Annotated in this window: 51 protein-coding genes and 1 pseudogene (2 of these 52 cut by a window edge); 21 read left to right on the forward strand and 31 right to left on the reverse strand. The window is 71.7% G+C overall.

The features are described from left to right. The 3 genes in view from AC1DUE_RS09020 to AC1DUE_RS09030 are tightly spaced (at most 17 nt apart) and all read left to right on the forward strand, a layout consistent with a single transcriptional unit that may run on beyond the window. Positions 1–63, forward strand: the final stretch of a protein-coding gene (locus AC1DUE_RS09020) for a manganese catalase family protein (protein ID WP_477039068.1). Its footprint begins 912 nt before the window's first position; 63 of the gene's 975 nt are visible here — the last part of the coding sequence; its start codon lies beyond the left edge, outside the window; it ends in the stop codon at positions 61–63. Beyond that, entirely contained in the window at positions 63–641 is a 579-nt protein-coding gene (locus AC1DUE_RS09025) for a type 1 glutamine amidotransferase domain-containing protein (protein ID WP_477039069.1), read from the forward strand. Before AC1DUE_RS09020 ends, AC1DUE_RS09025 begins: the two co-directional genes overlap by 1 nt. A 17-nt stretch (positions 642–658) precedes the next feature. Beyond that, on the forward strand, positions 659–832 hold the full coding sequence (locus AC1DUE_RS09030) for a hypothetical protein (RefSeq protein ID WP_477039070.1): 174 nt from the start codon (positions 659–661) through the stop codon (positions 830–832). Positions 833–929: 97 nt separating this feature from the next. Here the strand turns inward: AC1DUE_RS09030 and AC1DUE_RS09035 are convergent, their stop codons facing one another. From AC1DUE_RS09035 to AC1DUE_RS09055, 5 genes and pseudogenes are all read right to left on the reverse strand, one after another. Next, entirely contained in the window at positions 930–2774 is a 1845-nt protein-coding gene (locus AC1DUE_RS09035; RefSeq protein ID WP_477039071.1) for a hypothetical protein, read from the reverse strand. A 61-nt stretch (positions 2775–2835) separates the two neighbouring features. Continuing rightward, a complete protein-coding gene (locus AC1DUE_RS09040; RefSeq protein ID WP_477039285.1) occupies positions 2836–3306 on the reverse strand; it encodes a hypothetical protein in 471 nt (156 codons plus the stop codon). Positions 3307–3422: 116 nt separating this feature from the next. Continuing rightward, a pseudogene (locus AC1DUE_RS09045) lies at positions 3423–3566 on the reverse strand (nickel-binding protein); the annotation flags it as partial. A 168-nt stretch (positions 3567–3734) separates the two neighbouring features. Then, the gene (gene msrA / locus AC1DUE_RS09050) at positions 3735–4253 is read right to left on the reverse strand and encodes a peptide-methionine (S)-S-oxide reductase MsrA (protein ID WP_477039072.1); all 519 of its coding nucleotides are present in this window, start codon (positions 4251–4253) and stop codon (positions 3735–3737) included. 83 nt (positions 4254–4336) lie between these two features. Then, complete coding sequence (locus tag AC1DUE_RS09055) at positions 4337–5149, reverse strand: S-methyl-5'-thioadenosine phosphorylase (protein ID WP_477039073.1); 813 nt, start codon at positions 5147–5149, stop codon at positions 4337–4339. 113 nt (positions 5150–5262) lie between these two features. On the opposite strand from AC1DUE_RS09055, the gene AC1DUE_RS09060 reads away from it, so the two are divergent. Beyond that, the gene (locus AC1DUE_RS09060) at positions 5263–6276 is read left to right on the forward strand and encodes an NAD-dependent epimerase/dehydratase family protein (protein WP_477039074.1); all 1014 of its coding nucleotides are present in this window, start codon (positions 5263–5265) and stop codon (positions 6274–6276) included. Here AC1DUE_RS09060 and AC1DUE_RS09065 read toward each other — a convergent pair. Continuing rightward, positions 6273–7379: a sensor histidine kinase gene (locus tag AC1DUE_RS09065; protein ID WP_477039075.1), complete on the reverse strand. Its 1107-nt coding sequence runs from the start codon at positions 7377–7379 to the stop codon at positions 6273–6275. The two genes, AC1DUE_RS09060 and AC1DUE_RS09065, sit on opposite strands and share 4 nt — an antisense overlap. Then, positions 7376–8092, reverse strand: coding sequence for a response regulator transcription factor (locus AC1DUE_RS09070; RefSeq protein ID WP_477039076.1), 717 nt, complete (start codon positions 8090–8092; stop codon positions 7376–7378). Before AC1DUE_RS09070 ends, AC1DUE_RS09065 begins: the two co-directional genes overlap by 4 nt. 124 nt (positions 8093–8216) lie before the next feature. Between AC1DUE_RS09070 and AC1DUE_RS09075 the strand changes: the two genes are divergently transcribed. From AC1DUE_RS09075 to AC1DUE_RS09085, 3 genes are read left to right on the forward strand one after another with little or no spacing between them, the layout of a single operon-like run. Continuing rightward, a complete protein-coding gene (locus AC1DUE_RS09075; RefSeq protein WP_477039077.1) occupies positions 8217–8867 on the forward strand; it encodes a glycosyltransferase family 2 protein in 651 nt (216 codons plus the stop codon). Further along, on the forward strand, positions 8864–9496 hold the full coding sequence (locus AC1DUE_RS09080; protein ID WP_477039078.1) for a TIGR04282 family arsenosugar biosynthesis glycosyltransferase: 633 nt from the start codon (positions 8864–8866) through the stop codon (positions 9494–9496). The genes AC1DUE_RS09075 and AC1DUE_RS09080 overlap by 4 nt, the downstream gene beginning before the upstream one ends. Beyond that, positions 9496–10125 carry a class I SAM-dependent methyltransferase gene (locus AC1DUE_RS09085; RefSeq protein ID WP_477039079.1) on the forward strand — a complete coding sequence of 210 codons (630 nt, stop codon included), beginning with the start codon at positions 9496–9498 and terminating at the stop codon, positions 10123–10125. The genes AC1DUE_RS09080 and AC1DUE_RS09085 overlap by 1 nt, the downstream gene beginning before the upstream one ends. On the opposite strand, the gene AC1DUE_RS09090 is transcribed toward AC1DUE_RS09085, so the two are convergent. The 4 genes from AC1DUE_RS09090 to AC1DUE_RS09105 form a co-directional block, all read right to left on the reverse strand. Continuing rightward, a complete protein-coding gene (locus AC1DUE_RS09090) occupies positions 10122–10577 on the reverse strand; it encodes a hypothetical protein (RefSeq protein WP_477039080.1) in 456 nt (151 codons plus the stop codon). The two genes, AC1DUE_RS09085 and AC1DUE_RS09090, sit on opposite strands and share 4 nt — an antisense overlap. Then, positions 10574–11734, reverse strand: a complete 1161-nt coding sequence (locus AC1DUE_RS09095) for a molybdopterin-dependent oxidoreductase (protein WP_477039081.1) — start codon at positions 11732–11734, stop codon at positions 10574–10576. Before AC1DUE_RS09095 ends, AC1DUE_RS09090 begins: the two co-directional genes overlap by 4 nt. 70 nt (positions 11735–11804) lie before the next feature. Further along, a complete protein-coding gene (locus tag AC1DUE_RS09100; RefSeq protein ID WP_477039082.1) occupies positions 11805–13094 on the reverse strand; it encodes a hypothetical protein in 1290 nt (429 codons plus the stop codon). Positions 13095–13224: 130 nt separating this feature from the next. Next, positions 13225–13842, reverse strand: coding sequence for a CG0192-related protein (locus tag AC1DUE_RS09105; RefSeq protein WP_477039083.1), 618 nt, complete (start codon positions 13840–13842; stop codon positions 13225–13227). Between the two features lie 77 nt (positions 13843–13919). Between AC1DUE_RS09105 and AC1DUE_RS09110 the strand changes: the two genes are divergently transcribed. After that, positions 13920–14372 carry a DUF1579 family protein gene (locus AC1DUE_RS09110; protein ID WP_477039084.1) on the forward strand — a complete coding sequence of 151 codons (453 nt, stop codon included), beginning with the start codon at positions 13920–13922 and terminating at the stop codon, positions 14370–14372. Between the two features lie 7 nt (positions 14373–14379). Here AC1DUE_RS09110 and AC1DUE_RS09115 read toward each other — a convergent pair whose 3' ends face one another. The 4 genes from AC1DUE_RS09115 to AC1DUE_RS09130 all read right to left on the reverse strand — a co-directional run bounded on the left by AC1DUE_RS09115 (position 14380) and on the right by AC1DUE_RS09130 (position 18887). Next, entirely contained in the window at positions 14380–14892 is a 513-nt protein-coding gene (locus tag AC1DUE_RS09115; RefSeq protein WP_477039085.1) for a potassium channel family protein, read from the reverse strand. A 74-nt stretch (positions 14893–14966) separates the two neighbouring features. Next, positions 14967–17333, reverse strand: a complete 2367-nt coding sequence (locus AC1DUE_RS09120) for a sulfatase-like hydrolase/transferase (RefSeq protein ID WP_477039086.1) — start codon at positions 17331–17333, stop codon at positions 14967–14969. A 79-nt stretch (positions 17334–17412) separates the two neighbouring features. After that, on the reverse strand, positions 17413–18390 hold the full coding sequence (locus AC1DUE_RS09125; RefSeq protein ID WP_477039087.1) for a formylglycine-generating enzyme family protein: 978 nt from the start codon (positions 18388–18390) through the stop codon (positions 17413–17415). A 41-nt stretch (positions 18391–18431) separates the two neighbouring features. Then, positions 18432–18887, reverse strand: coding sequence for a methylglyoxal synthase (locus tag AC1DUE_RS09130; RefSeq protein WP_477039088.1), 456 nt, complete (start codon positions 18885–18887; stop codon positions 18432–18434). Positions 18888–19061: 174 nt separating this feature from the next. Between AC1DUE_RS09130 and adhP the strand changes: the two genes are divergently transcribed. Then, complete coding sequence (gene adhP / locus AC1DUE_RS09135; protein WP_477039275.1) at positions 19062–20078, forward strand: alcohol dehydrogenase AdhP; 1017 nt, start codon at positions 19062–19064, stop codon at positions 20076–20078. Between the two features lie 9 nt (positions 20079–20087). On the opposite strand, the gene AC1DUE_RS09140 is transcribed toward adhP, so the two are convergent. The 8 genes from AC1DUE_RS09140 to AC1DUE_RS09175 form a co-directional block, all read right to left on the reverse strand. Beyond that, a complete protein-coding gene (locus AC1DUE_RS09140) occupies positions 20088–20951 on the reverse strand; it encodes an SDR family oxidoreductase (RefSeq protein ID WP_477039089.1) in 864 nt (287 codons plus the stop codon). Positions 20952–21110: 159 nt separating this feature from the next. Beyond that, the gene (locus tag AC1DUE_RS09145; protein ID WP_477039090.1) at positions 21111–21266 is read right to left on the reverse strand and encodes a hypothetical protein; all 156 of its coding nucleotides are present in this window, start codon (positions 21264–21266) and stop codon (positions 21111–21113) included. 129 nt (positions 21267–21395) lie between these two features. Continuing rightward, positions 21396–22187, reverse strand: a complete 792-nt coding sequence (locus AC1DUE_RS09150; protein WP_477039091.1) for a PIG-L deacetylase family protein — start codon at positions 22185–22187, stop codon at positions 21396–21398. Between the two features lie 65 nt (positions 22188–22252). Further along, positions 22253–23086, reverse strand: coding sequence for a formate/nitrite transporter family protein (locus AC1DUE_RS09155; RefSeq protein WP_477039092.1), 834 nt, complete (start codon positions 23084–23086; stop codon positions 22253–22255). 62 nt (positions 23087–23148) lie between these two features. Continuing rightward, the gene (locus AC1DUE_RS09160; protein ID WP_477039093.1) at positions 23149–24330 is read right to left on the reverse strand and encodes a bifunctional 2-methylcitrate synthase/citrate synthase; all 1182 of its coding nucleotides are present in this window, start codon (positions 24328–24330) and stop codon (positions 23149–23151) included. After that, a complete protein-coding gene (prpB, locus tag AC1DUE_RS09165) occupies positions 24327–25241 on the reverse strand; it encodes a methylisocitrate lyase (protein ID WP_477039094.1) in 915 nt (304 codons plus the stop codon). The genes AC1DUE_RS09160 and prpB overlap by 4 nt, the downstream gene beginning before the upstream one ends. Then, positions 25241–26752: an MmgE/PrpD family protein gene (locus AC1DUE_RS09170; RefSeq protein WP_477039095.1), complete on the reverse strand. Its 1512-nt coding sequence runs from the start codon at positions 26750–26752 to the stop codon at positions 25241–25243. The genes prpB and AC1DUE_RS09170 overlap by 1 nt, the downstream gene beginning before the upstream one ends. A gap of 1 nt (position 26753) precedes the next feature. Next, positions 26754–27092, reverse strand: a complete 339-nt coding sequence (locus AC1DUE_RS09175; protein ID WP_477039096.1) for a hypothetical protein — start codon at positions 27090–27092, stop codon at positions 26754–26756. A gap of 379 nt (positions 27093–27471) precedes the next feature. On the opposite strand from AC1DUE_RS09175, the gene AC1DUE_RS09180 reads away from it, so the two are divergent. The 9 genes from AC1DUE_RS09180 (at position 27472) to AC1DUE_RS09220 (ending at position 44224) form a co-directional block, all read left to right on the forward strand. After that, the gene (locus tag AC1DUE_RS09180) at positions 27472–29199 is read left to right on the forward strand and encodes a M15 family metallopeptidase (RefSeq protein WP_477039097.1); all 1728 of its coding nucleotides are present in this window, start codon (positions 27472–27474) and stop codon (positions 29197–29199) included. A gap of 269 nt (positions 29200–29468) precedes the next feature. After that, a complete protein-coding gene (locus tag AC1DUE_RS09185) occupies positions 29469–30131 on the forward strand; it encodes a response regulator transcription factor (RefSeq protein WP_477039276.1) in 663 nt (220 codons plus the stop codon). Further along, a complete protein-coding gene (locus AC1DUE_RS09190) occupies positions 30103–31239 on the forward strand; it encodes a sensor histidine kinase (RefSeq protein ID WP_477039098.1) in 1137 nt (378 codons plus the stop codon). The genes AC1DUE_RS09185 and AC1DUE_RS09190 overlap by 29 nt, the downstream gene beginning before the upstream one ends. Before the next feature lie 152 nt (positions 31240–31391). Beyond that, positions 31392–36701, forward strand: coding sequence for a hypothetical protein (locus tag AC1DUE_RS09195; protein ID WP_477039099.1), 5310 nt, complete (start codon positions 31392–31394; stop codon positions 36699–36701). A 39-nt stretch (positions 36702–36740) separates the two neighbouring features. Next, positions 36741–38030, forward strand: a complete 1290-nt coding sequence (locus AC1DUE_RS09200) for a multicopper oxidase domain-containing protein (protein ID WP_477039100.1) — start codon at positions 36741–36743, stop codon at positions 38028–38030. Between the two features lie 37 nt (positions 38031–38067). Next, positions 38068–40056 (forward strand): multicopper oxidase domain-containing protein, encoded by a 1989-nt coding sequence (locus AC1DUE_RS09205; protein WP_477039101.1) that lies wholly within the window; start codon positions 38068–38070, stop codon positions 40054–40056. A gap of 29 nt (positions 40057–40085) precedes the next feature. Then, positions 40086–41078, forward strand: coding sequence for a multicopper oxidase domain-containing protein (locus tag AC1DUE_RS09210; RefSeq protein WP_477039102.1), 993 nt, complete (start codon positions 40086–40088; stop codon positions 41076–41078). A gap of 7 nt (positions 41079–41085) precedes the next feature. After that, positions 41086–41628 carry a hypothetical protein gene (locus AC1DUE_RS09215; RefSeq protein ID WP_477039103.1) on the forward strand — a complete coding sequence of 181 codons (543 nt, stop codon included), beginning with the start codon at positions 41086–41088 and terminating at the stop codon, positions 41626–41628. Continuing rightward, positions 41612–44224 (forward strand): S8 family serine peptidase, encoded by a 2613-nt coding sequence (locus AC1DUE_RS09220; protein ID WP_477039104.1) that lies wholly within the window; start codon positions 41612–41614, stop codon positions 44222–44224. The genes AC1DUE_RS09215 and AC1DUE_RS09220 overlap by 17 nt, the downstream gene beginning before the upstream one ends. A 5-nt stretch (positions 44225–44229) precedes the next feature. On the opposite strand, the gene AC1DUE_RS09225 is transcribed toward AC1DUE_RS09220, so the two are convergent. The 4 genes from AC1DUE_RS09225 to AC1DUE_RS09240 form a co-directional block, all read right to left on the reverse strand. After that, positions 44230–46143, reverse strand: coding sequence for a copper resistance CopC/CopD family protein (locus AC1DUE_RS09225; RefSeq protein WP_477039105.1), 1914 nt, complete (start codon positions 46141–46143; stop codon positions 44230–44232). A gap of 320 nt (positions 46144–46463) precedes the next feature. Then, entirely contained in the window at positions 46464–47651 is a 1188-nt protein-coding gene (locus tag AC1DUE_RS09230) for an acetyl-CoA acetyltransferase (protein WP_477039106.1), read from the reverse strand. Beyond that, positions 47648–48295, reverse strand: coding sequence for a CoA transferase subunit B (locus tag AC1DUE_RS09235; protein ID WP_477039107.1), 648 nt, complete (start codon positions 48293–48295; stop codon positions 47648–47650). Before AC1DUE_RS09235 ends, AC1DUE_RS09230 begins: the two co-directional genes overlap by 4 nt. A 14-nt stretch (positions 48296–48309) precedes the next feature. Continuing rightward, positions 48310–49023, reverse strand: a complete 714-nt coding sequence (locus AC1DUE_RS09240) for a CoA transferase subunit A (RefSeq protein ID WP_477039108.1) — start codon at positions 49021–49023, stop codon at positions 48310–48312. A gap of 105 nt (positions 49024–49128) precedes the next feature. Here AC1DUE_RS09240 and AC1DUE_RS09245 point away from each other — a divergent pair, with 105 nt between their 5' ends. Together AC1DUE_RS09245 and AC1DUE_RS09250 are read left to right on the forward strand one after the other, a co-directional pair. After that, positions 49129–49959: an IclR family transcriptional regulator gene (locus AC1DUE_RS09245; RefSeq protein ID WP_477039109.1), complete on the forward strand. Its 831-nt coding sequence runs from the start codon at positions 49129–49131 to the stop codon at positions 49957–49959. Between the two features lie 65 nt (positions 49960–50024). Continuing rightward, positions 50025–51089, forward strand: coding sequence for a DNA polymerase IV (locus AC1DUE_RS09250; protein ID WP_477039110.1), 1065 nt, complete (start codon positions 50025–50027; stop codon positions 51087–51089). A gap of 5 nt (positions 51090–51094) precedes the next feature. On the opposite strand, the gene AC1DUE_RS09255 is transcribed toward AC1DUE_RS09250, so the two are convergent. The 4 genes from AC1DUE_RS09255 to AC1DUE_RS09270 form a co-directional block, all read right to left on the reverse strand. Next, positions 51095–51856 carry a deoxyribonuclease IV gene (locus AC1DUE_RS09255; protein WP_477039111.1) on the reverse strand — a complete coding sequence of 254 codons (762 nt, stop codon included), beginning with the start codon at positions 51854–51856 and terminating at the stop codon, positions 51095–51097. 61 nt (positions 51857–51917) lie between these two features. Further along, complete coding sequence (locus tag AC1DUE_RS09260; RefSeq protein WP_477039112.1) at positions 51918–53288, reverse strand: TrkH family potassium uptake protein; 1371 nt, start codon at positions 53286–53288, stop codon at positions 51918–51920. A 63-nt stretch (positions 53289–53351) separates the two neighbouring features. Continuing rightward, on the reverse strand, positions 53352–56129 hold the full coding sequence (locus AC1DUE_RS09265; protein ID WP_477039113.1) for a cation-translocating P-type ATPase: 2778 nt from the start codon (positions 56127–56129) through the stop codon (positions 53352–53354). Positions 56130–56212: 83 nt separating this feature from the next. Beyond that, positions 56213–56605, reverse strand: a complete 393-nt coding sequence (locus AC1DUE_RS09270; protein WP_477039114.1) for a DUF7144 family membrane protein — start codon at positions 56603–56605, stop codon at positions 56213–56215. A gap of 355 nt (positions 56606–56960) precedes the next feature. Between AC1DUE_RS09270 and AC1DUE_RS09275 the strand changes: the two genes are divergently transcribed. Next, positions 56961–57671: the 5' portion of a PKD domain-containing protein gene (locus AC1DUE_RS09275; RefSeq protein ID WP_477039115.1), read on the forward strand. The gene runs 2772 nt beyond the window's last position; only the first 711 of its 3483 coding nucleotides appear in the window; its start codon is at positions 56961–56963; the stop codon falls past the right edge of the window.

The following is a 57671-nucleotide window of genomic DNA, read 5'->3' on the forward strand; positions in this document are numbered from 1 at the left end:
ATGGCCGAGGTCCAGCCGCTGTACGGGCCGATCACCACCGACAAGGCGAAAGGAAAGGCGTGATGACGGACCCTGATCTCACGGGCCGGTCGGTCCTCGCTCTCGTGACCAACTACGGCGTCGAGCAGGACGAGCTCGTCGTGCCCGTCGACCGGCTCCGCGCACAAGGAGCGACGGTCGTCGTCGCCGCCGTGTCGAACGATCCGGTCCAGACGCTCGTCGGTGACAAGGATCCGGGACGGACCGTCGACGCCGACGCCGCGCTGTCCGACGTCTCGCCCGACGACTTCGACCTGCTCCTGCTCCCGGGCGGCACCCTGAACGCCGACTCCCTGCGGCTCGAGACCGCGGCCGTCGACATCGTCCGCTCGTTCGCGACTGCCGGGAAGCCGATCGCCGCCATCTGCCACGGACCGTGGTCGCTCGTCGAGGCCGACGTGGTCCGCGGCAAGACGCTGACGTCGTACGCCTCGCTGCAGACCGACCTGCGCAACGCCGGCGCCACCTGGGTCGACGAACCGGTCGCCGTGGACGACGACCGTGGTTACCGGCTCATCACCTCGAGGAACCCCGACGACCTCCACCGCTTCGTGCCCGCGGTCGCCGACGCGCTCGTCGCCCGAGCCCGCGCGGCATCCTGACAAGGAAGGAAAGGCCCATGACGACAGACGACCCGACGCTGCGCCCGGCCGGTGACGAGCCCGCCCTGCCGGAGTCCAAGCCCGAACAGGGAGAACCCGAGCAGGGCGACAACCAGGACGTGCCCGTGGAGAAGATCTACCCCGACGACCCGACGGGCGCCGATCCTGCTCGACCTGCCGACGCGGACTGACACCCGGCGGCGCAGGCGCCGATCTCCTCGGCGCCTGCGCCCGCTGAGCGGGATGCACCCCGGCTCGTCCCGGTGCCACGAAGGACGTGCAGCGCTGTCAGCGCTCGTCGGCCGCCGCGACCAGCGTGGAGAGCACCGGGCTGTCGATGTCGTCGGCCAGCAGGGCGGCCAGCTCGGCGTCCCCGCGGACGCGCAATGCGGCCTGGTGGAGCATCGCTCGCACGGTCAGCTCCCGCATGCCGGTGCGCGACGACCGGTCGAGCATCGCGTCGGCCCACGACGCGGTCAGCGGATGTCCGTGACGTCGTCCGATCTCGCACAGCGCGTCGAGGATGTGGACGTCGAGCCAGACGTAGGGGTCGGCCAGTCGGTTGGTGCGCGCCCGCGCGTCCAGGAGCACCTCGAACGCCTGGTCCACCTCACCCTGAGCCTCCCCCAGCAGGGCCAGCCCGCGGGCCGAGATCCCCTCCCAGCAGGGGTCACCGATCTGGCACGCCCGGGCGAACGACTGGTGGAGCGCGCGCTCGGCGGCGTCGAGGTCGCCGAGCGACAGCCAGGTCTGGCCCAGCAGCGCCTGCGGCCACGGCAGGAACGAGAGCCAGTGGTCGCGTTCGGCGAGGTCGCTCGCGGACGCAAGGATCTCGGTGGCTCCGGCCAGGTCTCCCCGGAGCAGGCTGACCCGGCCCAGCATCGACAGAGCGAAGGCCTCTCGCCGGGGCTCGTCGACCTCGCGCGAGGCGTGAACTGCGCCCTGCAGCAGGGCGACGGCGCGTGGATACTCCGCGCGGTCGCTGGCCACGCACCCGAGGTAGGTCAGCGCCTTGGCCCGGACGGACGGCGACGTCGCCTCCTCGGCGAGCACCTGGGACAGCGATCGTTCAGCTCGGTCGTACCGTGCGCGCAGGAAGTCGACGTACCCCACCTCGGCCTGCACCCGGGTCGTGGCCTCGCGGTCACCGTTCGCGACGGCGATGCGCTCGGCCTCGGTCAGGATCGTCAGACCCGCCTCGTCGAGGCCGCCCAACGTATGGATGAGAGCCTCGGCGAGCACGAGGCGGGTCGAGATCCGCGCGCTGTCGACGCCGCTGCGGTCGGCGAGACCGACCGCGTTCTCGAACGAGGACACGCCGGCCACCAGAGCACCCGCGGAGACGGCCGCGACCCCGGCCTCGGTCACCGCCTGGATCGAGACGGCCCCGGCACCGCCTGCCGGCCTGGGTCCCTCCCGCATCGCGAGCAGCACCGGAGCGCCGGGGGGCGCGCCGAGCTCCTGCTCCGCGACCGCCGCCCAGGCGTCGAACTGGCGCCGGGCGGCCTCGTCGTCGCCTGCCAGACGGTAGAGCCTGATCAGCAGGGCCTGGTGGTTCTCGTCCAGAGGGCTCAGCACGGCCGCCCGGACGGCCAGGTCGCGCGCGCGGTCGAGATCCCCACGGGCGAGCTGCCCGAGCGCCGCCTCGTGCAGGATCGACTCCGTGGCGGCCGCGAGCCGACGGCGCTCGGAGAGCAACCACGACTCGAAGGCGTCGGCATATTGGATCACCAGGCCGTCGAGCAGGTCCTGGCCGAGACCCGGGAGCTCGACCGCCGCGCTCCAGTGACCGCGGACCAGCACGTCCACGTCCACGGTGGTACCGACGGGCAGGGAGATCGTGACGGGGTCGCCGTCGAGGACGACCCCGTGGCCGAGAGCGCGTCGGATCTCCGCCAGGCACCACCGCAGGGCCCCCAGGGGGTCGTCCGCCTCGGCGAAGAGCAGCGAGGCCAGCTGGGTGCGTGTGGGCGGCCTCTCGCCGAGCAGCAGGAAGGCCAGGAGCGCCCAGCTCTTGCGGCTGCGCAACCGGTACCCGGGTGCGCCGTCGACGTCGGTGCGGGGCCGGCCGAGCAGCTGGACGACCAGCCTCGACGGCGGGGTCCGCGCCGGCTCCTGCGGGCTCGCGCTCACGTCGAGCAGCCTTGCACAACACCCGGGGACGCGGCCGGTCGGTGACGTCGGAGGCGTCCCTTCACGCCGGGACGGCAGAACGCTCGAGGCCGCCCGTCTCGCCCTCGAGGAGGTCGAGCAACCAGGCGTGCTCGCGCGGACCGAGCGACTCCAGCAGATGGGTGTGCGCCAGGCCGAACGCGCGCAGCCGAGAGATCTCCGTACCGTCCGGGTCCGTCAGTGCCGCTGCGACACCCGGCGCGGACTGGGCCGCCACCTCGGCCATGGCCTCGAACAGGCGGTGCTCCGCAGACGTGCCCTTCTCGGCGATGCGGTGCGCGGCCTGGTCGAGTACCTGCGCCAGCTCGACCGTCCCTGAGCGGAACGGCTCCGCCGATCGCCGGAGGCCGGTGCCCGGCGGCTGCGCGGAACGGCCGTGCGCGACGGCGGCGCGGCGCTCTCCCGCCGCGAGCCTGGTGTGCTCGACCGCCCGCCGCGACGAGGTTCGCGCGTGAGACGTCGACCCTGCGGGCAACGTGCCCTTCGGATCCATGGTGCTGCACCTTCTGTCTGGAGGTCCGTACGCCCGATCTGGGGCGCGGCAAGGATGTGGGTGTGCGGCACGGGTCGGGCAGCGACGCAGCACGAGGCCGCGTCGCTGCAGAAGATCTTGCCTGCCGCTTCGTCGACCCAGTACCGCATGTAGTTGACGCCGTACGCGTCCTGCGTCGCCACGTCCGCCTGGTGGGCGGATGCGACGGCGGCTGCCGACACTCCGCCCGCGACGGTGTGGGCGTCCATGAAGAGGGCCATTGCGTCTACCTTCCGGTGCTCGGCCCGGCGACGTCCGTCGGGCTCGAGGCACCAGGAGACTGCGCACCCGTGTGACAGGGCGTGTGACCCGACGCGCGGGTCGGGCGGAAGGCATGAACGAGGGGTCGCACGCGGCGACGTCGCCGCCCGAGTGCAGAACCTCAGGCTCTACCCGACCCGCTGCTCGTCGCGGTGCGGAAGCTGCCAGCCCGGCCGCACGTAGTGGCACGTGTAGCCGTGCGGGAGCTTCTCCAGGTAGTCCTGGTGCTCCTCCTCGGCCTCCCAGAACTCACCGGCCGGCTCGACCTCGGTCACGACCGCGCCGGGCCACAGTCCGGACGCGTCGACGTCCGCGATCGTGTCGAGCGCAACGCGACGCTGCTCCTCAGAGGTGTAGAAGATCGCCGACCGGTAGCTGCGGCCGATGTCGTTGCCCTGCCGGTTCTTCGTCGACGGGTCGTGGATCTGGAAGAAGAACTCCAGCAGGGTCCGGTAGGAGATCTGCTCAGGATCGAAGACGATCTCGACCGCCTCGGCGTGGTCGCCATGGTTGCGATACGTGGCGTTCGGCGTGTCACCGCCGGAGTAGCCGACGCGCGTGGAGATCACTCCCGGGCGGCGTCGCAGCAGCTGCTGCGCACCCCAGAAGCATCCGCCGGCGAGGATCGCTGTCTCGGTCGTGGCCATGCGCCGACCTCCTTCGTGGGGACGGCTGGAGCCGTCCGCCGATCTTGACCCCGCAGCGCTCCGGGGCGCAAGCGGTGCGAACGTCAGTAGGGGCCCGACGAGGTAGGCAGCTCGAACGGCAGGGTGAGCCCGTCCAGGGCGTGACGGCACGAGCACTCGTCCTCGACGGGCAGTGCGGCGACGACGTCGGCGAGCACCGTGCGCAGGTGGGAGACGCTGTGCGCGAACTGCTCGAGCACGGCCTGGTGGCTCACCGCACCGGCCGCCTCGACTCCGGCGTCGGCGTCCGTGACGACGGCCAGGCCGGTGTAGCAGAGCGCGAGCTCGCGGGCCAGCACCGCCTCCGGCATGCCGGTCATGCCCACGACGTCGCCGCCCGCGACCGAGTTGCGCCGGGACTCGGCACGCGTCGAGAACCGTGGCCCCTGGATGACGACGAGCGTGCCGCCGTCGACGACCGGCATCCCGCCCGAGCGGACCGCCGTGCGCCCCTGCGGGCAGTACGGGTCCGCGAAGCCGACGTGCACGACGGCGCCCGGCGCGTCGTAGTACGTCGATTCCCGACCCCAGGTCGAGTCGATGATCTGGTCGGGAACGACGAGCGTGCCCGGTGCGAGGTCGGGGCGCAGCGCACCGACCGCGCTGGGTGCCAGGACGCGCCGGACACCGAGAGAACGCAAGGCCCACAGGTTGGCCCGGTACGGCACCCGGTGAGGCGGGAAGCGGTGGTCGGCGCCGTGCCGCGGCAGGAACGCGACGTTCCGCCCGCCGAGCCGTCCGAGGTGCACGGGATCGCTGGGATCGCCGTACGGGGTCTGCACCAGCACCTGCGACGCATCCTCCAACAGCTCGTAGAGACCTGATCCGCCGATGATCCCGATGGGCGATGCGTCCATGCGGCGACCGTAGCCCGAGGTCGGAGCCTGGACCCATCGCGCGGGCGATCCGTCAGGATCCCGTCATCACCGCCGCCCTGCCGTCGAGGGCGTGCCGCGCAGATGCTGGTGGAATGCGCGTCCTCGTCACCGGCGGAGCCGGCTTCATCGGCCGTCCGACCGTCCGCGCCCTGGCGAGGGCCGGTCACGACATCACCGTGCTCGACTCCCTGCGGCCCGACGTGCACCCGGCCGCGCCGCAGGTATCCGGTGGCCGACTCGTGCGCGGCGACATCCGCGACGAGGATCTCGTCGGGACGCTCACCCAGGACGCCGAGATCGTGGTCCACCTCGCCGCGAAGGTCGGCCTCGGGGTGGACCTCGGCGACATCGTCGACTACGTGTCCTCGAACGACCTCGGCACGGCGTGCATCCTGAGAGCCGCGGCGACCGAGAACGTCGCACGAGTCGTGTTCGCCAGCTCGATGGTCGTGTACGGCGAGGGCGCCTACGACTGCGCGGAGCACGGACGGGTCGCGCCCGGACCGCGCAGGCCGGCGGACCTGGACGCGGGCATCTTCGACCCGCGCTGCCCCCGCTGCGACGCCGTCCTGGTACCGACGCTCGTGGCGGAGGACGCCCCGCTCGATCCCCGCAACGTCTACGCAGCGACCAAGGTGCACGGCGAGCACCTGCTGTCCGCCTGGGTGCGGGAGACCGGTGGAAGCGCGGTCGCCCTCCGGTTCCACAACGTCTACGGCGCGGGATCTCCGCGGGACACGCCCTACGCCGGCGTCGCGTCGATCTTCCGCTCCGAGCTCGCTGCGGGGCGACCACCGCGCGTGTTCGAGGACGGCGGGCAGCGGCGCGACTTCGTGCACGTGCACGACGTCGCGGCAGCCGTCGGTGCCGCAGTCCGCGCGGACACCGACGGCTTCGTCGCGCTCAACGTGGGATCGGGGACCGTGACCACGGTCGGTGGCCTCGCCGAGGCGCTCGCGCACGCGGTCGGTGGGCCCGAGCCCGTCGTGACCGGGCAGTACCGCCTCGGCGACGTCCGGCACGTCACCGCGTCGTCGGACAGGGCGCGCGAGGTGCTCGGCTGGCACGCGACGACGTCGCTGTCCGACGGGCTGTCGCAGAGCTAGCTCGCCGGCAGCAGGACCTCGAACAGGCAGCCCCCGTCGGTCGCCTCGACCCCCACGCGCCCGCCGTGCGCCGCGACGACGGTGCCGACGATCGCCAGGCCGAGACCCGACGCGCCCACGCCGGCGGATACGCCGTGGCCCTGGAAGCCCTCGTCGAACACGTGCGCCCGGTCGTCGTCGGGGATGCCGCCGCACGTGTCCTCGACCGCGACGCGCACCTGGCCGTCGGCGCGTCGCCCGGCGACGCGCACCGTCCCGCCCGTGCCGCTGCTGCGCACCGCGTTGCCGACCAGGTTGTCGAGCACCCGGGCCAGCTCCTCGGAGACGCCTCGTACCCGCAGGCCCGGCTGCACGTCGATCTCGAGGGCCACCGATCGAGCGGCTGCGCCGGCCGCCGAGTGGGCCAGGACCTCGTGCAGGACCTCGCTCAGCGGAACGTCGGTCGGCGAGGGCTCGGTGGGCACGGCCTCGGTCCGGGACAGCTCGGCGAGGTCGTCGATCATGCGACCCAGCCGGTCGGTGGCCGCCTCGATCCCGGCGTAGGCCGAGCCCGTGTCGACCAGCACCCCGTCGCGAAGCCCGTCGACGGTTGCGCGGATCCCCGACAACGGTGACCGCAGGTCGTGGCTGACGAACGCCAGCACCTGCCGCCGCGCGGAATCCAGCGCCTGCTCGCGAGCCCGCGACGCCTCGAGGCTCGACCGGGTCCGCGCGAGCTCGGCCCCGAGCTCGGCCAGCTCGGCGGTCACCGGTCCCGCGGCGGGCGCGGTCGACCCGGCGGCCAGCGCGCGGGCCTGCTCCCCCACCGACCGCACGTCGGCGAGGAGCATCCGCCCGAGGAGCACGGCCAGCACGACCGCCGGCACGGACGACAGGACGAGGACCAGCCGGGCGACGGCCGCGTCGTGGTCCGACAAGAACATCGCGCCGACGTTGATCCACAGGGCCAGCCCGATCACCGCGGCCGGTACGAGCGCGGTCACGACCAGTGCGGCGACGAGCGAGGCACGGCGGACCCGGCTCACGACGAGCGCGCCCACGAGCCCGACGCCGAGCGCGCACAGCGCGGTCATGCCGGTCATGAACCAGAGGTCCCTGCTCATCGGGCCGCTCCGACGGCCACGGCCAGCTCGTCCGCGGTCGCCAGCCGGTAGCCGGTCCCGCGGACGGTGGTGAGAAGGACCGGCGCGGCCGGGTCCGGCTCGAACTTGCGGCGCAGACGTCGGACGTGGACGACGACGGTCGAGTCGTCGCCGAAGTCCCACCCCCACACGCGACGAAGCAGCTCTCGCGTTCCGAACGTCGACCCGGCGTGCCGCGCGAGGAACAGCAGGAGGTCGAACTCGCGCGGCGCGAGCGTCTGGACGTCGCCGCCGAACGTCGCCGTGCGGACCGTCGGGTCGAGCGTCAGCGGACCGACCGTGAACGGACGCGAGCCGTCTCCCGGCTGGATGTCGCCGCGTCGCAGAAGGGCATGCAGCCGGAGCACGAGCTCGCGCGGGCTGAACGGCTTCGTCAGGTAGTCGTCGGCACCGAACTCCAGGCCCACGATCCGGTCGTCCACCGTGTCGAGACCGGACAGGAGCACCACCGGGGTCCGGTCGGCGTCGAGCCGCATCTTGCGCAGCAGGTCGAGTCCCGACGCACCCGGCAGGCGGACGTCCAGCACCACGGCGTCGGGGCGCAGCTCGCGCCACAGACGTTCGCCCGCACGCGCGTCGCCCGCCACCTCGGCGTGCACGCCGTCGGCCTCGAGGTAGGCGGCGATGCTGCGCACCACGAGCTCCTCGTCGTCCACCACCAGAACCGTCGGCATAGGGCCACGCTAGCCCGCACCCGATGACGAGGGACCTGCCGCGAGCGTGCGTCCCGGCGATCCGTCAGGCAACCGTCATCGGGCGCCACGGACCGGGTCGGCGCCCCCGACCTAGCGTGGAGAGATGACCGTGGATGTCGTCCTCCCCTGCCTCGACGAGGCGCGTGCGCTGCGTTGGCTGCTCCCCCGGTTGCCCACCGGCTGTCGCGCGGTCGTCGTCGACAACGGCTCGACGGACGGGAGCGACGCGGTTGCCGCCGAGCACGGCGCCCTCGTCGTGCACGAGGACCGGCGCGGGTTCGGTTCGGCCTGCCACGCCGGCCTGCTGGCGTCGACGGCGGACGTCGTCGCGTTCATGGACGCTGACGGCAGCCTCGACCCGGCCCAGCTGCCCCGGGTGCTCGGACCGGTCCTGGACGGCGCGGCCGACCTGGTGCTCGGACGGCGTCGCCCCACGAGCACGCGGGCGTGGCCGTGGCACCTGCGCTACGCCAACCGCGTGCTCACCGGTCGCCTCGAACGACGGACCGGCCTGAGGCTGCACGACCTGGGTCCCATGCGAGCGGCGCGGCGGTCCGCGCTGCTCGACCTGCGGTTGACGGACCGACGCTCGGGCTACCCGCTCGAGATGGTCGTGAAGGCTGCCGACGAGCACTGGTCCGTCACCGAAATCGACGTGGACTACGCCCCCCGGACGGGCCGCTCGAAGGTGACCGGCACGCCGCTGGGGGTCGTGCGGGCGGTGCGCGACATGTCCGGGGTGCTCGCCTCGTGACGACCGCAGACAGGGCACGGACCCTGGTCCTGCTCGCCAAGGAGCCGGTACCTGGCCGGGTCAAGACCCGGTTGCACAGCGCCTTCTCGCCGATCGAGGCCGCCGAGCTCGCGTCGGCGGCGATCGAGGACACCGTGACCGCCATGACGGCGGCAGACGCCGAGCACCTGCTCGTCGCGCTCGACGGGCGGCCAGGGCCGTGGCTGCCGCCCGGCTTCGAGGTGGTCGGGCAGCCGTCGGGCGATCTCGGGGCACGCCTGACCGCCGCCGTCGACGCCGGTCTCGACCGCGGTGGGCCCGTGCTCCTCGTCGGGATGGACACGCCCCAGCTCTCGCTCGACGTCTCGTTCCGGGGGGCGGACGCCGTTCTCGGGCCGACGGACGACGGCGGTTTCTGGGCCGTCGGCCTGCGCGAGCCCTGCCCCGGCGCCTTCGACGGAGTCCCGATGTCGACGGCCCGCACCGGAGCCGACCAGCTGGCCCGGCTCCACGAGCTCGGCCTGAGCGTGCGGATGTTGCCCCGGCTGCGCGACGTCGACGAGCCTGCCGACGCCCGGGCCGTGGCGCTCGCTCACCCCGACACCCGTTTCGCTGCCGCCTGGCGGCGCCTGACCGGGGTCGACGCCTGATGCGCCCGAACCCGCTCGCGGTCTACGAGTCGGCGCTGGAGGGCGCCTCCGTGGTCGCGGTGGGCTCGGCCGGGGCGGTGACCCTCGCGGTCGCCCGCTGGAGCGACGAGCCCGACGACGTCGACCACCTGATGCTCGCGCGGTGCGAGGCTCCGGTGCTCGACGTCGGGTGCGGCCCCGGCCGGCTGGTGGGGGCGCTCAACGCCCGCGGCGTACCGGCGCTCGGGATCGACGTGTCACCGCGCGCGGTCGAGCAGACCCGCCGCCGCGGGGCGATGGCGCTGCGTCGCGCCGTCGAGCAGCCCGTGCCGGCCGAGGGGCGCTGGGGTACGGTCCTGCTCGCGGACGGCAACATCGGCATCGGTGGCGACCCGGCGGCCCTGTTGCGTCGGTGCCGGCTGCTCGTCGGACCCCGAGGCCTGGTGCTCGTCGAGACGGACGCCGACCCGGACGCCGACGACACCGAGCCGCTCACGCTGCGGTCCGCCGACGGGCACGTGAGCCGGCCCATGCCGTGGGCGCGTGTCGGTGCGCGGACGATGGCCGTCCTGGCGCCGACCTGCGGTTTCGCCGTGCTCGAGCAGTGGCAGCTGAAGGGCCGGACCGTCGTGGCGCTCCGGGCCACCTAGTCGGTCTCGCGCGGCAGCAGGTCGGGATCCGCGGGCGCGCGACGCCCCCGGGTCCACGAGCCCACCCCGGCGCCGACGAGCACCGCGATCACGAGCACGGCGCCCGCGGTCACCAGGGATGTCGTCGGCGCCTCCGGTACCACAGAGTCGTTGCGCCGACGGCTCGCGGCACCGACGATCACCACCGCGAAGATCGCGAGCACCGCGGCCCCCAGCGCGCCGGCCCGCAGCGCCGGCCGCCATCTCGGCTCGACCCGGGGCAGGACGACGAGCCCGAGAAGCACCGCGGCGGGCGCGAGGATCGCGTCGTGCAGCGCGACGCCGCCGGCCATCCAGAGCACGATGCCGGGCCACTGCCTCTGCGGGATCGACGTCAGACCGACCACCGCGCCGACGCCGACGAGCGCGACGCCGACCCCGAGCAGGGCGAGCCGACCGACCGACCACCTCATGCGAGAACCTCGATCCGGTCCACCCACTTGGTCTGCAGGACGCCGGGTCGGTCCGGCGCGATCAGCCGCGCGGGGTATCCGTGATCGAGGTCGAGGTCCTCACCGCCCAGGCGCAGCGCGAGCAGGCTGTCGGGGTGCTGCACGAACGAGGCCGGAAGCACCGACTCCCTGTACGACCCACGCTGCTGCAGGCTGACAAAGCGGACGTCGTCGTCGACCGACCCGTCCGCGAGCGCCACGAGATCCCGAACGCGCACGCCCTCCCACGTCGCCGTCGTGCTCCACCCCTCCACGCAGGCGATCGGCAGCACGACCGTGACCTGCGGCAACGCCTCGAGGTCGGCGCGAGAGAGGAGAACGGTCCGTGCAGGCCCGACGAGGCAGAGCTGCCACGCCGGGTCGGTCGCCGTCACCTCGACGCCTGCGGCTCGGGCCGTCCGGTTCACGGGCAGACCCTGCGGGCCGTTCCCGGCCTGTCTCGGCGAGAGGATGGCGGCTCCCGACAGCGCCGGGACCGTCTGGCCGACCGTCAGGGCGGTCAACCCCAGCACCGTGACGGCGACGCCTGCCAGGAACCCACGGCGCGTCGTCCCCACCTCAGAGGGCTCCGACGGCTCCGCGACGGGTCGCCGGAACGCGTCGACGATGACCGGCAGCTTCACGGCGACGTGCACCACGATCGAGCCGACGAGCACCCAGGCGACCGCGAAGTGCACGCGGACGAACGAGAACGACCACGGGTACCACTGGAAGATGTTCAGCAGCCCGGTCGCCACCTGGAAGATCGCGCTCGCCACGAGCACGGCCACCGACGCTCGCTCGACCGCGTGCAGCGGGCTGCGCAGCCTCGGCCGGGCGAAGAGGGCGGGATAGGCGGCGTACAGCTTGGCCAGCAGCAGCGGGATCGCGGCCAGGCCGGCGGCGACGTGCAGCCCCTGGGTGACCCGGTAGCCCCACACAGGCACGGGCGGGAGCGGGAGCAACGCTGTCGGGTTCTGGTGCAGGTGGGAGAGCAGGCCGGTGAGGAACGCGACGACGATCGCGGTCGCGAGCAGCACGCCGACCCGCGCGACGACGCGGGGGTCGTGGATCGGCGACGCGAAGTCGTCCTGGTCGGGACGCTTCGCCAGGCGCCGGAGCTCGGACAGGCGGCTCATGCTCTCGACGGTATTTCGGACCACGGCCCACGAACCCGGCCGGGCGATGACGGCTACGTGACGATGCCCTTCACCAGGCCGAGGCGAGGACGACCTGGAGCACGACGGTGGTGGCCGCCTGGGCGACGAGCCAGCGTCGGCTCGGCGCGAGGACCGCCGCCGCCGGCACGACCCAGCAGGCCAGAGGCAGCCAGATCCTCTCGACCTCGCCGCGTTCCACACCCGACAGCGCGCCGACGAGGGCGGCGGCGAGAGCGACGAGGACGAGGAGCCGCACGGCCCGCGGCAGGTTCCGCAGGCCCGTCAGCCCGCCCACCCCGGCGGGACCTACGAGCAGGCCGAGGAGCACGAGGTCCGCGACGACGAAGTACGCGTACGGCCGGTCGGCGGCCCGCCCGAGCGACGAGGCGAGGTGGGTCACCGCGACGCCGTCGGGCAGCCAGAACCCTGCGGCCGCCCACGCGCCGGCGCTCGCCAGGACGACGCACCCCGCGATGATCGTCGGCAGCCAGCGCCTCGTGGCGACGCCGACGACGAGCGCGAGCGCACCCATGGGGAGCAGGCCGTAGGACAGGAACGGGCACAGCCCGAGCACGAGCCCGGAGGCCAGCGCCCACGGCCAGCCCCGTTCCCGTGTCGAGGCCAGTGCCAGCAGGGCGATGCCCCAGGCGAGCACGCCGGCGAAGAACGCGTCGGCGGTCGTCGCGAGCCAGAGGGCCGCCGGCGCCAGGACCACCGCAGGCAGCGCGCGCCGCACGACGTCCTGCCCCGGTCCGTCTGCGAGCGCCCGGACGGTGATCGCGACGGCGACGACCGCGCTCGCCCCCACACCGATCACGAGAGCGGCCGCCCAGCCGGCGCCCCCGAGCCCGACCCTGTCCATTCCGGCGAGCAGCAGCGGAAACCCGGGCGGGTGCCCGCGCACGTGGATCGGGTAGTCCAACGCACGGTCGGTGAACGTCCGCAGGAACGCCCCGGGGTCGTCCCGGACCAGCGGCACGACACCGAGGTAGTCGTGCTCGCCCTGCAGCGGCGCCGTCACGGCGGACCAGCCGTCGGTGGTCGCGAGCGCGACCGCGAACGCGGCGGTCACGACCCAGCCCAGCAGCAGGAGCACGCCCCAACGCGCCGACCGCGCGAACGCCGGACCGCAGACGACCACCAAGGTTGCGACGAGCACGGCGACGACCGTCCCGACCGAGACGTGCAGACGAAGATGCCCGACGAACGGCGGCGCGTCGCTGTACGTGATCACGGCGCCGGCGTGCTCGAGCAGGAGGCCGCCGACCCAGACCACGACGAGGCACACAGCCCAGGTCGCGGCGGCCACGACTGCGCGCCTGGACGCTCGGGAGGGCACGATCGCCAGCGTAGGTGCGGGGTCGCCCCGGGATCGGACGACTGCGATGAACGTTGCCGAACATCGCAGCTCGGTGCCGCCCTGGCCGCTCGTCGTCGTCCACGGTTCGGCGGCCCGGCGCGGCGACGCCTCAGGCGACGTAGGCCAGCAGGACCGGCGCCCCGAGACCCGACCACGTGCCCGTGAGGGTGGCCGCACGGTCGGCCGTGGGTGCGTGCCGGTCGAGACGGCGGCAGATGACGATCTGCGGAGCACCCGGCATCTCCATGACCGTCGTCGAGCCGTCGGACGACGAGCTCACGTCGCTGATGGCCGGGACCTCCCGCGAGCGGGACCCGCTCCCGGTGACGCGCACGCTCGGTTCGCGCGGTCCGTCGGCGCCCTCGACCAGCTCCTCGGCCTGGTCGACGCCCGCCAGCAGCACGGACGCAAGCACGCGGGCATAGACGGGGTCCCCGGTCGCGTCGTAGATCCAGCGCCGCCCGAGCACCGAGTGCTCCATGGTGCAGACCAGGAACTGTTCCGTCTCGGGCATCGGGACGCCGCGATAGGTCAGCGGAACCTGGAGCAGGTGCCCGTCGGCAGTCGACAGGACGTGCGTCTCGATACCGACCTCGCCGTCCGGGTCGTCGAACCGGTACGCGCCGACCAGCTCGAACTCCGGCTCCCCCCACGGCTGAGCGGGTACCCAGTCGGCGAGCAGCTCCGCCTTGGTCGGACGGATGGAGGCGCGGTGGATCAGGGCCATCGGCCGACCCTAACGTGCGACCCGTGGACCCACGTCGCTCTGGTCAGCCGAGCAACACCGGTCGCTACAGTCGGCCCATGAGTGTCGTCGACCACCTCGCTCCCCTGTTCGGCAGCTGGCAGGGCACGAACCTCCTGCGCCTGATGCCCACCGACGACTACCAGTCCTCGCCGGCCACCGCGACGGTCGGCGTCACGGCCCTCCGCTTCGTCTCCGTCGCCTATACGTGGGCGGACGGTGACGCCCCGCAGGACGGGCTGATCCTGATCGGCGGCACGGCCGACGAGGCCTCGGCCGTCTGGGTGGACTCCTGGCACACCGGTCCGACGTGGATGAGCTTCACGGGCGGCGTCGAGGACGACGAGCTGCGGCTGAACGGGACCTATCCCGCCGAGGAGGGTCCGGACTGGGGCTGGCAGATCCACGTCCGGCCACGGGATGCCGTCCTCACGATGCACAACGTCGTGCCGGGGCAGGACCCCTACCAGGTGGTCGAGCTCGCGCTGGAACGCGTGGGCACGACGCCGTGAGCGCACCTCACTCGCTCGTCACCGACGCGCCAGCGCCCGACTCGCCCGCCACGCGCTGACGGCCCTCGTTCACCACACCGACGAGCGCGCGGATCCCCAGGCCCACCAGCAGCAGATCGAGCACCATCTGGATCGTCACGATGACGCGCGCGCCCTGGCTCACCGGGCTCAGGTCACCGAAGCCGACGGTCGAGAAGACGGTGACCGTGAAGTAGAGCGCGTCCGTGCGGGTCATCGAGGGCAGGTCGAAACTCCCCTCGTCCACGCGCGACAGCACGGCGTAGCAGCTGGCGAACAGCAGCAGGAACAGCGTCACCGTCACGGTGAGCGCCTCGATCGCGCGCAGAGCTGGGGTCGACGACCGGAGCACCGACCGCATCTGCAACGCGGCCACCGCCGTGAGCACGAGGATGCCGACCGGCAGCAGGAGCCAGAGCGGGACGTCGGCGATGCGGTCGAACGGGAGGAGGGCGTAGACGCCTGTCAGCAGCGCGACGACGCCGACGCAACGGATGACCATCCCGGTGAGGATGCGGCGTCGCTCCCGCCGCGTCCCGAGCTGGCCTGCGCGCACACCGGACACGGCGACCCGGCCTACTGCCGAGCCATGGCGATCCGCAAGCGTTCGTCGGGATCGATGAAGTGGTCGTTGTCGTCGGTGCCGACATCGAGCTGCACCCAGTGGATCTTGCCGGTGAAGCGGCTGGTCCGTGCGGTGTAGCCCGAGCTGACGGTGGTGCCGGACTCGTAGCCGATGTCCGTCGTCTCGTCGGCGGAGAAGATCATCGGCTGCGTCGCTCCGACGCGCCCGCTGCCCACCGGCGTCCCGTCGTGGAAGAGCGTCACGTCGCCCCCCTTGGCCAGCCCGCCGCCGTCGTAGGCGAACTCCATGCGCACCTGGTGCTTGCCCGGCGGCACGGGTTCGTCGGCCGTCACCGTGAACTCCTGGATGCCAAGCATGTTGTAGGTGTACGTCAGGCGACCCGAGCTGACCCACACGCTCCATCCTCCGAACTTGCCTCCCTGTGCGATGAGGACGCCGTGCGCCCCCTCCTCGCGGACGTCGATCTCGGCCGTGACGGAGTACGAGCGGTTCTTGATGCTCACCACGCTGTTCTCCGAGAGCCGGCCCATCCCGGCGAAGAACAGCTGGGACGTCCCCCGGATCAACGTCGGCCGCCCGGCTGTCGGGGGGTCGAACCGCTCGGCCGTGCGGTCGTCGATGGGGAGAACGTTGTACTTGGTCGCCTCGATCAACCAGAGGCGCTGGAGCTTGGCGAGGAGGTCGGGTCGCTCCGCGGCCAGGTTGTGCGCCTGGCTGAAGTCCACGGAGCCGTCGTAGAGCTCCCAGACGTCGTCGTCGAACGCCGGGACGGTGCCGCCGACCATGATCCAGGGCGTGCGGTGCTTGGTGACCGCGCTCCACCCGCGGTGGTAGATGCCGCGGTTGCCGAACATCTCGAAGTACTGCAGGTCATGGCGCTCGGGGCTGTCCGCCTGGTCGAACGTGTACAGCATGCTGGTGCCCTCCATGGGCGACTGCTGCACGCCGTTGACCATCGCCGGCTCGGGCAGCCCGGCCGCCGCCAGGATCGTCGGGGCGACGTCGATCACGTGCGTGAACTGCGAGCGGAGCCCGCCCTTCTCCGCGATGCCGCTCGGCCAGTGCACGATGGTCCCGTTACGGGTGCCGCCCCAGTGCGACGCGATCTGCTTGGTCCACTGCAAGGGCGAGTTCATGGCCCAGGCCCAGCCGACCGCGTAGTGGTTGTACGAGGTGGGCGAACCGAGCTCGTCCATCCGGCTCCGCAGGTACTCCGGCGTCTCCAAGGCAGCCATGCCGTTGAAGTTCGCCATCTCGTTGAACGCGCCGTTCGGCGTGCCCTCGGCCGATGCACCGTTGTCGCCGACGATGTAGTAGATCAGGGTGTCGTCCAGCACCCCGAGGTCCTCGATGGCGTCGATGACGCGCCCGACGTGATGGTCCGTGTGCTCCAGGAACGCCGCGTACACCTCCATCTGGCGCGCCAGCACCGGCTTGAGCTCGTTCGGCATGTCGTCCCACGCCGGGATCTCGTCGTGCCGCGCGGTCAGCACGGTCTCGGCGGGGACGACCCCGAGCTCCTTCTGGCGGACGAACGTGCGCTCGCGCTGGACGTCCCAACCCTCGTCGAACCGCCCTCGATACTTCTCGATCCACTCCTTCGGCACGTGGTGCGGCGCATGCGTGGCGCCCGGAGCGAAGTACATGAAGAACGGCTTGTCCGGCATGAGTGCCTTCTGCTGGCGCACCCACGCCACCGCGTGGTCCGCGAGGTCCTCGGTGAGGTGGTACCCCTCTTCCGCTGTGGCCGGTGGCTCGACGGGCGTCGTCCCCTCGTACAGCGCCGGGTCGTACTGGTTGTTCTCGCCACCGATGAACCCGTAGAAGGTCTCGAACCCTCCTCCTCCGGACGGCCATGCGTCGAAGGGGCCCATGGGCGAGGTCTGCCACACAGGCACCTCGTGGCACTTGCCGAACTGCGCGGTCGAGTACCCGTTGAGCTTGAGCGTCATCGCCAGCGGCGCCTTGGTGTTCGGGCGGACGGAGCTGTTCCCGGGCGCCGACGTCGCGGTCTCGGTGATGCTTCCCATGCCCACCGAGTGGTGATTGCGCCCGGTGAGCATCGCCTGCCGGGTCGGTGCGCACAGCGCCGTGGTGTGGAACCGGTTGTACCGCAGACCACCCTCCGCCAGCCGTTCCGCGGTCGGGGTGCTGCACGGACCGCCGAACGCGCTCGACGCCCCGAAGCCCACATCGTCGAGCAGGATCACCAGCACGTTCGGAGAGCCCTCAGGAGGCAGGAGCGGCTCGATCGGCGGAAACGCCGTGTCCGGGTCCTTCGCGTCGTACGTCGTCAGCGTCGGCGCGGGCCGGTCGGGGATGGGCAGCATCGTGCGGGCGTGGCTGTCGGGTCGCATCGGGAGTCTCCGTCCGGTCTCGGGCGGCATGCCCGCGTCCCTTCACGCTAGGTGCGGGCAGCTGCCGCGACATCACCCCCTACGTGTGAACCTGCTCGGCTACGCATCGAAAGCCGACGTTGCCCGCCGAGGAGTCAGGTGAGCTCGAGCTGCGCGAGTCGACGCGGTAGCGGAAGCAGTACGACTCGTGGCACAGGTAGGAGCCTCCCCGCATCACCCGCGCCGATCCCTGGGCCGGTCCCGTCGGGTCGGAACCGGGCGACGAGCGGTACGTGTCCGTGGCGAACCAGTCCTGGCACCATTCCCAGACGTTCCCGGTGGTGTTGTGCAACCCGAACTCGTTGGGGGCGAACGCTGCCGCCGGGGCCGTGCCCAGGTAGCCGTCCTCGAGCGTGTTCCGGGCGGGGAACTCCCCCTGCCACACGTTCATCCGGTGCTCACCGTCCGGCTCGCGCTCGTCTCCCCAGGGGTAGTGAGCGCCCCCACGACCGCCCCGCGCCGCGCGCTCCCACTCGGCCTCGGTCGGCAACCGGACCCCGGCCCACGAGGCGAACGCGGAGGCATCCGTCCAGCTCACGTGGACCACCGGGTGGTCGGCACGGTCGGCCACGTCGGAGTGCGGTCCTTCGGGATGGCGCCAGTCCGAGCCCTCGACCTGGCGCCACCACGGCGTGCCGACGACGCTCCGGGTGGGCGGGAAGTCATCGGGCAGCAGGCCCGCGAAGACGAACGACCAGCCGTAGACCTCGGCCTCCGTGCGATACCCCGTCGCGTCGACGAAGCCGGCGAACTGGGCGTTCGTCACCGCGGTCCGCATCATCCGGAACGGTCGGAGCCGCACGACGTGGGCCGGCCCCTCGCCGTCGGAGGGGTAGCCGTCGGGTCCGTCGTGCCCCATGACGAACTCGCCGCCGGGCACGTCGACCATGTCGGCGAGGACGGAGGCGCGCAGCCTCGCGGTGACGTCTGCAGCGAGCGTGGGGACGCCGAGCGGGATCGTCGCCGGTCCGTGGTCGTGCCCGGCTCCGGGAGCGCAACACGCATGATCGGTGGTCACGGCCTCATCCTCCTACGACGGGGCTCGTCGGCGGCGTGACCTCAGGCCTCCTCGGTCGGGCCCTCCCACGTGCGCGGGCTCAGGTCCGGGCGCGTGTTCTCGTAGTCGCCCGCCAGGAGCGGCGACGAGATGATCATGTCCGCGGTCGAGACGTTGCACGCCATCGGGACGTTCCAGACCGTCGCGATCCGCAGCAGCGCCTTCACGTCCGGGTCGTGCGGCTGAGGCTCCAGCGGGTCCCAGAAGAAGATCAGCATGGAGATGGAGCCCTCGGCGATGCGGGCGCCGATCTGCTGGTCGCCTCCCACCGGACCGGACAGGAAGCGGTGCACCGGGAGCCCGAGCTCGTACTCGAGCATCGTGCCGGTGGTGCCGGTGGCGTAGAGCACGTGATCGGCCAGGGTGCCGCGGTTGTACTCCGCCCACCGCAGCAGCTCCACCTTCTTGTTGTCGTGGGCGACGAGCGCGATGTGACGCGGGCTGCTGGTTGCGGTCATGGCACCTCCCGGGGCTGAGCCCAGTCTGGGCGCGCCGACGCAGCGCGTACAGGTCGGCTCGGGCCATTCGGCCCTACGGGGCTGTTCCACCGCGGCGAAGACTGGAGGTCCCCGCACCGTCGCGGGGACCCGCACAGGGAAGCAGCTCAGCGAGGAGTGCGCGCCATGGACACCATGAGGGCCGGCGTCGTCCGGTCGTTCACCGAGGATCTCGACGTGACGGAGGTCGCGGTCCCCGCGGTCGGTCCGCACGAGGCACTGGTCCGCGTCGACTACTCAGGGGTGTGCCACACCGACCTGCACGCCGCTCGCGGGGACTGGCCCGTCAAGCCCACACCGCCCTTCGTCCCCGGGCACGAGGGCGTCGGGCACGTCGTCGCGGTCGGCGCGGGCGTCACGCGCGTCGCGGTCGGCGACCTCGTCGGCAACGCCTGGCTCGCATCGGCGTGCGGCGAGTGCGAGTACTGCGAGACCGGCTGGGAGACGCTGTGCCCGAACCAGCGCAACAGCGGCTACTCGGTGGACGGTTCCTTCGGCCAGTACATGGTCGTCGACTCGCGGTACTGCCCGGTGATCCCCTCCGGCGTCGACCCGGCCGGCGCGGCACCCGTGCTGTGCGCCGGCGTGACCGTCTACAAGGGCCTCAAGATGACCGACACGCGTCCGGGCGAGTGGGTGCTGGTCTCCGGCATCGGCGGACTCGGCCACCTCGCCGTGCAGTACGCCGTCGCGATGGGGCGGCGCGTGGCGGCGATCGACGTCGACGAGACCAAGCTCGCGCTCGCGACCAAGCACGGGGCCGAGGTCGTGGTGAACGCCGCGCTCGAGGCGGACCCGGCTGCGCGGCTCCAGGAGCTCACGGGCGGGGTGCACGGCGCGCTGGTGACGGCCGTCAACGCGCACGCGTTCCCGCAGGCCGTCGGCGCGCTGCGTCGGGGCGGCACCGTGGCGCTCGTCGGGCTGCCGCCGGACCAGTTCCCGCTCGACATCTTCACGACGGTGCTGTTCGGGCTGACGGTGCGCGGTTCCATCGTCGGCACACGAAAGGACATGACCGAGGCGCTCGACTTCTACGCCCGCGGCCTGATCCACCCGACCTACACGCTCCGGCCGCTCAAGGACATCAACGCGATCTTCGCCGAGATGCTCCGCGGCGAGATCGACGGCCGCGTGGTCCTGGACCTGCGGTAGTCCGCGGCGTCAGAAGACCGGCTTGCCTCCCGTGACGCCCAGGACCGTGCCGGAGACGTACGACGCGGTCGACTGCGCGGCCAGGAAGACGAAGGCCGGGGCGACCTCGGCCGGTTGTCCCGCTCGGCCCAGCGGGGTGTCCGTGCCGAACGCCTCGATCTTCTCCGGCGGCTGGGTGGCCGGCTGCAGCGGCGTCCAGATCGGGCCGGGGGCTACCGCGTTGACCCGGATGCCGCGCGGTCCCAGCTCGGAGGCGAGATTGACCGTGATGTTGTTGATCGCGGCCTTGGTCGAGGCGTAGTCGAGCAGGGCCTCCGACGGCTGGTAGGCCTGGATCGAGGAGTTGTTGAGGATGACGCTGCCCTCGCCCAGGTGCTCGAGGGCGGCCTGCGTCACCCAGAACAGGGCGTAGAGGTTCGTCTTGAGGACCCGGTCGAGCTGCTCGGTGGTGATGTCCGCGATCGACGACCGCCTCGCCCACTGGTAGCCGGCGTTGTTCACCAGGATGTCGAGGCCACCGAGCTCGTCGACGGCGCGCGCCACGGCGTCGCGGGCCTGCTGCTCGTCGCGGAGGTCGGCTGCGACGAGCACGCACCGGCGGCCCGCGCGCTCGACCCAGGCGGCGGTCTCGTCGGCGTCGACCTTCTCCTCGGGCAGGAACACGATCGCGACGTCGGCGCCCTCGCGAGCGAACGCGATCGCGACGGCCCGGCCGATCCCGGAGTCCCCGCCCGTGATGAGCACCCGCCTGCCTGACAGCAGGTCGGAGCCCCGGTAGCTGGACTCGCCGTGGTCGGGGACCGGTGACATGCGGCTGGTCAGCCCGGGTGGTTGCTGCTGCTGGGCGGGGAACTGCGGCGTGCTGTCGGACATGATTCGCTCCCTGCACGACGTGCCGGTGCCGCCTGCTTCAGCTGGTCGAGCCTCTCACCGAGCGGCCGCCGGTGCGCGACGAGTGCAACGTCACGACAAGTCCGAGCTCGTGCACGACCTCCGGTCCCACGCCGGGACCGGAGGCGTCCGCGGCGGCGCCTAAGCGCGCGACCTGCCCCGTCCGAGCAGCCAGCCGATCAGGCTGATCACGAGGAGGGCGATGCCGATCCACAGCAGCACCTTCGCTGCGGTGACGGCGACGCCCAGGATGATCATGACGACACCGATGATGATGAGGATGAGCCACAGAGCCACGGCCGTGCCTTCCTGGACGAGGCGACGTCGCCGTCGCCGGTGTGGTCCCCACCGCTGCTTGATCGGGACATCTGCATCGTCGTCCCGGTCGGGCGTCGCCGCACGTCGTGCGACCGTTCGCCTGTGGCGTCACAACCCCTCGAACACGTCCGTCAGCACCGGGTCCGGTCGTCCCGGCGGCCACGCGATCGCGTAGTTCTCGACGCCGACCGTGCGCCGCCACAGGTCGTCGGACCCGTCCCACAGGACGTGGCGCTGGGTGCGATGCTCGAGCAGACCGTCGACGACCGCCTGCGCGACCGGACGCGAGTCGACCGTGATCCCGAGCAGCTCGTCGGGGAAGCCGCGCAGGTGGTACGTGCGGTTCGGGTCCCAGAGCGGCTTGCCGTGCCGGGCCAGCGACGCCTGCATCCGCTCGAAGAGCGCCGTCGGGATCCCGCCGTGCACGAGCCGGTGCAGGCCCGGGCCGCCGTCCTGGCGCACCCGCTCGAACGCCAGGTCCGTCGCCCGGCCGATCGTCACGTGGTCGGGGTGGCCGGTGACGCCATCGGGACCGAAGGTCATCACGACCGCCGGACGCTCCTCGTCGAGGAACCTGGCGACGGTGTCGACGAGCTCGTCGAACGGCGCGTCCGGGAGGCGACCGTCCGGCAGCCCGAGGAAGTCGTGCCGGGCCGGCGCGACCCCGGCGGCGAGCCACCCCCGGCGTGACTCCTCACGACGGACCGCCGCGAGCGTCTCGGGCGTGGCGTCGACGCCCGGGGCGATCTCCCCCGCGTCACCGTCCGTCGCGTGCAGCACGGTGAGCCGGAACTCGGGGTCGTCGCGGTGCAGCGCGACGGTGCCGTAGACCGCGTAGGCCTCGTCGTCGGGGTGCGCGACGCACACGGCGAGACCGTGCGCCGCGGGGACCGGTTCCATGGCTCCACCGTGGCCGGACCGCGCGGTGGGAGCAACCCGTTTGCTCGACCGGTCGGTTCGCGCAGTCAGGCGGGGCGGTCGGCGAGCTCGGACGCCCCGTCGCGGTCGGCGACTGCGCCGGGACGGGCCTCACGGCCCGCGACCAGCGCGTAAGCCGCACCGACGACGACCGCGCCACCCACGAGGTTGCCCACGCCGACGAGCAGGAGGTTGCGGCCGAACGCCTCGACCGTCGCTCCGGGGACGTCGCCGAACAGGCCGAGAGAGAACGTCGTCATGTTGGCGACCACGTGCTCGAAGCCCGAGGTGATGAACGCGAGCAGGCACCAGAAGATGACGACGAGCTTGGCGCCCTCGCTGCGCAGCCGGGCCGCGGACCACATCGCCAGGCAGACGAGCATGTTGCAGAGCACCCCGCGCCAGAACAGCTGTCCCCCGGACTCGTGGCTCTTGGCCGCCAGGAGGCTCGCGAGCATCGTGCCCGCGGGGGTCTCGGGCTCGAGCAGCCCGGTCGCGTGCACCATCGCCGCGAACAGCACGCTGCCGACGAGGTTGCCGACGAGCGAGAACATCAGCGTCACGCCCGCGGCCCACCACCCGATGGACCGGCGGATCGCGCCCTGCGTCAAGGTCATCATGTTCGAGGTCGCGAGCTCGCCGCCGGCGCTGAACACCAGCGTCAGGGCCACGCCGAACACCAGCCCCTGCACGAGCCGGGTCCAGGGCGACCCCGCGAGGGCGAGGCCCCCGGCGGCGGAGACCATCAGCACGACGGCGACGCCGATGAACGACCCCGCGAGCGCGGCCTGCACGAGGTAGGCCAGGGGGCGTCGGGTCAGACCCACCTTCGTCGCGGCGTAGTCGGCCTGGTGGTCCATGGCGTCGTCGATCGTCAGCACACCAGAACGGTGGCACGCAGGCACCGCCGTGCATCAGGGCCGATCGGCACCTGTTCGGGGTGTCAGCCCGCCTCGTCCGGGCGGTCGGCGATGGCGAGCTCGTGGGCGTGCGGGACGTAGCCCTCGATGTGCCGCTCGTCGGGGCCGACGTACTCCGACAGCGGGCGGATGAGCGCGTTGGACGCCGCCTGCTCGAGGATGTGCGCGGTCCACCCCGTGATGCGCGACGCGACGAAGATCGGCGTGAACGTCGGGGTGTCGAAGCCGATGAGGTTGTAGGCCGGCCCGGACGGGAAGTCGAGGTTGGGGTAGATGCCCTTGCGTGCGACGAAGTCCTCCTCCAGCGCCGTGTACAGCGCCAGGACGTCCGGCCGGTCGTAGTGCTCGACGAGGTCCTCGAGCGCCGCCCTCATGGTGGGCACCCGGGAGTCCCCGCGCTTGTAGACCCGGTGCCCGAAGCCCATGATCTTGCGCTTCTCGCCGAGGGCCGTGTCGAGCCAGGCGGACACGTTCTCCGCGGAGCCGATCTCGTCGAAGATGTGCATCACCGCCTCGTTGGCGCCGCCGTGCAGCGGGCCCTTCAGGGCACCGATCGCGGCGACGACGGCCGAGTAGAGGTCGCTGAGCGTCGAGGTGACCACGCGCGCGGTGAACGTCGACGCGTTGAAGGAGTGCTCGGCGTACAGCACCATCGACTGGTTGAAGGCGTCGACGACGGCCTCGTCGGCCTCCTCGCCGAAGGTCATCCAGAGGAAGTTGGCCGCGTAGTCCAGGTCGTCCCGCGGCTCGACGACGTCCAGCCGGCGACGACGGCGCTGGCCGTAGGCGACGATCGCGGGCAGCGCCGCGAACAGCTGCAGGCTGCGCGCGAGGTTGTCGTCGGCGCTCCCGCTCGCGTCGAGCACCGACCCCGAACCGGCTAGGTCGACGGCACCCAGGAGGCTCACGGCGGTGCGCAGGTCGTCCATCGGGTGCGCGTCGAGCGGGAGCAGGTCCAGGATCGTGCGGACGTCGGTGTCGAGGGCGCGCAGCGGCCGCTCCGCCGCCCTCTGCGCCGCGAGCTGCTCCTCGTCGGGAAGCTCTCCGTGCCACAGCAGGTACGCGACGGCCTCGAACGGCTGCGTGGACGCCAGCTCCTGCACGGGGTAGCCGCGGTAGAGCAGCGAGTTGGTCTCGGGGTTGACCTTGGAGACGGCCGTGACGTCGGCGTAGACGCCGGCGAGCCCCTTCTTGATGTCGCTCATGCACCGCTCCTGTTGTTGTCCAGGTCGAACGTAAAGATTCCGGAGTCGAAGGTGGAGTAGGCCTCGTAGTCGAGCAGCTCGTAGAGGCGGGCGCGGGTCTGCATCTCGGGCACCTTCGTGGTCAGCGACCCCTCGGCGAGGATCGTCTCCAGGCCGCGCTCGGCCGCGCCCATCGCCAGCCGGAGCAGAGACACCGGGAAGATGACGATGTTCACGCCGACGTCGGCCAGCTGAGCCGTGGTGAACAGCTCGCTCTTGCCGAACTCGGTCATGTTGGCCAGGATCGGCACGCTCACCGCGGCCCGGATCGCCTCGAACTCCTCCAGCGACGCCATCGCCTCGGGGAAGATCGCGTCGGCGCCCGCGTCCTGCAGCGCCTTGGCTCGGTCGACGGCGGCGCCCAGCCCCTCGACGCCCCGGATGTCGGTGCGCGCCATGACGAGGAAGTTCGGGTCGCGACGACCCTCGACGGCCGCGCGGATGCGCTTGAGCGCCGTGGCCTCGTCGACGACCTCCTTGCCGTCGAGGTGCCCGCAGCGCTTCGGGTTGACCTGGTCCTCGAGGTGCATGCCGCAGATGCCGGCGTCCTCGAGCACCTGGACGGTCCGGGCGACGTTCATCGGTTCGCCGAATCCCGTGTCCGCGTCGATCAGGGTGGGCAGGTCGGTGACCCGGGCGATCTGCCCGCCGCGCTGCGCAACCTCGGTCAGCGTCGTCAGGCCGATGTCCGGCAGGCCCAGGTCCGCCGACAGCACGGCGCCGGAGATGTAGACGCCCTCGAAACCCTTGTCCTGGATGAGGGCCGCGCTCAGGGGGTTGAACGCGCCGGGCATCCGCAGGAGGTCACCCTGGGCCAGTCGCGCACGGAACGACGCGCGCTTGTCGGCGGCGCTCACGCCTGAGTGCAGCATCAGAGGAGTCCCTTCGGAGCCTCGGGCAGGTCCGCGACCAGGACGTTGAGGTCGCCGACCTCGGCCGCGGTCAACGACGGCAGCCGCTCGGCGAGCGCCAGGAAGTCGTCGATCTGGCCCTCCGACAGCACGGGACCGGCCAGCGTGCGGAACTTGCGCACGTAGTCGGGCCGCGTGAAGGGTCGCGCGCCCAGCGGGTGGGCGTCGGCGAGCGCGATCTCGTCGACGATCCGTCCGCCGTCCACCAGGTCGATCTCGACGCGGCCGCCGAACGCCTTCTCGGTCAGGTCGTTCGAGTGGTACCGCCGCGTCCACTCCGGGTCCTCGACGGTGCTGATCTTGTGCCAGAGCGCGACCGTGTCGGGGCGGGTGGCCCGCGACCGCGCGTACGAGAGGTCGTGGTCCCACGACCCGTCCTGCAATGCGACCGCGAAGATGTACGCGATGGAGTGGTCGAGGGTCTCGCGGCTGGCCTCGGGGTCGAACTTCTGCGGGTCGTCGGCGCCCGTCCCGATCACGTAGTGCGTGTGGTGGCTCGTGGCCAGCACGATCCGCTCGACGTTGGCGGGGTCGCGGATCTCGGGGTGCTTCGCGCCGAGCGCGCGGGCGAGGTCGATCCACGCCTGCGCCTGGTACTCCGCCGAGTGCTCCTTGGTGTACGTGTCGAGGATCGCGCGCTTGGCCTCGCCCGTCTCGGGCAGCGGCACCTCGTACCGGCCCGAGGGCCCGTCCAGCAGCCATGCGATGACGCCGTCCTCGCCCTCCCAGATCGGCGACGGGCTCGTCTGGCCGCGCATGGCCCGGTCGACCGCCTCGATCGCCATCTTCCCGGCGAACGCCGGGGCGGACGCCTTCCAGGTCGAGATCTCGCCCTTGCGCGACTGCCGCGTAGCCGTCGTGGTGTGCAGGGCCTGGCCGATCGCCTGGTAGATCGTCTCCACCGGCAGCCCGAGCAGCGTCCCGATGCCCGCGGCCGCGGACGGCCCGAGGTGGGCGACGTGGTCGATCTTGTGGGCGTGCAGCGAGATCGCCTTCACCAGGTCGACCTGGATCTCGTACCCGGTGGCGATGCCGCGCACGAGGGCGGCGCCGTCCGCGCCGGTGTGCTGGGCGACCGCGAGGATCGGCGGGATGTTGTCGCCCGGGTGCGAGTACTCGGCCGACAGGAACGTGTCGTGGTAGTCGAGCTCGCGCACGGCCACGCCGTTCGCGTAGGCGGCCCACTCCGGCCCGTACCGCCCGTCGATGCCGAAGACCGTCGCGCCCGCTCCCCCGGACGCCGGGCCGACCGGGTGGGCCTGTGCCTGACCGCGGGCCGCGACGATGGGCGCGCGCTTCAGCGACGCGACCGCGACCGACGCGTTGTCGATGAACCGGTTCACGATCATGTCGGTGACGTCGGCGTCGACGGCCACCGGGTCCGCCGCGACCTCGGCGATCTTCCAGGCCAGCTGCTGCTCGCGCGGCAGCGGCTCGGAGCTCTTGTACGTACGCAGTTCGTGGAGCTTCACGTCACGCCTTCCTGGGTGCGGCTGTGCCGCGCATCATGTCGTTGAACCGTTCGGTGACGCCGACCTCGTCGGGGCGCTGAGCGTCTCGTCGCACCCTCGCACGTTCGACCAGCACCTCGACGTCGTCCCCGCCGAGCAGCTCCATCGTCTCGGCGAGGTAGTCGTCGAGCAACATGGCATCGCTCGCGGGTCCGCGTCCTTGCGCGCATTCTGCGGCCTGCGGCGCGATCCCGGGATGCGACCGGGCACAGCCACGGGTTGCAGCGCCCTGGCGTGGCGTCCCACTGGTCGATTCCGAGCGGGAGGGCCGGGTGCCGACGACAGCCGAGACCTGCGTCACCAGGAGCGCTCCGCCGTCGGGTCGACCCACCCCACGGCGCGCGCACCGCCGAGCCGCACGGTGTCGCCGTCGAACGTGTTGCGCACGGATTCTGGCCGGCCCCGAAGCACGGAAGCGGTGGATTCAGCCCGCGGCACGCCGCGTCCGCACGATGACGCCGAGATGACGAGCACGTGACGGCCTCGACATTCAGCGCCGATCCACGACCCACAGGGGCGACCTTGGGGACTCATAGCGTTCGGTGGGCCGAAGGGGTGCAGCACATGCGCGAGCTGGCGGTTGCCGCGACAGGGACTCCTGGGTGGCGGGTCGCGGCGGAGGGCACCAGCCACGGCCTGGCCAACGACACCCTCGACACCGACGCATTCGACATCCCCTGATGATCCCGTCGTCCGGCCAGCGCACCGGTCATGCTGCGATCCCGAATCTCGTGCCGCCCTCGCTGCGCCGCCGCTCCGGCATCGCGCTCCGGGTGGTGGGCGCGTCGACCGCGCTGGCGCTGATCGCGGGAGGGTCGGCACTGGTCTCCGCGTCATGGACCTCTTCCGCGCACGAGCAGCGGCTGCAGCTGATCCTGGCGAACGCACCGGACCGGGAGGCCGAGGCTCACATCACGTGGCCCGACGAGGCCGACGAGCTCCCGCTGCTCGTCCGTCGGGCGGCGAGCGTGCGGACCGCGGCGGCGGTTCTGGCCGGAACGATCTCGCCAGTCCAGCCAGAGCCTGGGCGATCGATGACGGTCGTCCAGGTCGCTGCTCGTGCGCCGGCCGACGAGTCCCCTCATCCGGCCCAGACGCACGCCCACATCGACGCGATCCTCATAGAGCTGCAGAACGCCCTCGACGAGCACGACCTGGCCGCAGGGCGGCGCCTGGTGCTGCACGCCGAGCATGCCGTCCTCGCGGCCGCCGTGGAGATCTGCGAGCACGCCGTCCAGTCCGCCGCACCCGACCGCGCCGCCTGGCCGGACCACGAGCTCGTCGGGCGGCTCGACCGCGCAGCCAGGCTGGTGCACCTCGCCGCCGCGGCGCGATCCGTCGAGCCGTCGGCTCGGTACGCCGCCCAGTCCCGCGACCTGGCGGCAGCCCTGCACTCGATCACCGAGCACGCGCGCGACGCCGACGAGCCGGCGGCCACGCACGCGCTCGACGCCGACGAGCCGGCGGCCGATCGGTCCCGGGGGGCCCGCACCACGGACGGGTACGCCAACGGCATGATCCCGCTCGAGGTGCTCTGTCCAGTGACATTTGCGCCGGGGCACCGGTTGCGCTGCGATGCGGCCGACGCGCTCCACGAGCTGAACGTCGCATTCCGTGCTGCGCTGGGCACCGACCTGGCCCTCACCGACTCGTACAGGAGCCTCGGTGGCCAGTTCGCCGTGAAGGCAGCCAAGCCGTTTCTCGCGGCGCTTCCCGGGACCTCGAACCACGGGTGGGGGTTGGCGGTCGACCTCGGTGGCGGCGTCGAGTCCTACGACTCGCCCCAGTACGCCTGGCTCGAGGAACACGCCGCGGGGTATGGCTGGCACCACCCCGCGTACATGGACCGGGACGGAGTCGGACCGCACGAACCGTGGCACTGGGAGTTCGGGACGACCGACCACCACCCGTCGAGGTCATCGCCGGCTCGGGCCGAGGGCTCGCCCGTGGTGCTTCCGCTCGTCACGGAACCGGTCGCCGCTCCGGTGGTGCCCAGCCCGTCGGCGGGACCGCCGTCCGACGTGGCGCCCCCGCTCGTGCCCGTCGCCGAGCCGATCGAGGACCCGCACACGGAACAGCCGACATCTCCCGCGCTCCTTGAACCCTCGCTCCCCGTCCCGGCACCACCGGACGCTCCAGACTCTCCGGACGTCGCCGAGCATGTGGGCCCCACGTGCGAAGACCAGACGATCCCGGGCTCGCCGAACGACCCTCCGGCGGTCTCCGAGGCGGCTCCCCAGGCGGACGGCGCGTCGTCCACGCCCCCTCCGTCGCCGGCTGACGAGCTCGAGCCGGAGGCTGCGAGCGACGAGCCACCGCTGCCGCCGTGCCCGGCCCAGCCAGATCCAGCGGTCGACGATCAGGCCGAACCGGCAGCTCCGAGCACGGCGGCGACGATCGACAGCTGACCACGGCCGCGTCCTTCGGGTCCCCGTCGAGCCTGAGCCTGCGACCAGCCACCGGTCACATGCCAACTTCACCCGATTTGCCCCTGTTGCACCCCACTTGTCCGGGCCAAGGTGGGCCTAACCGTCAGTTTTTCGGGTCATCCCTACGCCGGCAGCGTCGGGGTGGCCCCACAGGGGGCGTCGGCTGCGGCGCGCGGAGCCGAGACGGGCCCGTCGGGTACGGACAGTCCGCGGGTCAGGGTCGAGGAGGTGCGGACCCGTTGAGCACGGTGATGGTCGTCGACGACGAGGAGCGCATCCGCGCTCTCGTCAGCCGGTCGCTGTCGTCGGCGGGACACAACGTGGTGTCCGCCGCCGACGGCTTCCGGGCGCTCGACTGGCTGGCCTCCGAGGACGTCGACCTCGTGCTCCTCGACCTGGTCATGCCGCGCTGCGACGGCTTCACGGTGCTGTCGTCGATGCGCCAGCGCGAGGACGGCACCCCCGTCATCGTCCTGACCGGAGTGACCGACGTCGCGACCCGCGTGCAGGCGCTCGACCGCGGCGCGGTCGACGTCGTCGCCAAGCCGTTCTCCCTCGTCGAGCTGCTCGCCCGGACGCGACGGCACCTCGAGGCCGCGACCGTGACACGGGCAGAACCGAGGTTCCTCACGGCGGGAGGCATCAGGCTCGACCTCGAGCGACGCTGCGCGATCGTGGCCGACCGCGAGGTGTCCCTCACCGAGCGCGAGTGCTCGCTGCTGGCGCACCTGATGCGCCGACGCGGAGAGGTGTGCCGACGCTCCGAGCTCGTGCACGACGTCTGGGGCCTGGACTTCGATCCCGGGAGCAACATCGTCGAGGTCTGCGTCCGACGGCTGCGGAACAAGCTGCAGCCGGAGCCCCCGATCGAGACGATCCGCCGTGTGGGCTACTGCTTCGCCGCTGAGTGACGAGCCCGTCCGGCGGGACCTGTACTACCCCTGGCTCGCGCTGGCGGTGGTGTGCACGTGGCTGATGTGGATGTCGCCCGGCAACGAGACCATCCCGTACCACGTCGCCTGGGCAGGGTTCGCGCTCCTGTACGGACTCGGCAACTGGCGGCTGCGCCGTGCCGTCACCGGCTTGGTGATCTACGCCGTGGCGACGGGGGCGATCCTCATCGACCGAGCGGCCACGGGGGTCCTCAGCTGGCAGGAGACTGCCGAGATACCCCTGATGTCGCTTCTCATGGTGCTCATGGTCTGGCACGTGCGGCGGCGGCAGGCCGCGCTGGCCGAGCTCACGGTGATGGCCGAGCGCGAGCGGAAGCGGGCCCAGGACAACCAGCGACTGACCAGGCTGACCTCCCACGAGATGCGGACACCGCTGACCATCGCGCGCGGCTACGTCGAGCTGATGCTCAGCCGGGAGCAGGAACCCGAGCAGGCCCACGACCTGGCCATCGTCGACGACGAGCTGGACCGGCTGACGAGGGTGACCGAACGGCTGGTACGGGTGATCCGGCTGCAGGGCGGCCGCGAGATGGGACCGGTCGATCTCGACGAGATCCTGCACCAGACGACCGAGCGGTGGACCCAGGTCGCGGACCGGCACTGGGTGGTCGAGGCCCACGCCGGGCGGTACGAGGGTTCAGCGGAGCGGATCCGCGCGTGCCTGGACACCCTGATCGAGAACGCCGTCCGCTACACGAGGGACGGCGACACGGTGCGCCTCATCGGAGCGCGAGAGAGCGACCAGGTCGTGCTCGGGGTCGCGGACTCCGGGTCCGGCCTGAGCGCCGAGCTCGTTGCTGTCATCAACGACCCCGACGACGACCTGCGCACGCCGCGCGACGAGCTCTCCCAGACGGGTCTGGGCCTGAGCCTTGTGCGCAACCTCGTCTCGGCTCGGGGCGGACGGTTGATCGCCGGGCGGTCGAGCGAGGGCGGCGCCCTGCTGCTGATGTCGGTCCCGGCTCTCCGGCTGACCACGGCGGCGACGAGCGAGAACCTCGCCAAAGAGATCGCCGAGCCCCCGGCTCGAGGTCGACACGACCCTTTGACCGCCGCGCAGGGCTGAGCCTGTGAGCGGCGCATGACCGCGCTGTGACGACGCGATGACATCTCGGTCAGGAACCCACGCCGCCATCGTCGCAACCGCTTCCATGGAGGCGCCGACGCATCCCACGGGCACGGCCGCCCGCAACGGAGCGCCGCCTGGAAGGTGTGACCATGCGCGGATACGGGTCGGTCGACGGTTCCGGCAGCCCTCGCTCTGAAGCGGGGGCCGACGACGCGACGGCTCCCCCGTCGCGACCCGGCCGCAGGGCGCACAGCTGGCACGAGGTGGTGCGGGGTGCGGTCGTCGCCCTGGCGACGGCGTTCGTCACCTGCGTCGCCGCGCTGGCACCGTCGACCACGCCGGTCGCCCAGGCCGCCACGACCTGTCCGGCGGCGGGCTGCGCGGTCACCGTGGACGCCCGGGACCTGCCGACCGGAGCCCCGCTCGGCGACTTCACCTACATCATCAACGTCGACAACTCGAAGCTGCCCGACGATCCGCTGGCCGTCAGCACGGAGAGCAACAGCGCGATCGTCGCCGAGGGGGACCAGGACCGCACCGCGGTGAACCTGCCGGCCGGACGGTACCTGATCTCCGTGCGCTCGCTCGATCACAAGATGTGGGGCCAGCACATCACGCTGCCCTCTACGGCGGCCGACGGCTCCCTCACCGCACGGATCGACCTGTCCGTGCAGAGCGACGACCACCCCCTCCCGCTCGGAAAGATCCGGGTCTTCGTGTTCCAGGACACCGCCTGGGCCAACGGCGCCCCGGACACCGAGGAAGGCGGTCTGGAAGGGTTCCAGGTCGGGCTCGAGGAGCAGACCCACAGCGCGGTCACGGTCGACTACAACAACGACCCGCTCTGCGGAGGCACGTGCCTGACGGCTGGCGACGGCTTCGTCCAGCTCGACAACCTCGGGCCGGCCACGTACTTCATCGACGTGCACCCGCCCGAGGGCCCCTGCAACGCCGACCCGAGCAGCCAGTGGTACCAGACCACCACGATCGACGGCGGGCTCCAGCTGCTCGCGTCGGTCGAGGAGGGCAGCGACGGCACCGGCGCTCCCGGCGAGCAGCTCTGGGAGGCACCGAACAACCGCACGGCGTACTGGTTCGGGTTCGTCTGCGCACCGCAGGCGTTCGCCTCGACGGGGACCGGCGAGATCACCGGCACGGCACGCAACTGGGTGGAATGGGCGCCCTACACGACAGGCACCTTCAACGACCCCGTCGAGAACCCGTTCGTCGCCCTCTCCGACAGCACGACCGACCGCACGGTCTACATCGGCCAGGGCGACGGGGAGGGCAACTTCGACATCCAAGGCGTGCCGGCCGGCACGTACAACCTGGCGATCTGGGACGAGCAGCTGAGCTACATCATGCGGTTCAAGCCCATCACGGTCGGTCCGGGCGAGTCCGTCGACGTCAACGAGACCGGCGACGACGGCAGCGGCGGCGTCGGCGTCTCCCGCTGGTTCGGCTGGCTCGACGGCCATGTCTACAAGGACCAGAACGGGAACGGCATGCTCGATCCCGGCGAGACGCTCATCGGCAACACCGACGTGGACCAGCGGTGGCGCGACGGGTCCATCAAGGAAGCGACGTTCACCGACTCGCAGGGCTACTACTCGTACCCGACCGCCGAGGGCGGTGCCCTCGGCCGCTGGATCGTCAACGAGCAAGGCTTCGCGCGGTTCTCCGCCTACCCCGGACCGTCGGCTCACGACGAGATCACCGACGCCGTGACGCCGTCGTGCGCGACCGCGCCCGGTGTGACACCGGCCGACACCTGCGTCCCGACGGACCAGGGCGGCGGCCTGCTGACCAACCAGCTCCTGCTCGAGGGCCACCGAGCGACCGTGGACTGGGGCAAGCGCGACTACCCGGCCGGGACGCCGGGGCAGATCGTCGGCATCACCTACTTCTCGACCACCCGCAACGAGTTCGACGCGCGCTTCCAGGCCCACGAGGACTACGAGCCGGCCGTTCCCGACGTGACTGTGCTCCTCGAAGGGCTCGGCGCCGACGGGCAACCGAACACGGCCGACGACGTCGTGCTCAACAAGTACGTGACCGACCACTGGCAGCAACCGAACGCGAGCCAGGACCCGCAGGCGGACGGCAACGCGTTCACCCAGAACTGCAACCCGATCCGTGACTTCACCGGGACGGACATCACCGACCAGTTCGCCGACAAGATCGGACCCAACTGCCTCGAGGTCCCGCTCACCGGTGCGCACACCAAGGACGGAGCCTTCGACGGCGGCTACGCGTTCGCCGACTACTGCCAGAACGGGTACGACCTGGCGAACGACGACGGCACGTGCGTCGGCGGCTCCGACCCGAGCCCGCTCGTCGCAGGCACCTACATCACCCACGTGGTGATGCCGAAGGACGAGCAGGACACCCGGGCGTGCAACCCGACGAACGCGAACGGCTTCAAGAACGTCAGCAGCGCCAAGGGCGCCATCCCGGGCGACGGCGACGGCTGCCTCTACCGGCCTGTCCGGGAGGAGGACGTCAACGTGGACCTCGGCAACAAGTTCACGCCGGCCATCCCGCCGCCCGTGTGCACCGGTGACAACCACGTCATCGACCAGACTTCGCTGGTCACCCGGAGCACGTACTACGGCGTGGCGGGCGCGCACGCACCCCTGTGCGACAAGCGCCTCATCGTCCTGACCAACGGGCAGAACGCCAACGCCGACTTCAACCTGATGACGAACTTCCGCACCGATCCCAACGGGTCCGACGACACGGACACGCGGACCGGTGACGTGCAGGAGCCGGGCCGCCTGGTCGGGCAGGTGTTCAACGACATCTACTTCGAACGGGACCCGCAGTCCCCCTGGTACGGCGAGCCCCGGCCGATCGCCGGCATCCCGGTCGGCATCTACGCGCGGGTCGACACGGTCTGCCCGGCGGACGAGCCCGGCTGCGCCACGCCGAACGTGAACGCCCCGTACGACGCCAACAACTGGCGCCTGCTCACCACGGTGACGACGAGCCCGGACGGCTCGTTCGAAGCGCTCGTGCCGTCGACCGAGACCTTCAACTGCCCGATCCCCCAGGGGCCGTGCCCCGGGATGTACCTGGTCAAGGTCGACGACCCCGGCACGACGACGGCCAAGAACGCCGGGTACAACCCGAACCTGCTCACCGCGACGACCCCGGCTGAGGCGTGGCCCGGTCTGAGCACCCAGCTCGACCTGCCGCTGGACCCGATCTCCGGCACGGGCTGCGAGGACCCGGCCGTCCCGGCACGGCCCGAGCTGCTCCAGGTCTCGACGCCGTACGTGCCCAACGCGGCGCCCGGCAACGGCGGCAACGCCGCGAACCCGCGGCGGATCACGATCCTCGCCGACTTCATCGGGACGGCCGGCCCGACCGGCGCCACCGGCGGGCGCGTGACGCTCACCGACGATCGGACGGGTGCCACGACGACGCTGACGCGCGCCAACGGCGGGGTCGTGAGCTGGACCCCGGGAACCGGTGCGACTCCGGACACGATCGTCATCCAGGTGCCTGCTCTCAGCGTCCTCTTCCCCGCGGGGCAGAAGCAGCTGTCCATCACGACGGCGAACGCGAACGGCGGCGTGTCCACCGTCAACGGCATCACCGTGCACGCCCTCGGCACCGGCGGCGGCATCACCTACAACCCGCCCGTGGTCAATGTCGCGGCTCCCCCGCCCGGCGCCGGCACGGACGCGCATGCCCTCCAGCACGCGATCGACGGCGCAGCGGCCGGCAGCCTGCTGGTGCTCCGCCCCGGCGTCTACAACGAGAACGTCGTGCAGTGGAAGCCGCTCAAGATCCAGGGCGTCGGAGCCGGCGGCATCATCGGCGCCCACGAGCTGCAGGCGCGTGACCCTGAGGACCCGCGCTTCAACGTGCGTGGCTCTGTGATCGACGGCCGCTACTTCCAGCAGAACGCGACGGCCTACGACGCCACGATCGCGGCCCACGCGCCGTACGCGGTCGATCCGACGATGCCGACCATCCTGCGCGGCGCCGACCTGACCCTCGTGGCGCAGACTGCGGCCGCGTACAACGTCCCCGCCGGCACGATCGGCGTCTTCAGCGCGGCGCGCGCCGACGGCGTCGGCCTCATGACCGGTCAGGGCGAGGGTGCCGGGGGCATCCAGGTCCAGGCGAACGTCAACAACCTGCAGGTCACCAACACCGTGCTCGAGAACAACGGCGGCGTGGTCGCGGGTGGCATGGCCATCGGGCAGCCGTACGCACCGGCGAGCCACAACTTCAACGTCAAGGTCGCCAACGACCGCTTCCTCGGGAACGGCGGCCTGACCCAGGCCGGCGGTCTCGGGATCTTCGACAACTCCAACGGCTACGAGGTGGCCGGCAGCATCCTGTGCTCGAACTTCAGCGTGAACTACGGCGCCGGTCTGTCGCACATCGGGCTCAGCCCCAACGGCAACATCCACGACAACCAGATCTACTACAACGACGCGGTGGACTCCGGCGGCGGTGTCGCGATCGAGTCCGAGCTGCCCGTGGGCGGCGGTCTCGGCGCGGGCACCGGTCCGGTCAACGTCGACCGCAACCTCATCACCGCGAACTTCAGCGGCGACGACGGTGGTGGCGTGTTCGTGCTCGACCCGTTCAGCGCCGCCATCAACCTGCGCGACGACCTGATCGTCGACAACGGCGCGGCGGACATCGCGGGCGGCATCATGCTCGACGACGCCTCCAACGTCCGGATCATCAACACCACGATCGCGAACAACGTCTCGACCGCCTCCTCGGAGAACTCCGACGGCAACGCGCACTCGGCCGGCCTGGCCTCGGAGGGCAACGACCCCTTGTTCCAGGCGACCCTGCCTCCCGGGTCTCCGGACTTCTCCCGGCCCGCTGCCCTGTTCAACAACGTGTTCTGGAACAACACCGCCTACACACTGAGCCAGCCCGGACCTGGCGCGACCCTCGTCCCCCAGGGGGTCATCGACCTCGAGATCCACGGGACGACGACCAACGCCGACTCGTTCACGCCGCGGTACTCGGACCTGACCAACGGCCAGATCCTCGGTCCGAACGGCGTGCTGCACCCGGTGCCGGCCGGTCAGGGCAACCTGAGCTCCGATCCCCTCTTCGTGAACCCGATCGGGATCACGACGGAGCTGGCCGTCACCGGGTCGCGGCTCGACCCCCAGACGGCGGCCGTGACTCTCACGGCCGGCGACCCGCCCGTCGGGCTCACGAGCAACTTCCACCTCACGGGCGCTTCGCCCGTCGTCGACCGAGGTGTGCGCTGCTCCAACACCGCGTTCCCCGCACCCGCCGGCGCGCTGAGCGCCTGCACCGGTGGCGGGATCCAGGCGCCGACGCTGACGCCCTCGCTCGGTGGTCTCGGCGACTACGACGGCCAGTACCGCCCCATGCTCCGGACGCTGCGGGTCAGGACGCCGTGGGACCTCGGGGCCGACGAGCTCATCGGCGTCCCCGTCCTCCTGCCCTGACCCGCTCGACCGACCGACATCGCCTCCAAGGAGGGTGGGATGGAACCTCGCCAGAACGGCCTCGACCGAAGGGCGTTCCTCCAGCTCGTGGGCCTCGGCGCCTTCGGCACGGTCGTGGCAGCGGACGTGGTGGGACAGGGGCTGCTCGTCCCCGCCGCGGCAGCGAGCACGTCGCTGTCGCTCGTCGCGACGGACGGCTACATCTCGGTGCCGGGGCGGGAGGGGAACCCGCTCTACATCTTCGGGTTCGTGCCTGTCGACCCGAGCCTGTCGGTCTCGCAGCTGATCACGACCTACAAGGGCCACGCCAAGCACACGGCCCCGACGCTCGACTTCCTGCAGAACGACGACATCAAGATCACGCTCACGAACCTCGGCCTCGTGCAGCGCCCCGACCTGACCGACGCGCACACGATCCACTGGCACGGGTTCGACATCCCGTCACCGCTCAACGACGGCGTCCCCGAGGTGTCCGTGGCGGTGCCGATCGCCAAGCAGTTCACCTACTTCTACCGCCCTCACCGGGAGGGCACGTACATGTACCACTGCCACTTCGAGGACGTCGAGCACGTGCAGATGGGCATGACCGGCATCGTCTTCGTGCGCCCGCTGCAAGACGGCACGCCTGTCGGCGGGTTCACGAAGTTCGCGTACAACGACGGCGACGGGTCGACGGGCTACCACCGCCACTTCGCCATCCTCCTGAACGAGCTGTGGCGCAACTTCCACGACGGCGACCGGGACATCCAGGAGTCGATCGCGACGGACTACGACCCGCAGTGGTTCACGCTCAACGGTCGCGTGTACCCGCAGACCGCGCTCCCCAACGACGCGCCGAGCCTGCCGGCCTCGTCCCGCATCGCGACGCCGAACCCGAACTACGACGACGCGCTCGACTACAGCCAGCCCAACTCCGCACTCGTCCAGGTGAGCCCGGGCGACCGGGTCCTGCTGCGGCTGGCCAACCTGGGGTACCAGCAGCACGCCATGCAGCTGCCCGGGATCCCGATGCACGTCATCGGCCAGGACGCCTCCCTGCTGCGCATCGGTGGCGTCGGGGGGACGGACACGTCGTACTGGACCAACACCCTCTACATCGGCCCCGGCGAGGCCCGCGACGTGCTCTTCGACGCGCCCGCCTACTCAGCCGCACGGCCGTCGGGCACGGACACGCGCGGCAGCTACAACGTCTACTACCTCAAGAACCGGGACTGGCGCAGGCTCACCAACTTCGGAGCGCCCCCCGGCGCCGGCGGGATGATGACCGAGGTCCGCGTCTACCAGACCCCCCTGCCCGCACAGACCGTCGTGAGCCAGACCTATGTCTGAGCGAGCGGTGGACCCGCGACGCGGAAAGAAGGTCACGATGAGGCCAGCTCGGCACGTCGCCCTCGTCGCTGCGCTGGCAGCCGGGCTGATGGCCGTCGCACCGTCGGCCGCCCTCGCCCTGCCCGCCGGTGCGCCCAAGACCGGAATGGTCTGCACCCCCGGGACCATCGTCGGCGGCACCCACACGTTCAACCTGGTCGCCAAGCCCGGCTACATCGACACCCCCGACGGCAACAGCGTCTTCATGTGGAGCTACGCGAACGCCGACGCGACCGACAACGGCAAGTTCCAGAGCCCCGGCCCCGTGCTGTGCGCTACCCAGGGGCAGACCGTGGTCGTCAACCTGACGAACACTCTGCCCGAGCCGTCGGGGATCGTGTTCCCCGGCCAGGACTCCGCCGTGACCGCGACGGGTGGCGCGGCAGGCCTCCTCACGACCGAGGCGGCAGCATCCTCGGGGACAGTCAGCTACAGCTTCGTCGCCGGCAGCCCCGGCACGTACCTCTATGAGAGCGGCTCCGACGTCGCCAAGCAGGTCGAGATGGGTCTGTACGGCGCGCTGGTGATCCGCCCGAGCCTGGGCGCGGGCTACGCCTACGGGGCGTCGACCCAGTTCGACCCCAGCCGTGAGTACCTCCTGCTGCTCAGCGAGCTCGACCCGGACCTGCACCACGCGGTCGAGGTGGGCGCCACCTACGACCTCAACGCCCAGCACGACCGGTACTTCTCGATCAACGGCCGGGAGTTCCCCGACACCGTCAAGGACAACGGCACGGGCGAGCTGCCGAACCAGCCGTACGGCTCGCTGGTCCGGATCCAGCCGAACACGGCGACCAGCACCCAGCCCGCCCTCGTCCGCATGATCAACGTGGGTCTGCTCAACCACCCGTTCCACCCGCACGGCAACCACACCACGCAGATCGCGCAGGACGGCCGCCAGGTCGTCGCCACGGAGCACTTCGGCGAGACGATCGGCTCCGGGCAGACCGAGGACTTCCTGCTGCGCTGGGACGACACCGACAGCTGGAACCCGACCACCAACCCGTTCCCGCTCACCCCGCCGAACTACCGCAACGTCGTCTTCAAGGACGGCAACACCTACTACAGCGGCAGCCCGTACCTGGGCTACAAGGGGACGCTCCCGACCGGGACGGTGTCGCAGAACATCTGCGGCGAGTGGTACTTCCCCTGGCACAGCCACGCCCTCAACGAGTTCACCAACTTCGACCAAGGGTTCGGCGGCATGGGCACGCTGCTCCGCGTCGACCCGGTGGGTGGCTGCAGTGCGTTCCCGGCCTCCGCCACGCTCGTCGGCGGGGCGCTGAAGAGCGGCGCCGTCACGGCTCTCGGGGTGGCCGACTCCACGTACTACCAGGTCAACCCGAAGACGACCACGCGCCCGACGGCCACGACCGCAGCGGCGACGAGCATCACGGTGGCCTCGGCATCCGGCTTCCCGACCGCGGGCACGTACGCCGTCCGGATCGACAACGAGGTCCTGCAGGTCACCGGCGGGCAGGGCACGACGACGTGGACGGTGTCCCGTGGTCAGCTCGGCACGGCGGCGGCCGCGCACGTGAGCGGAGCGACGGTCACCGCACTGGCCACCGACTGGTACGCCGGGTTCACGGGCCTCCCCGCCGGTTCCCAGAACCTCAAGGTCACGTACCGGGGCGCCAACTGTGCGACCACGACCGCAGGGACGTGCACGGCCCTGACGACCAACCTGCCGCAGCAGACCGTGAAGATCTGCAACTGGACCATCGCCGGTGCGGCCGGCTGCACGACGTCGACGTCGGCCGGCTGGGTGGCGCTGCCCGCGCCGCCCGCCCAGCCCCAGGGCGTCGGGTCGACCGACGTCACCTCGACCTGGGCGCTGCCCAACCCCGCCGCCGCGTACGTCGGCACGGGCGCCAACAAGGGGCAGGTGCGGGTGCTGGTGCACACCCAGCGCTTCACCGCGCCCTCGCCGACCGCCTTCTCGACCTGGGGAAACCTCCTCCGGGTCGTCTATGACGCGCCATGACCAGACCCGAGCAGTCCCGGAGGTTGGCGATGCCTGCACGCACCCGCACCAGGATCACGGCGCTCGTCGCGCTCGTCATGGCGTGCGCCGGGCTCAGTCTCGTGAGCTCGAGCGCCTCGGCCGCACCGGTCGCCCTCACCCTGTGCGCCAGGGCGGGGACGACTACGCTCCCGGGCGAGATCGCGCCCGTGCCTATCTGGGGCTTCGGTGTTCCGACGACCCCAGGCAACTGCGCGACCGCCACCGTGAGCCTGCCCGGTCCGACCCTCTCGGTGACCGAGGGAGACACGGTGACGATCGCGGTCACCAACGCCCTGCCTGCCGGAACGTCTGACGTCCCGCACGTGCTCCGGTTCGAGGCTCCCGGGATCGCGTTCGACCCCGGGCCCACGGATGCGCCGGTCGGCTCGACCGTGACCCGGACGTTCACCGCGACTGCGCCCGGCACGTACCTGTACCAGAGCGGCGGGGACGCGGGACGCCAGGAGGCGATGGGGCTCTACGGCGCACTCGTCGTCCGCCCGACGACGGCCAACCGGGCCTACGACGTCGCCTCGACCGCGTACGACGTGGAAGCCGTCCTCGTGCTCAGCGCGGTGGACCCGGCGTTCAACGCGGCACCGGACACCTTCGACCTGCACGGCTACCGCGCGACGTCGTGGCTCATCGGCGGACAGCCCTACCCGCAGACGGCGCCCGTCATCGCCTCGGCCGGCCAGCGGGTCCTGCTGCGCTACGTCAACGCGGGCTTCGACAACACGACGATGACGCTGCTCGGGATGCGCCAGCACGTCGTGGCCCGCGACGCGCGGTTGCTGAACGTCCCCGTCGACGCCGCCGCGGAGACCCTCCCGGCCGGCGCCACCGAGGACGCGATCGCCACCGTCCCCGCCACCGCCCCGCCGAGCCCGAACGGCTTCCCGCTGTACAACCGGCAGCTGCACCTCACCAACGGTCCGCAGACGGCGACGAGCCCGACACCGGTGACCGGCGGCGGCATGCTGACGTTCATCCACCCGTGAGCCCGCGGTGACCAGCCAGACGACGGTCGAGCCGGCGGCGACGCCCCCGGCGCCGCCGACCCGGCACGGCCTCGGGTTCCGGGTGCTCGGCCTGGTCACCGGCGCGGTGCTCGCTGCCGCGGTGATCGGGGTGTTGCTCTGGCTGACTCGCGGCCCGGCCGAGCCTGCCGGCGCCGCGGCGGACGGTCAGGTCGCCGTGGCTTGGGGACGGCCGGCGGTCGGCGCCGACGAGCTCGTGCGGCGCAGCGGCGTGCGGATCACGCAGGTCACCGTCTCCGGCGGCGGCGGGCTGGTGGACCTGCGCTACCAGGTCGTCGACCCGGACGCCGCGAACGCGCTCCACGACCCACGGACGCCGCCCGCGGTGATCGACGAGGAGTCGGGGCTCGTCGTCCACGACCTCCTGATGAACCACGCCCACAGCGGCGCGTTCAAGGCCGGGATCACCTACTACCTCGTCTTCACGAACCCGAACAACTGGATCCACCAGGGCAGCGTCGTCACGGTCCTGCTGGGGGACGCGCAGGTGGAGCATGTCGTCGTCGGGTAGGCCGGTGCTCGCGGCGATCCTGGGGCTCGCGCTGGTCCTGGTCGGAGGCGCTGCGCCCGCGACCGCGAGAGCCCCGTCCGCCGTCGGCACGGGGTCGATCGATCCCGCGCTCGAGCAGCAGCTCGCCGCCGCGGCTCCGACCGACCGCCTCGACGTCGCCGTCGTCCTGACCACGCGTGCCGACCTGAGCGCGGCCCGCAACCTGAAGCGACAGGCGCGGCTCGGCGCCGTCGAGCGCACGCTGCGGACGCACGCCGACCGGACACAGAGGGGTCTCCGCGCGCTCCTCGCCGCACGGCAGGCGCAGAGCCTCGTCTCGGACGTCGTGCCGCTCTGGGTGACGAACGAGATCGACCTGCGGGCTACGCCGTCGGTCATCCGGGAGCTCGCCGCGCGACCCGACGTCGCCCGCGTCGGGTCGACGTTCGTGCTGCGCGCCTCCACCGTGGGCGCGGCCGCGGCAGCGGCGGCCGCGGCGACAGAGCCGAACATCGAGCGCGTCGGCGCACCGGCCATGTGGGCGCAGGGGTTCCGCGGCCAGGGCATCGTCGTCGCGAACATGGACACCGGTGTCGACGTGTCCCAGCCCGAGCTCGCGAGCACCTGGCGGGGCGGGACGAACAGCTGGTTCGACCCGAACGGCCAGCACCCCACACCGACCGACGTCAACGGCCACGGGACCGCGACGATGGGGGTGATGGTCGGCGGCGCGGCGGGCGGCAGCTCGATCGGGGTGGCACCCGCCGCGACCTGGATCGCGGTGAAGATCTTCGACGACCGCGGAGCGGCGACGTCGACCAACATCCACCGCGGCTTCCAGTGGCTGCTCGACCCCGACGGGAACATCGCGACGGCTGACGCGCCGAACGTCGTCAACGACTCGTGGACGATGTCCGTCGCCGGCTGCTCCCTCGAGTTCCAGGCGGACCTGCGCAGCCTGCGCGCAGCCGGGATCCTCCCCGTGTTCGCGGCCGGCAACGAGGGCGCGACGGCGGGCAACATCCGTAGCCCGGCGAACAATCCGGAGGCCTTCGCGGTCGGCGGGACGGACAACAGCGACGGCCTGTACAGCTCGACGAGCCGTGGACCCTCGAGCTGCGCCGGCGCGACCGCCCCGAAGCTCGCTGCCCCGGCCGTCGGAATCCGCACGACGGACCTGTACGGCCTCTACCTGACCGCGGAGGGGACGTCCCTGGCGGCGCCGCACGTCGCGGGCGCGCTCGCGCTGCTGCTGTCGGCGTTCCCCGACCTGCCCGCCGACCGGCAGGAGAGTGCCCTGGAGGTCAGCGCGGTCGACCTGGGAACGGTCGGGCTCGACAACGACACCGGCTACGGACGTCTCGACGTCGCCGCGGCCTACCAGTGGCTCGCGACGACCCCGGACTTCACGGTCGCGGCGTCCCCGGCATCCGTCACCGTGGCAGCGGGTGCTTCGGCCTCCGTCACCGTGTCCGTCGGGGCGGTGCGTGGTTTCGCGGCCGACGTCGACCTGTCGCTCGCGGGTCTCACGGCGGCACAGGGTGCCGGCTCCTTCGCCCCCGCCCGCGTCACCGGCGGGTCCGGGACCGCGACGCTCACGGTGACGACCGACCCGACGCTCCCCGCGGGCACGTACCCGCTCACGATCACCGGGACGAGCGGCGCGCTCGCGCACGCGGTACCGCTCGTCCTGGTCGTCCCCGCGTCGCCGAGCTTCACCGTCACGGCGTCGCCCTCGTCGGTCACCGCGCCGGCCGGCGGCACGGCCACGTTCACCGTCACGGTCGCACCGGTCAGCGGCTTCGTCGGCAACGTCGCGCTCGCGCTCACCGGGCTCGGGGCACCGCAGTCGTGGAGCTTCTCCCCGGCGGTCGTGCCTGGCGCGTCCGGGAGCTCGACGCTCACCGTGACGACCGACCCGACCCTGCCCGCAGGCTCGTACCCGCTCACCATCACGGGGACGAGCGGCACGACGACGCGCAGCACCGCCGCCACGCTCGTCGTCGCACCCCCACCGGGTTTCACGCTCGGGGCGTCACCGGCGACCCGCACCGTGAACGCAGGCGGCAGCGCCACCTTCACCGCCGCGGTCGGCGCGAAGAACGGCTTCACGGGCGGCGTCACGCTCGCCCTGACCGGACTGCCCGCCGGGGTCGGCACGGCGTCGTTCGCGCCGACCGTGGTCAACGGCGCGGGGAACGCCGTGCTGACGATCACCACCCTCGCCACCGCGCCCGCGGGCACCTACGTACTCACGGTCGCCGGTACGAGCGGCTCCGTCGTCCACACCGCGTCCGTATCGCTCGTCGTCGTCGCCCGGGACTTCTCGCTCTCGACGGCGCCGACGTCGGTCACCGTCACGCGCGGCCAGACGGCGGCGTCGGTCGTCTCGGTCGGCGCGAAGGGCGGCTTCACCGGAGGGGTCACGCTGTCGGTGACCGGGCTGCCCTCCGGATCCACCGCCACGTTCTCGGTCAATCCCGTGACCACGGCCGGGACGTCGACGCTCCGGGTCCGCACGACGACGCAGACGCCACGAGGGACGTTCACGATCCGCATCTCGGGCAAGAACGGCTCGCTCGTGCACCAGACGACGCTGACCGTGGTCGTGCGGTAGCCGTTCTAGCGGTGGCTCGCCACGACGTCGTCGTCCTGGACCGGCATGTGCTGGTCCAGGACAGTTCGCCTGCGCTGCGCCCGCCGGCGGGTGGTGACGGCGACGAGTGCCACCACGACCAGGAGCACCGCGAGCCCGTTCGCGTAGGGAGCGAGCGAGCGCGAGACGGTCGGCCGTGAGTCCGGTGGGTCGGCGCGCCACACGATCGGGACCTGCACCTGGGCCCCGGCGCGGTCGACCACGGCGGTGATGGCGACAGGTCCGGACGTGGCGACCTCAGCAGTGCCGAAGTAGCGGTCGCCGTCGACCAGCTGGAGCGTCAGCGCCGAGGTCACGCCGCCACCCACGAGCTCGAGGGCCACGCCGTCGACGCTCGCCGGTGCGGGCCGTCGGGTGCTCGCCACCGTCACGGTGAACCCGTTGAGACCTGGCCGGCCCGGCGTCGCCGCGACGGTGACGACCAGGTCGGCCGCCGACCCGCTGACCACCCCGCCGGACGCTGGCGGCGCGGTGCCCTCCACACCACGCGGCGCTGTCTCGACGAGCGCGCCGACGGCGACGAGCAGGACGGCCGCGACGCCGACCTCGACGGCGACCAGACGTCGGGACAGGGGCCGACGGGCACCGAGGACTCGCACGCCGTGCAGCCGTGTGGAGTTGACGAACCCGAGGCCGAGCGTCGCCGACACGAGCGCCAGCTTGACCAGCAGCGTGCGGCCGTACGTCGTCGTCACGAGGTCGTCGACCGACGCGACCTGCCGGCCTCCGCCGTAGAGCCCGGAGGCCAGGACCAAGACGACGCTTGTCACCAGGATCCGCGAGAACGCGTCCCGGTGGGCGCGTGCCAACGCACCTCCGCTCGCGCCGGCGGCGTGCGGCCAGAGCATCACACCGAGCGCGGCGACCGCGCCGAGCCACACGCAGGCGGTGAGGACGTGCACGGCGTCGACGGCGATCACCCACGTCCGGTCGGTGTCTGCGGCTGCCGCGTGACTCCCGAGCGCCTCGACGGCGACCAGTGCGAGGGCTGCGGCACCCGCACCCGGCAACGCCCAGCGGCCCACGCCGCCGCGCGACCGCGCAGCCCCGAGCAGGACGACCACGACGACCAGCGCCACCTCGCGCGCGAGCCAGAGCCGCCCCCATCGCGCGTCGCCGAGCAGCCCGCCGACCGTGGCCGCCCACGGGCTCCCGGGCGGCCGCAGCCTGCGCACCTCGGCGACGAGGTCGACGAGACCCACCAACGCGCCGACCGCCGCCGCAGCGATCGCCATGGCCAGCAGCCGGCGCCGGGTCGTGCTCAGCGTCAGCACGAGGGGCGGTGACAGCTCGGTCCGGGACCGGCCGAGAACGAGGCCGCGGACGACGAGCGCTCCGACGAGCGCAGCCAGTGCGCCGATGCGCGCCCAGCGAAGGGCGACGTCGAACGGCGTCGGTCCCGCGCCCACGGTCGGCTCCGGGCCAGGTTGTCCCGACGGTTCCCCGACCGTGAACACCACGGTTCCCGACGAGGTGTGGCCGTCGTCCTGGGCGAGCACCTGCCAGAGGACGCCGTACGAGCCGTCGCCCAGTCGGGGCAGGGTCACGGTGACGATCCGCTCGTCGTCCGAGGGCGTGCCCACCTGCGTCCCCCCGAGGGTTCTCCCGCCGTCGTCGACCAGCCGCACGGAGCTGAGCGGCTGCGAGATCTCTTCGTCGAACCACAGCGTGATCACGGTCGGCGGCTCTTCCAGGACCGAACCGCTCGCCGGATCGGATCTGACGAGGAGCGCGTGCGCCTGCGCGGAGGGGGCGCCGAGCACGACCGCGACCAGGACGCACGCGAGCAGGGCGGACGCCCGTGCGACGACCTGCCACGCACGTTCTCGTCCGACCGGCGCGCGTCGTCGGCCTCCGACAGCTCGGATGGGCGCGTGCACTCGCGGATCCACCTTCCCGGCGACACCGTGGCGATGGCGGAAACACTAGGAGTGCACGCAGTGCCCGTGCGGTGGATGACGACACTGTCATTGGTCGGTCATGCCATCGCTGGTCGCAGCCCGCGTCCCAGGCCCCACAGCCGGCGGCTGACGTCGCGACCTCGGGCCACCTCAGGCGGGCCCCACGTGCGCAGGCTCAGGCCGGGCGCGCGTTCTCGAACCACTCGTGGATGCTCCGCAGGACGGGCTCGTGCGGATCGTCGGTACCCCGGACGAAGCCAGGCTCTCGAGAGCGGCCGCCATGGTGGGCAGATGGTCCGTCAGACGGCCTCGAGGACGCTCACGTAGTTCGCCACGGCCAGGCCGCCCATGTTGTGCACGGCGGCGCGGCGCGCACCCGGCAGCTGCATCTCGCCGGCCGTCCCGGACAGCTGCATCGCCGCGATGACGTGCTGGGACACCCCCGTCGCGCCGACCGGGTGCCCCTTCGCCTTCAGGCCGCCCGAGAGGTTCACCGGCAGCCTGCCGTCGCGGTACACCGACCCGTCCTCGATCGCCAGCGCACCCTTGCCCTGGGGAGCCAGCCCCATGACCTCGTACACGATCAGCTCGGCGATGGTGAAGCAGTCGTGCACCTCGGCCAGGTCGAGGTCGTCGACCGTCACGCCGGCCATGTCGAGGGCGCGGTTCCACGCCGCGACGCTCCCCGCGAACGCGACCGGGTCACGCTTGCTCGCGGGCAGGAAGTCGTTGGCCTGACCGAACCCGACCAGCCGCACGGCGTCCGTCGTCGCGCCGGGGACGCGCGATGTCGTCAGGACGACGGCCGCGGCCCCGTCGGAGACGGGCGAGCAGTCGGTGCGCCGCAGCGGGTCGGCGACCATCGGGTTCTGCTCCGAGACGGTGCGGCAGAACTCGACGGACAGCTCCTTGTGCAGCTGCGCGTACGGATTGGCCATGCCGTTGTGGTGGTTCTTCGACGCGATCGAGCCGAGCACGTCCGAGACGCTGCCGTACCGGTCCTGGTAGGAGCGCGCCGTGTTCGCGAACAGACCGGCGAACCCGCTCGTCGACTCGGTCCCGGCGGCCTCGTAGTCGGCACCGAGCAGCGCGGAGCCGACCAGGGACGCCGGGGCGTGCGTCATCTTCTCGGCCCCGATCACCAGCACGGTCCTGGCCGTGCCCGCGAGCAGCGACTTCACGCCCTGCTGGAGCGCGGCCGAGCCGGAGGCGCACGCGTTCTCGACCCGTGTGGAGGGGACGCCAGCGAGGTCGTCGGACACCTGCAGGGCGAGCGACGACGCGAAGCCGAGCGGGACGAGGCCCGAGTTGAACTGGCCGAGATAGATCTCGTCGATGTCCCGGGGAGCCAGGCCGCTCGCGACGATCGCCTCGCGGGCGACCTGCACGATGAGCGACTCCAGGCTCTCGTCCGTCAGCTTGCCGAAGCGCGAGTGGCCCCAGCCGCTGAGCAGGACGTCGGTGCCGAAGCGGTCCACGAGGCTCATCGCGCCACCGCCATCTCGACCACGAACGACGCACCCGTGGACGCGCGCACCTCGTCGAGGGTCACGTCCGGCGCCAGCTGTGTCAGGACCAGGCCGTCCGGGGTGATCTCGAAGTCCGCGAGGTTCGTGATGATGCGCTGCACGCACCGCAGACCGGTGAGCGGCAGCGTGCACTCGTCGACGATCTTCGGTGCCCCGTCCTTGGCGGTGTGCTCGGTGAGCACGACGACGCGTTTGGTGCCGGCGACGAGGTCCATCGCTCCACCCATGCCTTTCACGAGCTTGCCCGGGATCGACCAGTTGGCCAGGTCACCTGCGCCCGACACCTGCATGGCGCCGAGGAACGCGATGTCGACGTGGCCGCCCCGGATCATGCCGAACGACGCGGCCGAGTCGAAGATGCTGCCGCCGAGCAGCACCGTCACGGTCTGCTTGCCGGCGTTGATGAGGTCGGCGTCCTCGTCGCCCTCGAACGGGAACGGCCCCATGCCGAGCAGGCCGTTCTCGCTCTGCAGGGTCACGGTCAGCCCGTCGGGGATGTTGTTGGCGACGAGCGTCGGGATGCCGATGCCCAGGTTGACGTAGCTGCCGTCACGCAGCTCGGAGGCGGCACGGGCGGCCATCTCGTCTCTCGTCCAGGGCATGGGTGTCGTCACCTTCACGCGGTCGCGGCGACGCGGGATCGCACGGTGCGCTGCTCGATGGGCTTGGGCCGGGCCGTCGCGACGACGACGCGCTGAACGAAGATCCCGGGGGTCACGACGACGTCCGGGTCGATCGCGCCCGCCTCGACGAGCACCTCGACCTCCGCCAGAGTGATCCGGCCGGCGGTCGCGACGGCCGGGTTGAAGTTGCGAGCCGTGTAGCGGTACGTGAGGTTGCCCGCGGTGTCCGCGCGGTGCGCACGCACGAGCGCGACGTCGGCCGTGATCGCCCGCTCCTGCAGGTAGGTGACGCCGTCGAACTCGGCCGTCGGCTTGCCCTCGGCGACCAGGGTGCCGACGCCGGTGCGGGTGTAGAAGGCGGGGATCCCGGCGCCGCCCGCACGGAGGCGCTCCGCGAGGGTGCCCTGCGGCACGAACTCGACGTCGAGCACGCCCGAGAGGTACTGCTGCGCGAAGAGCTTGTTCTCGCCCACGTACGACGCGATGACCTTGGCCACCTGGTTGTTCTCGAGCAGGACCCCGAGCCCGACGCCGTCGACGCCCATGTTGTTCGAGACGATGGTGAGGTCGCTGGCCCCCGAGTCGCGCACGGCGTCGATGAGGTCGAACGGGTTGCCGCTGAGCCCGAACCCGCCGACGGCGATCGTCATCCCGTCCCGGACGACGTCCCGGACGGCGGCCGCGGCGCTCTCCACCTGCTTCGACACGTCTCTCCCTCGAGCGTTCGATCGCTGTCGTCGGAACCGTAGGACGGATCGCGTGCCTTTTCATCATGTGGATTACGATGTGGAATTCAGGAGGCGTGATTCCACATGATGGACTTTCTCTCTGCCACGGCGCCGCATCCCGCCGGCACGCAGGTGGTGCAGCGCGTCGGTTCGCTGCTGCGCCAGATCTCCCTCGCCCGGGAGACCGGAGCCCGGCTGAGCGACCTCGTCGAGTCGACCGGACTGACCAAGCCCACCGTGCACCGCCTGCTCAGCGCCCTGGCGGTCGAGGGGCTGCTCGACCAGGACGACGAGACCGGCCGCTGGTTCCTCGGCCCGGAGATGTACGTCATGGGCACGGCTGCGGCGAGCCGGTTCCCGATCGAGGAGATCGCCCACCCCTCGCTGGTGCGGCTCGCCGCGGCCACGGGCGAGTCGGCGTTCCTCTCGATGAGGCGTGGCAACGAGACCATCTGCCTGCTGCGCGAGGAGGGCAGCTTCCCGATCCGCTCGTTCGTGCTGACCGAGGGGACCCGCTTCCCGCTCGGCATCGGCTCGGCGGGGCTGGCGATCCTCGCCCATCTCGACGAGGCCGAGCGCGAGGACGCGCTCGCGCGGCTGGACCTGCGCGGACAGCGCTGGGGCGTCAAGCAGTCCATCCCCGCGATCCGGCAGACGATCGCCGACGCGCAGCGGCTCGGCTACATCGTCAACCCGGGGCGCATCGTCGAGGGCAGCTGGGGCATGGCGGCGGCGATCTTCGACCGCGGCAACCGCCCGATGTGGGCACTGACGCTCACCGGCATCGAGACACGGTTCCAGCCGGACCGGCAGCCCGAGCTCGGACGCCTCCTGCTGCTCGAGGCACACCGCGTGTCACGACGGCTCGCTGGCGCGGGACGCTCCATCAGCCGCCCGAGCGCGCCGCCTGGATGAGCGGGCGCCCCTAGACCCCCGTCGACCGACGGACAACTGTCGGACCGACCGGGCAGACTCGGGGCATGGGCGTCCCCTGGGTGCTGCACGTCGACCTCGACCAGTTCGTCGCGGCCGTCGAGGTGCTGCGCAACCCGGAGCTGGCCGGCAAGCCGGTGGTCGTGGGCGGCCGGGGCGACCCGACCGAGCGCGGCGTCGTCTCCACCGCGTCCTACGAGGCGCGTGCGTTCGGGGTGCGGTCCGGGCTGCCGCTGCGGATCGCGGCGCGCAAGCTGCCCGACGCGGTGTTCCTGCCCGTCGACGCCCCCGCCTACGAGGAGGCCTCGGAGCAGGTGATGGCGACGCTGCGGTCGCTGGGGGTCGTCGTGGAGGTGCTCGGGTGGGACGAGGCGTTCCTCGGGGTCACCACCGACGACCCCGAGGCGCTCGCGAGGACCGCCCAGGAGGCGGTGCTGCGCGAGACGCGCCTGCACTGCTCGGTCGGCATCGGCGACAACAAGGTGCGCGCCAAGATCGCCACGGAGTTCGGCAAGCCCGCGGGCATGTTCCGGCTCACCGCCGAGAACTGGTTCGAGGTCATGGGGCACCGGGCGACCCGGGAGCTGTGGGGCGTCGGGTCGAAGGTGTCGGGGCGGCTGACCTCGCTGGGCATCACGACGGTGCGCGAGCTGGCCGACGCACCCGAGGAGGCGCTCGTCGCGGAGTTCGGGCCGCGGATGGGCGTCTGGTACCACGGGCTCGGTCGGGGGCTCGGGCCGACGACGGTCGACGACACCCCGTGGGTGCCGCGCGGGCACAGCCGCGAGACGACCTACCAGCAGAACCTCACGACACCCGAGCAGGTGCGCGACGCGGTCGCCGTGCTCGCACGCGACGTCGTCCAGGACACCGAGGCCGACGGGCGGCCGGTCATCCGGGTCGCGCTCAAGGTGCGTTACGCGCCGTTCGTGACCAAGACGATCAGCCGCAAGCTCGCGGAGCCCACCCACGACCCGGAGGTCGTCGTCGCGGCGGCGACCGCCCTGGCCGAGACGCTCGAGGATCGTGAGGTCCGGCTGCTGGGCGTGCGCGCGGAGATGGAGATGCCGCAGGACCCGGCCGAGCGCACGCCCGTGCGCGGACGGATCTGACAGCCTCAGCCGGCGAGCGCGGCCTTGAGGAACGCGATGTCCTGGGCCTGGCCCTCGGGCGGCGTCTCGACGATCGCGTCGCAGCCGGCCTCCCGCACGACGTGCGCGACGAGCTCCGGCGGGATCGTGCCCTTCGCGTAGTTCGCGTGCCGGTCGCGGCTCGAGCCCGCCTCGTCGCGCGAGCTGTTCGCGTGCACGAGGTCGATCCGCCCGGTGATGGCCCGCAGGCGCTCGACGATCGTCTCGAGGTCCTCGCCCGCCGCCCACGCGTGGCACGTGTCGAGGCAGAAGCCGACGTCGTACTGCCCGATCGCGTCCCAGAGCATCGCGATCCGGTCGAGCGTCCGGGCGCACGCGTTGTCGCCGCCGGCCGTGTTCTCCACCAGGACGCGCACCGGGAACGTGGCGCGCTCGAACGTCTTGCGCCAGTTGTCGAAGCCGACCGCGACGTCGTCGCCGTCGCCGACGTGGCCGCCGTGCACGATCAGCCCGCGCGCGCCGAGGTCGGCCGCGGCCGCGGAGTGCTGCGCGATCATGTTCCGGCTCGGGATGCGGATCCGGTTGTTGGTCGACGCGACGTTGACCAGGTACGGCGCGTGCGCATAGATGCCCAGCCCGGAGGCGATCAGCGCGTCGGCGTCGTCGCGTCGCACCGGCTTCTTCCACCCCTGCGGGTCCGCGAGGAACAGCTGGACGCTCTGCGCGTCCAGCCCGGCGGCGGTCGCGACGGGATCGTCGCCGTGCGTGTGTGCACCGATCAGGACCATGTCGGCATTTCCTTCCCTGGGCTCGCGCCAGGCTAGTCCGCGGCGCCGACACGCTGCCGGCTCAGCCGATCAGCGGGCGTCCCTCGGGTCGTCGGAACAGCCGTTGCCGTTCCCGCAGGACGAGCGCCGAGGCGAACGTCACCGGACCCAGCCGGCCCGCGAACATCAGCAGGACGAGGATGAGCTGCTGGGCGGGGTGCAGGTGGGCCGTGATCCCGGTGGTCAGCCCCACCGTGGCGAACGCGGAGACGCACTCGTAGAGGATCTGGTCCAGGGTGTACGGGCTGGTCATCGCGATGACCAGCGTGGAGACGACGACGGCGGCGACGCTGAGCAGCGCCACCGACAGGGCCTGCCGGATCGTCGACGTCGGCAGCCGCCGGTCGTACACGTCGGCGTCGGGGTCGCCGCGCAGCTCGGCGATGATGACCAGGAGCAGGACGGCGAACGTCCCCACCTTGATGCCGCCCGCGGTGCCGGCGCTGCCGCCGCCGATGAACATCAGGACGTCGACGCCGAGCAGCGTCCCGGTGTTCATCGCCCCGGGATCGACGCTGTTGAACCCTGCGGTGCGCGGCATGACGGCCTGGAAGAAGCCCGCCAGGGTCCGCCCGGCCGGGTCGAACATGCCGAGCGTCGCCGGGTTGTTCCACTCGGCGATAGTCACGAACAGCGTCCCGCCGACGAGCAGGATCGCCGTCATCGTCACGGTGAGGCGGGTGTGCGCGCTCCAGTGCCGACGCCGCCGGTGCCGCAGGAGCTCGAGGACGACGGGGAAGCCGAGGCCTCCGATGATCACCGCGAGGGCGATCGGCAGGCAGATCCAGGGGTCGGTGGCGAAGCCGACCAGGTTGTCGCTGAACAGGGAGAAGCCGGCGTTGTTGAACGCCGAGACCGAGTGGAAGACACCCAGCCACAGGGCTTCGCCCCATCCGTAGTGGTAGGCCAGGGCGAAGCGCGCGGTCAGGATCACGGCGGTGACGGCCTCGACCGTGAGGCTGATGCGCGCGACGCCGAGCAGGACCGTCCGGACGTCGCCGAGGCGCGTGCTCTTGGTTTCCTTGGCCGCGAGCAGCCGGGAGCCCAGACCGAGCCGCCGGGAGATGAGCAGGCCGAGAAGGGACGCGAGCGTCATGACCCCGAAGCCGCCCACCTGGATGAGCACGAGTATGGTCACCTGGCCGAAGGTCGACCAGTAGGTCGCGGTGTCGACGACGGTCAGCCCGGTGACGCACAGGGCGGACGTGGCCGTGAACAGCGCCTGCAGCAGGGACGCGCCGCCGGGACCGGCACGCGCGACGGGCAGCAGCAGCAGCACCGTGCCGGCGGCGACACCGAGGGCGAACGCGGCGACGATCCGGCGGCCCGGTCTGCTCTGGCGGCGGTACACGTCGCGGTGGCGTGCTCCGAGGAACCGCCGGCTCTCGACCATCCTCCGGCGGTTCCCGCTCAGTCCGTCGTGCGCAGCCCGGACGCCGGGTCGGCCGAGCGTCCCTCAGACACGAGCGCGGGCGGGGACGACCGCGTCCTGCGTCGCAAGGACGGTCGGCGTCGCGGCGCGGCGCCGCATGATCACCTTGTCGATCTCGGCGACGAGCGGCAGCAGGAGCGCGAGGCCCAGGGCCACCAGCCACTGGTCTCCCGTCAGCGACTGGGTGGTCAGCCAGCCCTGCAGGAAGTCCAGCTCGGTGGCCAGCACGATGAGGATGATCGGGGCCGAGAGCACCTTGATGGCGGTCAGCAACGGCGCGGCCAGCCCGGAGTCGGGCTCGCGGCGCAGGACCAGGCCGGACAGCACCGACCCGAGGCCCATGACGACGAACGCCATCGTCATCGACGCGGTCGCGTGGTCGGGGGTCGGGGTGTCCGGCCCGAGCACGAGCGGGAGCCCGGACGAGACGCACAGGACCGTGCCGTAGAGGATCCAGCGGCTCACGGCCCGGCCGTTGCTGATGCCGACCTTGGGGTCGCGGGGAACGCGGTCCATGATCCCAGGCCCGACCGGGTCGAGCATGATCGCGATCACGGGGAAGACGCAGACGAAGAAGTTGAGGAACAGCACCATCATCGGCGTCATCGCGACGCCGTCCGCGATGTCGAAGACGCTCGCCGCGAGGAAGAGCAGCACCAGCCCGATGAGCTGGCTCATCTGGAACCGGATGTACGCGGTGATCTTCTGGTAGATGCTGCGGCCCAGCTCGACCGCGTGCACCAGCGTGCTGAAGTTGTCGTCGGTCAGGACCAGTCGAGCGGCCTGCTTCGTGACCTCGCTGCCGGAGCCCATCGCGACGCCGATGTCCGCCTGCTTGATGGCGGCAGCGTCGTTGACGGCGTCGCCGGTCATGGCGACGACCAGCCCTTGCTTCTGCATGAGCTGGACGAGCCGCAGCTTGTCCTCCGGGGTGACCCGGCCGAAGACGTGCAGGTTCGGCAGCTGCTCGAGCAGCTCCTCGTCGGTGAGCCTGGCCAGCTCCGGACCGCTGATCGCGCCCGGGCCCAGCCCGAGCTCGGCACCGATCGCGCTCGCCGTGACGGCGTGGTCGCCGGTGATCATGCGGACCTCGATGCCGGCCTTGAGCGCGATCTCGACGGCGATCTTGGCCGTCGGGCGCAGCGGGTCGACGATGCCGACGAGCCCGACGAAGATGAGGTCCTCGACGTAGGACATCGGGTCGGCCGTGAGCGGAGCCTCGTCGGCCGGCGTGAGGAAGCGCGTCGCGAACGCGAGCGTGCGCAGCCCCTTCTGGGCGAGCCGCTCCATCTCGGCCTCGATGTCGGCGCGCATCGTCTCGATGTCGACGACCTCGCCCGGGCCGGACAGCGCCTTGGTGCAGCGCTGCAGGACGACGTCAGGTCCGCCCTTGACCACCTCGACGAGGGTGCGGTCACCGCGCCAGGGAAGCCACTGCGTCGTCGCCATGAACTTGTAGGCGGAGTCGAACGGCACCGAGGCCACCCGCGGGTAGGTGCGACGGCTCTCCTCGGCGTCGATGCCGACCTTCGCGGCCAGCACCACCAGCGCTGCCTCCGTCGGGTCGCCGATCACGGCGCCGTCGTCGGACACGGTCGCGTCGCTGGCCAGGCACAGGCCGTAGGCGAGCGGGGTCAGGTCGGGGACCTCGCCGCCCGCCGCACCGAGGATCCTGCCGGTCTTGCCGTAACCGGTGCCCTCGACGACGAAGTGCTGGCCGACCGTGTACAGCGCGGTCACCGTCATCTCGTTGAGGGTCAGGGTCCCGGTCTTGTCCGAGTTGATCGAGCTCGTCGCGCCGAGCGTCTCGACGTCGTTGAGGTTGGCGACGACCGCCTTGGCGTCCGCGAGCTGCCGTGCCCCGTACGCGAGCATCGCCTGCACGAACGTGGGCAGGCCCGTCGGGATCGCCGAGATCGCCACGGCCGTCGCCAGGAACAGCAGGTCGCTCAGGGACTCGCCGCGCAGGATGCCGATGAGCACGATCACGGTGACGGCGCTCCAGGCGATCGCGCCGAGCACCTTGGTGAGCTTGTCGAGCTCGCGCTGCAGGGGCGACTTGGTCTTCTCGACCGACGACAGCAGCGTCGCGATGTTGCCGATCTGCGTGGTCATGCCCGTGGCCGTGACGAGCATCGTTCCCGTGCCGCGCGTGACCGAGGTGTTCTGGAACGCCATGTTGGCGCGGTCGCCCAACGGGACCTCGTCGTCGGCGAGCGGCAGGACCTCCTTGCCGATCGGCGCGCTCTCCCCCGTGAGTGCCGCCTCCTGCGTCTCCATCGTGGCCGTGCGCACGAGCCGCCCGTCCGCCGGCACGATGTCGCCGGCCTCCAGCTCCACGACGTCCCCGGGCACCAGGTCGTGGGCCGGGATCTGGACGAGCACCCCGTCGCGGCGCACGCGTGACTGCGGCTCCTGCATGGTCGCCAGCGCGTCGACGCTCTTGCGGGCGAGCATCTCCTGGCGTGCGCCGATGACGACGTTCAGCACGACCAGGAACCCGACGATCAGCGCGGTCGAGCCCTGCCCGATGGCGGCGCTCACCACCGCGACCGCGACCAGCATGATGTTCATGGGGTCGCGCACCTGCTGGAGCAGCACCGCCCAGAGCGACGGCGGCGCCTGCGCGGTCAGGGTGTTCGGGCCGTACCGCGCCTGCCGTTCGGCGACCTCGGCGGCGGTGAGTCCGGTCTCGAGGTTGCTCCCCAGCTCGGTGGTGGCCTCCTCCGGCGTGCGAGCCCACCATCTCGTCGGCTCGGTCTCCGGCGTCGCGATCGACGTCGGTGCAGAGGTCGGTGTCACGAGGACTCCCATCGGTTTTGCTGGCGGTTCAACTCCCTCGCCACGCTAGCGCGGCGAAGTCGACAAAGGGTGTACCGCAGCGGTCAGCTCGTGACGTCGCGTCCGTGCACGGTGAGCGCCCAGATCACGAACACGTCGAGCGCGATGACGATGACGCCCCAGACGGGGTAGTACGGGAGCCACGCGAAGTTCACGACGGCACTGAAGGTCGCGACGATCACGCCGACGACGCGGGCCCACACCTGGCCCATGAGGATGAAGACGCCGGCCAGACCGATCAGGATGCCGAGGATGAGGTGGATCCACCCCCACGTCGTGACGTCGAACGTGAAGACCCATTTCTGGCCGACCACGTAGAACGAGTCGTTGACGAGCGCGACGAGCCCCTGCATGGCCTGGAAGAGGCCGATGAGGATCATCATCGTCGCGGCGAACATCGTCATGCCGACTGCCAGACCGCTGCGTTGCGTGCTCATGGTCGGTCCCCTTCGCGGGCGCGTCGTCGCGAGGCGGTGTCGCCTCGCTGTCTCGAGCAACCGGAGCAAGTGCCCCGAATCGGATCATTGCCGAAACCGCAGGTCAAAGCCAGAGGCGCGCTGGCGCTCCGGGATTTCGGCGCCCGAACCGCGCTGCGCCACCCTTCCGGGCACCACCGATGGGTGAAGAACGCCGCTCGGCTTCGCTCGTTCGGCCCACGGACCCCGAATTCACCCGTCCCGCGCTTGCCGGAACTGTGACAATTGTCCGTATTGCGCCCACGTCGCTGTACGCCCCGCGGCGGGGTGGGCGGTCCCCCGGCATCGGAGTCTGATCATGGTTGCACTCGGCAGGTTGCGTACACGCGTCGCCCTCGTCACCGTCGCGGCGGTCCTGTGCGTCGGCGCGACCGTGCCGAGCGCTCAGGCCGACACGGCGCCGTCCGACCCGTCGCTGCCGGCGACCGTCTCCGCCGACCCGCTGCCCACGGCCCAGATCAACGGCGTCGTCTGGAAGCAGCAGGTGATCGGCAACACCGTGTTCGTCGGCGGCGACTTCTCGTCGGCCCGTCCGCCGGGCTCGCCGGCCGGCACCAACGAGTCGCCGCGCACCTACCTGATGTCGTACGACCTCACGACGGGCGCACTCCTGCCGTTCGCTCCGGTGCTCAACGCGCAGGTCAAGGACCTCGCCGCCTCCCCGGACGGCACCGTGCTGTACGTCGCCGGGCAGTTCACCACCGTCAACGGCGCCAACCGGTACCGGGTCGCCGCATTCAGCACCGCGACCGGCGCACTGCTGACCACCTTCAAGCCGACCATCAACGCCCCGGTCTCCGCGATCGACGCCGTCGGCGACGCGGTCTTCATCGGCGGTTCGTTCACCAGCGTGAACGGCGTGGCCAAGTCGAACCTCGCGTCGCTGCGTGCGTCCGACGCCGCGACCCTGCCCTTCGCGGCGACCCCCGCCGGCGGTGGCATCCAGGCCCTGACCGTGTCGCCCGACGGCGGCACGGTGGTCGTCGGTGGTGGGTTCACCACGATGAACGGCTCCGGCAGCCCGGGC

The sequence above is a fragment of the Cellulomonas sp. P4_A2 genome (assembly GCF_056402515.1).

Bases quoted from the DNA above. Each gene is read 5' to 3' on its own strand.
- AC1DUE_RS09090 (WP_477039080.1), bottom strand. From the start codon at position 10,577: ATGAGGTGGTCGGTCGGTCGGCTCGCCCTGCTCGGGGTCGGCGTCGCG.
- AC1DUE_RS09120 (WP_477039086.1), bottom strand. From the start codon at position 17,333: ATGCGACCCGACAGCCACGCCCGCACGATGCTGCCCATCCCCGACCGG.
- AC1DUE_RS09105 (WP_477039083.1), bottom strand. From the start codon at position 13,842: ATGGCCCTGATCCACCGCGCCTCCATCCGTCCGACCAAGGCGGAGCTG.
- AC1DUE_RS09255 (WP_477039111.1), bottom strand. From the start codon at position 51,856: ATGGTCCTGATCGGTGCACACACGCACGGCGACGATCCCGTCGCGACC.
- AC1DUE_RS09140 (WP_477039089.1), bottom strand. From the start codon at position 20,951: ATGTCCGACAGCACGCCGCAGTTCCCCGCCCAGCAGCAGCAACCACCC.
- AC1DUE_RS09060 (WP_477039074.1), top strand. From the start codon at position 5,263: ATGCGCGTCCTCGTCACCGGCGGAGCCGGCTTCATCGGCCGTCCGACC.
- AC1DUE_RS09235 (WP_477039107.1), bottom strand. From the start codon at position 48,295: ATGCCCTGGACGAGAGACGAGATGGCCGCCCGTGCCGCCTCCGAGCTG.
- AC1DUE_RS09245 (WP_477039109.1), top strand. From the start codon at position 49,129: ATGATGGACTTTCTCTCTGCCACGGCGCCGCATCCCGCCGGCACGCAG.
- AC1DUE_RS09150 (WP_477039091.1), bottom strand. From the start codon at position 22,187: ATGGAACCGGTCCCCGCGGCGCACGGTCTCGCCGTGTGCGTCGCGCAC.
- AC1DUE_RS09095 (WP_477039081.1), bottom strand. From the start codon at position 11,734: ATGAGCCGCCTGTCCGAGCTCCGGCGCCTGGCGAAGCGTCCCGACCAG.
- AC1DUE_RS09210 (WP_477039102.1), top strand. From the start codon at position 40,086: ATGCCTGCACGCACCCGCACCAGGATCACGGCGCTCGTCGCGCTCGTC.
- AC1DUE_RS09230 (WP_477039106.1), bottom strand. From the start codon at position 47,651: ATGAGCCTCGTGGACCGCTTCGGCACCGACGTCCTGCTCAGCGGCTGG.
- AC1DUE_RS09250 (WP_477039110.1), top strand. From the start codon at position 50,025: ATGGGCGTCCCCTGGGTGCTGCACGTCGACCTCGACCAGTTCGTCGCG.
- AC1DUE_RS09085 (WP_477039079.1), top strand. From the start codon at position 9,496: ATGCGCCCGAACCCGCTCGCGGTCTACGAGTCGGCGCTGGAGGGCGCC.
- AC1DUE_RS09075 (WP_477039077.1), top strand. From the start codon at position 8,217: ATGACCGTGGATGTCGTCCTCCCCTGCCTCGACGAGGCGCGTGCGCTG.
- AC1DUE_RS09025 (WP_477039069.1), top strand. From the start codon at position 63: ATGACGGACCCTGATCTCACGGGCCGGTCGGTCCTCGCTCTCGTGACC.
- AC1DUE_RS09205 (WP_477039101.1), top strand. From the start codon at position 38,068: ATGAGGCCAGCTCGGCACGTCGCCCTCGTCGCTGCGCTGGCAGCCGGG.
- AC1DUE_RS09115 (WP_477039085.1), bottom strand. From the start codon at position 14,892: ATGGTCATCCGTTGCGTCGGCGTCGTCGCGCTGCTGACAGGCGTCTAC.
- prpB (WP_477039094.1), bottom strand. From the start codon at position 25,241: ATGCTGCACTCAGGCGTGAGCGCCGCCGACAAGCGCGCGTCGTTCCGT.
- AC1DUE_RS09110 (WP_477039084.1), top strand. From the start codon at position 13,920: ATGAGTGTCGTCGACCACCTCGCTCCCCTGTTCGGCAGCTGGCAGGGC.
- AC1DUE_RS09070 (WP_477039076.1), bottom strand. From the start codon at position 8,092: ATGCCGACGGTTCTGGTGGTGGACGACGAGGAGCTCGTGGTGCGCAGC.
- AC1DUE_RS09195 (WP_477039099.1), top strand. From the start codon at position 31,392: ATGCGCGGATACGGGTCGGTCGACGGTTCCGGCAGCCCTCGCTCTGAA.
- AC1DUE_RS09200 (WP_477039100.1), top strand. From the start codon at position 36,741: ATGGAACCTCGCCAGAACGGCCTCGACCGAAGGGCGTTCCTCCAGCTC.
- AC1DUE_RS09055 (WP_477039073.1), bottom strand. From the start codon at position 5,149: ATGGACGCATCGCCCATCGGGATCATCGGCGGATCAGGTCTCTACGAG.
- AC1DUE_RS09040 (WP_477039285.1), bottom strand. From the start codon at position 3,306: ATGGATCCGAAGGGCACGTTGCCCGCAGGGTCGACGTCTCACGCGCGA.
- adhP (WP_477039275.1), top strand. From the start codon at position 19,062: ATGAGGGCCGGCGTCGTCCGGTCGTTCACCGAGGATCTCGACGTGACG.
- AC1DUE_RS09220 (WP_477039104.1), top strand. From the start codon at position 41,612: ATGTCGTCGTCGGGTAGGCCGGTGCTCGCGGCGATCCTGGGGCTCGCG.
- AC1DUE_RS09030 (WP_477039070.1), top strand. From the start codon at position 659: ATGACGACAGACGACCCGACGCTGCGCCCGGCCGGTGACGAGCCCGCC.
- AC1DUE_RS09065 (WP_477039075.1), bottom strand. From the start codon at position 7,379: ATGAGCAGGGACCTCTGGTTCATGACCGGCATGACCGCGCTGTGCGCG.
- AC1DUE_RS09130 (WP_477039088.1), bottom strand. From the start codon at position 18,887: ATGACCGCAACCAGCAGCCCGCGTCACATCGCGCTCGTCGCCCACGAC.
- AC1DUE_RS09260 (WP_477039112.1), bottom strand. From the start codon at position 53,288: ATGGTCGAGAGCCGGCGGTTCCTCGGAGCACGCCACCGCGACGTGTAC.
- AC1DUE_RS09180 (WP_477039097.1), top strand. From the start codon at position 27,472: ATGATCCCGTCGTCCGGCCAGCGCACCGGTCATGCTGCGATCCCGAAT.
- AC1DUE_RS09270 (WP_477039114.1), bottom strand. From the start codon at position 56,605: ATGAGCACGCAACGCAGCGGTCTGGCAGTCGGCATGACGATGTTCGCC.
- AC1DUE_RS09160 (WP_477039093.1), bottom strand. From the start codon at position 24,330: ATGAGCGACATCAAGAAGGGGCTCGCCGGCGTCTACGCCGACGTCACG.
- msrA (WP_477039072.1), bottom strand. From the start codon at position 4,253: ATGGCCACGACCGAGACAGCGATCCTCGCCGGCGGATGCTTCTGGGGT.